The sequence below is a fragment of the Flavobacterium hungaricum genome, from assembly GCF_015182285.1.
GTDB classification, from domain to species: Bacteria; Bacteroidota; Bacteroidia; order Flavobacteriales; family Flavobacteriaceae; genus Flavobacterium; species Flavobacterium hungaricum.
On sequence record NZ_PRDM01000002.1, the window covers coordinates 403,700 to 461,370 of the forward strand.

Genomic DNA, 57,671 nt, shown 5'->3' on the forward strand with positions numbered 1-57,671 from the left:
GTACGGAACTTTGCTTGCCACAATTTTAATCGAAAGTAGATTTTCGAGTTTTTTCCCTGCAAAAAATTACCTGATGGCGGTATATTCCTTAATCGGGATTACGATTGTTTCATCGGCGTATATCACTAATTTCTATGTTTTTCTATTGCTGAGAATTGCCGAAGGAATCTTAATGGCGCTTCCGGTAATTACCATCAGACAATTGTTAATTGAACAGTTTAATTCTAAAAATGCCATCATCATTGGTTTTTCGTTTTACTACGGTTCATTGTTATTGTCAACGCCATTTATTATGAATATTGCCGTTTGGTTTCTCGATCATTACGATTGGAAATACATGCTGTATGTTTCGGGCGGCTTGCAGGTTTTGAATGTCTTTTTAATCTTAGTTACTTTTCGCGGACACCGAATCACAAAGAAGATTCCGTTGTATCAAATCGACTGGATGAGTTATTTTTTGGTTTTAACAGCAATTCTTTGCGGTGCTTACTTTTTTGTTTATGCCGAAAAAAAATATTGGTTCGAATCTTCGCAGATGGTTTTAATGTTGATGATCGCTTTGATAACAGGCGGTTTATTTATTTTTAAGGAACTTTTGGTAAAAAGACCAAGTTTTAATTTTGAAGTCTTTAAATACGCCAATTTACGAATAGGATTTTTATTGTTTTTCCTTTTCTATATCAGTCGAGCCACATTGAGTTTGTGCCATTCTGCGATGTTTTCGATCTGGAATTGGGATCCGTCGCGTGTTGCGGGCGTGCAATACATTAACGGATTAGGAAATGTAATCGGACTTATTTTAGCGGCTTATTTCCTGATGAAATCTGTTTCTACCAAAATCATTTTTATGATTGGATTTTCGCTTATTGCGTTGTTTCATTTTTGGTTTACGTTTCTTTTTGTGCCCGATGTGGCTTTATCAGATATCATCGTTCCGTATATTTTGCAAGGAATCGGTGTTGGGTTTTTATTTGTTCCGCTCATCTTATTTACCACATCATCGGTTCCGGCAAATATGGCGGTTTCTTCGGGAATTGTCGGGGTTTCGGGGCGTTTTTGGGGAAGTACAATTGGTTTTTGTGTGATGCAGAATGCCGTTGTATTTTTAAACAAAAAACACTTTTTAAAACTAAGTCAATTCGTAACAGGCGAAAATACTGAAGCACAGCAAACCATAACTGCAACTGCGCAAAGTTTTATGGCAAAAGGATATTCTGCAGATAATGCGAATACTTTAGCACTGAAAAAAGTCTTCGGAACCATTACCAAACAAGCTACTTTATTGGCCGATATGGAGATTTATACGATTGTGGGTTATGGTTTGGTAGTTTTGATTATTCTAATAGCGTGTAATCAGCACTTAAGACAAACGATGACTTTGGTTAAAAGTAAGATTTGGATAGGGTAGTGAATTAATCTCGCAAAGTTTTGGTTGTCAATCTTTGTCGGGTTTAATCTCGCAAAGTCGCAGAGGCGCAAAGTTTTAATTTTTAAAGCTGCAGATTAATAAGAGTTGAAGGATTTTCTCTCGCAGATTTGGCAGATTGAGCAGATTACATTTTTAAGAAGAAAATAAATAATCCGCGTAATCTGCCAAATCTGCGAGAGAAAAAAATCTTTGCGCCTTCGCGACTTTGCGAGATTAAAAAACAAAATCTCTGCGAAATAACCCTATCTTGCAACCTTTAAAAAACAACAAAACAATTATGAGCCAAAAGTGTGTAATTTTCGATATGGACGGCGTAATCTGCCACACCAATCCGCATCATGTCGTAGCATTCGAAGAGTTTTTCAATAAATATAAAATTCCGTATACGAATGAAGAATTCGAAGAACATATGTACGGAAAACACAATAGTTATATCATGACGCATTTCTTCAAGCGCCCAATTGAGGGAGAAGAACTGCTGAAACTAGAAGATGAAAAAGAAGGAATGTTCCGTGAAATTTATAAAGACAAAGTAGAAACGATTCCGCATTATTTGGATTTTTTAAGCGAATTAAAATCCCGCGGTTTCAAAACGGCTGTTGCAACATCAGCTCCGCGCGCCAATTTAGATTTGATTGCCAATTTCCTGAGACTCGACCAAAAAATGGATTCGATGATGTCCAGCGAAGACGTAACTTTTCATAAACCAAATCCAGAAGTTTATTTAGAATCTGCAAAACGTGTCGGCGTTTCTCCGTCTGATTGTGTGGTTTTCGAAGATTCTTTTTCGGGTGTTACAGCAGGATTAAATGCCGGAATGAAAGTCGTTGGCGTTTTAAGCACGCATACCAAAGAACAATTGCCGCCATGTGATTTTTATATCAATGATTACAGCGAAGTGAATGTGGATAAGATCCTTGAGCTTTTAGATAAAAAGTAATTTGTAAAAAGTAAAAAGTAAACTTTGCGCCTCTGCGTCTTTGCGAGATTAATTTTAAAGTATTAAACTTATGAATCTCTCGCAAAGTCGAGAAGGCGCAAAGTTTTTTAATACTTCTCCTCCAAAAAAGCAATCCATCCTTTTTCAAATTCTTCTGGAGTTATTTTCAATGTTTTTTCAATATCGCCAAACGACGAAATCAATTGAGGAACACTGTCTTTTCCCCATTTTGAAGTGATGTATTCAATAATGGTATAACCAATATTATAAATCTGATTGCTTTTATTTAAATTTTCTAAAGTCAGGTTTTTGCTTTTGGCATATTTTACGCTTAAAGTATTTACTTCTTTTGCTTCAAAAATACTGATCGATTCCCAAAGCCAGCGCGGATATTCGGCTTTGAATTTTTTATCAAATTCTTTTTCAAAAGTTTTTGGGTCCTGCGTGATAATGGTTTCTTTAGCTTTATTGATTAAAATATTTAACTGAACGCAATGCGTAAATTCATGAAGCGCCGTTTTGAGCGGGTCGTCGGGAAAAATAGCACTAAACCAATTACTGTAGACAAAATGAAATTCGTTTGGGCCACGGCTTGTACCTTTTGTGTTTTCTTTTAAACCAGTAGCAGCATTAAATTTGTATTGCGAACCGTAAACAAAAACTTTTATGACATCGTGTTGTACATCTTTTAGATTTTCTCTGATCGGAGCATAATTGTCTTCTAGATGTCTGCTGACTTTTTCGGCTTCACTTTTGTAAATCCCGCTATAGGAAAGAATAAAATGTTCTGATTTTAAAGTTTGAGTTTCCTGTTTAACGGTAAAACTTCGAACCGTTCTTGCAAAGTAAAAAACAATAATAAGTCCTAAGAGGATGACTAATAATCTGTATTTTTTCATGTGTTCTAAATGATTTTAGAGTTTTAAAAATGAATAAAATAAGGAGAATTAGTGTTTTTGGTATTTTAAAAATAAGAATATTTAGGGATTAAAACATAAAATAATTAAAGAAATTTCTGAACAACCACAAGGTTTGTTACGAACGGAGCTGCTCGCGGAGATTCTTCGACTTCGCTCAGAATGACAAAACTAGATGAATTGCCTCCAGCTTTAGCTGGAGGTTGTTTTATGTTTGAAAGTGAAAGGCTTTAGCCGAAATTCATTTTTTAATTACTGTTTTCCAAATTTGATTTTTTTCATCAAAGATGTAAACTTCATTTGAATCTAAACTTATAAAATTCTTAAGTTTAATTTTTTCTGGGAAAATGATTTCTCCAAGAAGGCTTAGTTGTCCATCTTTTTGTTGAAGTATTTGGATTTTTTTTCTTTGATCTGTAGAAGGGTTATTATTGACAATAAATAAATTTGTCTTTTTACTTTAATTCCTCAAAAAAAGCTTTCTTATTATGTTCAGTCAAATACAAGCATTCATTACCTTTTTCATCCATCTTTTTCTTGATGTCAAAATTATAAGAGCCATTAGATTCTTGACGTATTTCGGTGCCGCACCAGCTCCAATGTAACATATTTAATTTTTTGTTATTTGAATTACCGCTGATTTCTTCGTAAGGGGTTGCACCATCAAATTCAAATTCTTTAAAATCAATATTTTTTGTTGATTCTCCATTTTTTAAATTTCCAATGAAAGTTCCTGCAATTACCAAAGAGTCAAGATTTTCTCCTGTTTTATTATAGAATTGGGCATGAAACCTTTTGAGGTTGAAAACAACAGCCATCAAAACAATAGTTACGGAAATCGAAATGAAAAATTGCGTTTTTTTACGTTTTGAAATCGTCATTTTTTGTGATTTTGAGTTTTATATTATATTTAAAATAATGTCATCATTAAACCCAAAACTAAAAGAAAAATAGAAGAACTCAGTAGAAGCCACAAAGTTTTTTGCTGCCATTTTGCTTTTAAATCCCGAAGCATTAAAATAGAATTAGCAAAAGAAAAAATAACAAGAAAGATGCATAAAAGTAAAGTACCAAAACTTCCGTATTCATAGATCCAGCGAAAATCGTTTGACATTCGAAATCTTTCTATAAAACGTTTTGTGAAACAACTTAGAAAAAATAATATCGGAATTACAATCGCAATTTTCTGAGTCAGATCTAATTTTTTGTTGTTCATATTCTAATCTTATTAAATGGATATAAACAGTTTTTTTATCTCATCCAACCCTCAATTTTATAATTTTTAGAAAATAATTTTCTTTCTTTAGCGCCATTATCTGGTTTAAGCCAAACTTCAAATCTTGCGGCATACGGATCTCCCCAATCGCCTTCATAAATTGTAAAGTGGTCGTGTGTACTGAATTTCTTTATGCTGTCGGTCGGATTGTAAATTTGAATAAAAGTTCTACTGGGTAAATCTTCAGCAGAAAGTGCTTGTTTTTGGGTAATTTCAAAAGCTTTCAGATAAATGGTGCCGCTTTCGATTTTTCCGACCCAAAAATCATATTCGTAAAGTCCAGGCTGAAAAGAATTATAAAGTTGAAAATCTATTTTTTCTACAACTCTGTTTGTTATGCTGTCAGGCCTTTTGCTGGTGTCAAACGATTCCAAATCAATAGGATTATCAATTGGAATATTTTTCGGAATTGTTAGGTTTTTTGCCCAAGTATCGGGTGTTTCGTCTGCTATAAAAAATGCTGCCATTGAAACAAGAATCAATATGAATATTGTTGCGCCAAATAACAATAAACTAATAAGACTTTTCAGCCATCTTTTTTCGGAAAGCTGATATAGAGCAGAGGCTAATAAACCTAATAAGGCTAGACCAAATAATCCGAAAATAATAGTTTGAATAAGCGAATTGTTTATAGAGCTGGAAAATAACAAAAGAAGTGTTGAAACAAACCAAAACCATATTGGTTTAAACCAATTTTCAAAAAAGCTTGAAAAGAATTTTGTCATATGATTTCAGGTAGTTTTTAGCCTAAATTACTTCTTCTTAATTTTCAAAAATATTTCATTTCTAAACCAGTTTTCATCTTCTACAGTTTCAAAAATTCGTTTAGGGAAATATACACTTTGTGTTTTTGATAGGTACAAAAGATAGACATCTTTTAATTCTAGGGTTTTGATAAAATTATCAATTCCGGCTCTGCCATCTGCAGAACCTAAATAAGTAATGATTTTATCTGAAGAGATTTGATATTGTCTTTCCTCAAAAAAACTCTTGTTTTCATTAGAGTTTGTAAATCTCCAATATTGCAATAGTATAATTAAAGGATAAAGAATGCTAAAACCAATCAAAAAAATATCAAAAGAATCTTTTTCGTCTTTTAAAAGAATAAAGATAGTAACCAGCCACATAAAAGCAAACCACCACCAGCGTTGTTTTATTAAAACTCTAACGATAATTGAAAAATATTCTTTTTTGGTGAGGTTAAATTTTTTGGTGGCGATCATTGGGGATTAATATGTTTTATTTGGAATGAAAATCGAGTAACTCTTTAGGTTCAATGCCCAAAGCATTAGCAATTTTAAAAAGGGTTTTTATTCCAGTATTTACTTTCGCAACTTCTAATCTTGCTATTTGAGATTTGTCAATATTGCAATCGTCAGCTAAACCTTGTTGGGATAAGCCTCTCTTTTCACGTAATTGCCTCACGTGAATACCAAGATTTACAAGAAAAGTTTCTTCTGAAATATTCATATTTCAAAAGTGGAAAAGATTTATTTCGTTCATGTAGGCTAATTCGCCCACAAATTATTATATTTGCCTCAAATAAAAAATAAGATAATGACTACAGAAATGCTTTCAAACGAAGTTGAAAATAGACTAAAAGCCTTTTTTACTGATGTTATCGATCCAAAAGACATGGCGAAAACAATACGAGAGGTAAATTATATTCTTTCGTTATGTTCCATGCGCGGATGCGAAACAGTAGAAACTGAATTCAACAATCTCGAAGATAATTTTTATTGGCTCAATAGATTGGCAGAAGTTCTGGATCCTTATTTGGATGTTGTTTAAGTAAAGAAATGGTGTTTTTAGGCACCGATCATTTCGACGAAAGGAGAAACCAAAACAGCAAAACTGACAAAAAATTCCAGATTGATTTGCGCAATTTTTTCATAGTTTGACAACCTGTTGGTGATGCTGGGGATCTTCTTTCGTCAAGGTGAATTATAATGCAGATTGCCAGATCGTTTGTCATTTCGACGTAAGGAGAAATCTCCACGAGAAGCTCCACAAAGATTGGATATTCGCAACGGAGCTACTTGCGAAGATTTCTCCTTACGTCGAAATGACAAGATTGTGCGAAATTGGTATTTTCCAAAAACAAAAAAGCTTCTGATTTCTCAGAAGCTTTTTTCAGTGCGGATAATAGGACTCGAACCTACACGCCTTGCGGCACCAGATCCTAAGTCTGGCATGTCTACCAATTTCACCATATCCGCGGAATTGTGGGTGCAAAGATAGGCATACTTTTGAATTATCAAAGCATTTTTTGAAAATTTTTTTTAATTCTCTTTTTCGTACTTTTGGTTTTCTATAAAAATAATTTAAATGGAAAACATTAAGTCGTACGTTCAACAACATAAAGATCGCTTTATCAATGAGTTGATCGAATTATTAAAAATTCCGTCGGTAAGTGCCGACACCGCATACTCGCAAGATGTTATCGATACCGCAGAAGCTGTTAAGGAAAGTTTAACAAAAGCAGGCTGCGATTTAGTCGAAATTTGCGATACTCCAGGTTACCCAATTATTTATGGAGAGAAAATAATCGACCCAAATCTTCCAACGGTTTTAGTTTACGGACACTATGATGTACAGCCGCCAGATCCGTTAGAATTATGGACTTCGCCACCATTCGAACCCGTTATCAAAACAACAGATATTCACCCAGAAGGCGCAATTTTTGCCCGCGGTGCTTGCGATGACAAGGGGCAGATGTACATGCACGTAAAAGCATTAGAATATATGGTGCAGACCAATAATCTGCCTTGCAACGTAAAATTCATGATCGAAGGCGAGGAAGAAGTAGGTTCTGCAAGTTTGGCTTGGTTTGTACAACGCAATCAGGAAAAACTTAAAAATGACGTGATCCTGATTTCAGACACCGGAATGATTTCGAACCAACAGCCGTCTATTACGACAGGTTTAAGAGGTTTGAGTTATGTTGAAGTAGAAGTTACAGGTCCGAACCGCGATTTGCATTCAGGATTGTACGGCGGGGCGGTAGCGAACCCAATTAATATTTTGGCAAAAATGATTGCTTCGCTTCACGACGAAGATAATCATATTACGATTCCAGGATTCTATGATAAAGTTCAGGAATTATCTGCAGAAGAAAGAGCCGAAATGGCAAAAGCGCCTTTCAGCTTAGAAAAATATAAAAATGCTTTAAACATTGCTGATGTTTACGGCGAAAAAGGATATGTAACCAACGAAAGAAACTCGATCCGTCCAACATTAGACGTAAACGGAATCTGGGGCGGTTACACGGGAGAAGGTGCTAAAACGGTTATTGCGAGCAAAGCTTTTGCTAAAATCTCAATGCGTTTGGTTCCAAATCAGGAATGGGAAGAAATTACAGAATTGTTCACAAAACACTTTACAAGCATTGCTCCTGCTGGAGTTACGGTAAAAGTAACGCCGCACCACGGAGGTCAAGGTTATGTTACGCCAATTGACAGTATCGGATATCAGGCGGCAAATAAAGCGTATACAGAAACATTTGGAGTTCCTGCAATTCCGGTTCGTTCTGGCGGAAGCATTCCGATTGTAGCTTTGTTTGAGAAAGAATTAAAAAGTAAAACCATCTTAATGGGCTTTGGTTTGGATTCTGATGCAATTCACTCGCCAAACGAGCATTTCGGAATTTTCAATTACTTAAAAGGTATTGAGACGATTCCGTTGTTTTACAAGTATTTTGTGGAATTGAGCAAGTAATATTTGCCGCGAAGACGCTAAGGCACAAAGTTTTTATATAGAATCCGTTCAGCAATGAGCGGATTTTTTTGTGGGCGTTCCCTTCGGTCGGGCTTTCGGCTATATCTTTTATTCCGCTCCGCTGCATAAAAGGATACCGCCTCAATCCCTAACGCAATCGGTAAATCAAGAAAAATTTGCCGCGAAGACGCTAAGGCACAAAGTTTTTATATAGAATCCGTTCAGCAATGAGCGGATTTTTTTATGGGCGTTCCCTTCGGTCGGGCTTTCGGCTATATCTTTTATTCCGCTCCGCTGCATAAAAGGATAACGCCTCAATCCCTAACGCAATCGGTAAATCAAGAAAATTTCAATTGTAAGAACTTTTAATTCTGAGGATATCAGAATCTAAAAAAAATATTTGCAAGTTTGAAAATTAATTCTACATTTGTAGAACAACATCTATAATTGTAGAAACAAACAAGGATATGAAAAACTTTTTTTTACTATTGTTTTGCGGCTTAATGCTTTTGAGTTGTAAAAGCAAACCGATTAATCAGAAGGTTGACAGGAAAAAAGAAGGTGTTTGGATTGAGAGCTATTCTCAAGACAGTATCACTTATAAGTCTGTTGAATATTACAAACACGATCAGCCGGTTAAAAAATGGAAATCCTACATTAATGGAAAAATTTATAAAACCGAGAAATACAAAAACGGAATCTGTATTGCAAAAACCTATTATGAAAATGGAAGATTAGAATCTAAAGGAAAAACAAAATTAGAATCAAATTCGGTTGAAACGCATTGGTTTTATTTTGGAGAATGGAAATTCTATTCTGATAAAGGAAAATTAGTTTCGATTAGAAAATATAATAAAGGCGAATTGATTTCGGAACACAAAATGAACTAACTTAAACCTTCATAAATGAAAAAACTAATTTCCCTGATTTTGATTGTTTGTTCTTTTTCTGCAAAAGCACAAACTTATAAAAAACTTGTGTCAAAAGCAGATTCCTGTTATCAGGCAAAAGATTATAAAATGTCTGTTGTGTATTATGAAAAAGCATTCAAAATAGAGCATAAAAATAAAACAAGTTTATACAATGCAGGCTGTTCGGCTGCTCAGGCAAATGAAAATAAAAAAGCCTTTAAATGGCTTAATCTTGCAATTGATAATGGTTATGAAGCAATGGCGTATCTCAAAATTGATGGCAATTTAAAAGCTTTGCATGATACAAAAGAATGGGAAAAACTTTTAGTAAAATTTCAGAAGAAATTAGATATTTTGGAGCGGGATTATGATAAACCGCTTCAAAAAGAACTTTTAGCTATATATACAGATGATCAGAGTATTCGAATTGATTTTATGAAAATTTATGAAGCTGATAATGCCAATAAAAAGGCCATCGACAGCGTGGGGCAAATAATGATTCGCAGAGATAGTATCAACTTGATAAAGATAATTAAGATTCTGGACGAAAGAGGCTGGGTTGGTAAAGATGTTGTGGGGTCGCTTGCCAATCAGACTTTGTATTTGGTAATTCAGCATGCTGATTTAAAATATCAGCAAAAGTACCTGCCTATGATGAGAGAGGCTGTTAAAAATGGCAATGCAAATGCACGAAATCTTGCGTACCTAGAAGATAGAATAGCCTTGAGAGAAGGAAGAAAACAAATTTATGGAAGTCAGTATTCAAAAAATAAAGCGACTAATAAATGGTACATATCGCCCTTAATAGATCCTGATAATATAGATAAAAGACGCGCTGAAGTTGGTCTTGGAACTATGGCGGAATCTGCTGCAAAAATGAATATAGAATGGGATGTTGAGGCTTATAAGAAAGAATTGCCTGAATTAGAAAGAATAATGCTTGCAGAGAATAAAAAGAATTAAGATAGAATTTAAAACCTTAGAATCTTAGTAGCTCAGAACCTTAGAACCGTAAAAATATGCAATTATCAAACTCAGAAGAACAATTAATGGAGCATCTTTGGAAGCTTGAAAAAGCTTTTATGAAAGATTTACTGGAAGCGTATCCAGAACCAAAGCCAGCGACAACAACTGTGGCAACGCTTTTGAAACGAATGATCGATAAAAAGTTTGTGGCTTATAACGAATTTGGAAATTCGAGAGAATATTATCCGTTAGTCAAAAAAACAGATTATTTCTCCAAACATGTAAAAGGTCTGATTAGTAATTTCTTTAATAATTCGGCTTCACAATTTGCTTCTTTTTTTACGACAGAGACCAACTTGTCGACTTCAGAATTAGAAGAACTTAAAAAGATTATTGATTCGCAAATTCAAAAAAAGAAAAAATGATAAACTATTTATTAAAATCGGGAATACTGCTTTTGGTTTTTTATGCAGTTTATAAATTGATGTTAGAAAACGAACGCATGTTCCGTTTCAACCGCGCTTATTTATTGGGGAGTTTAATTTTTAGTCTTGTTATTCCGTTGCAATTATTTTCGTTGCAATCTTTATTTTTAGATAAAATAAGCATAATTCAGCTCGACGGAATTGTTATTCGAACCAGTACAGCGGTTTCGGATTCAATAAATTTTAATCAGGTTTTTTGGTTTGGGGTAGTCTTGGTTTATGCAATTGTAGCGCTGATTTTGACGGTGCGATTTTTTAAAAATCTATATGCTATTCATAGGATTTCAAAAAACAATAAATCTCAAATTATTGAAAACAATAAAGTCGTTTTGGTGAAAAATATCATTTTGCCATTCTCTTTTTGGAATGCCATTTTTATTAATAAAGAAGACTTTGAAAACGGCAGAATTCCAAACGAATTAATTGCCCACGAAAAAGCACATTTAGTGCAGAGACATTCGCTGGATATTCTTTTTGTTGAGGTTTTGCAAATCATTTTCTGGTTCAATCCCCTCATTGTTTTTTTTGAAAAAGCTATAAAATTGAATCACGAATTTTTGGCAGACGAAGCAGTGAATAATCAGTTTAATGAAATTTCTAATTATCAAAACCTATTACTGCATTTTGCTTCTAATAAAGGCACTGTTGCTTTGGCAAGTAATATCAATTATTTAATAACTAAAAAACGTTTTCTTATGATGTCTAAAAAACAATCTCCGGTTAAAGTAGTAGCAAAAGTTTTTGGCGTAGGATTGATTTACGCTCTGTCCTTATTTATTTTTAGTACAGAAACAACAGCGCAATCCCTAAATAGTGCACCTAAAATGAAGAAAGGATTTTCGGTAACCTATGATACTGAAAGTGTAAATGAACCTCAATATCAAGGCGGGATCGAGGAGTTTTATAAATTCGTGGGACAGAACTTTAAAATTCCTGAAGAAGCTTCAAAAAATAAAATAAAAGGAAAAGTTGATATAGAATTTATGGTGGAAAAAGACGGAAGCTTGTCTGAAATTAAAATTGTTAAAGATTTGGGATACGGTTTAGGAAATGAAGCAGTAAGAATCTTGAAACTTTCTCCAAAATGGATTCCCGCTTCTCAAGATGGAAAACCAGTCAGAGTGTCTTATTCTCTTCCAATTACGATTCAGACACCAGAATAGGCTTTTTTAAGGGGCAAAGGTGCAAAATTACAAAGGGACAGAGTTTTTTTCACTTTGTCAAAGTTTTAGAATTTGTCAAAGTTTTAGAATTTGACAAAGAATTAAAACCTTTTTTGCTCTATAACTTTGCACTTTTGTCCCTTAAAAGAAAAAAAATCCGCTTCTAGCTCAGAGAAGCGGATAAAATTAAAAAAACTAATAAAAAAAAATTCTAAACTAAAAAGGGCTCCAGACTAAAACAAGTCAGGATTATATCCGAAATACGGAACGGTCTGTTCGTTAAAAACGACGCCGTATTCTTCTAATTCTTTCAATATGGGTTCATAAACTTCTTTTTTAATCGGAAGTTGTACGCCTGGTGTGGTAATTTTTCCGTTTAAGATTAATAAGGTAGCGATAGCGACCGGAAGCCCAACTGTTTTGGCCATTGCCGTATACGTCTGGTCATCGCCAATGCAGACCATTTTAGAGTCAATTTGTTTCTTTTCGCCATTTAGTTCATAACCAAATTTATGGTACATCACAATCATGTCTTTATCGTCTGGTTCTAAGCTCCAGCTGTCGGATAAAATCTTTTGAAGTATTTGTGCTGGCGTTGCATTCGGCAGGTTTACTTTTTTGTTCGGATTGAATAAATCAAGTTCCAAAAGTTTATCCCACATAATATCGTCCTGATCAATTTTTAAGATCAAACGCGTTTTAATTTCAACAGAATCTGTTGGGTGATACGGCAGAAAAGAATTCACAAACTGACGGTAACTCATGTTTTCAGAATCCTCCATAATGTAACTGTCATCAGTCATTCCGAGTTGTACAAACATATTCCATGCTCTCGAAAAACCAACTCTTCTTATGGTTCCTCTGTATAAAGTCAGGATATTATCTAAACCGTAAACCGATCTGTATTTTAAAGAATCGCGGTTAGAATAAGCCTCAAATTTTCCGTAGCCTTCTACTTCAAGAAATTCTGTTCTTCTAAATAGAGCGCTGTACGGAATGTACTTATAAGTTCCTTCCTGAATAAATTTGGCAGCCCCCCCTTGACCTGCTAGAACTACATTTCGTGGCGCCCAGGTAAATTTATAATTCCAAAGATTAGTATCAGATTCTGGAGCTACAAGTCCGCCGCAAAAGGACTCAAACAAAAGCATTTTACCGCCTTTGGCTCTAATTTCGTCAATCACTTTCATAGCGCTCATATGATCGATACCAGGATCAAGTCCGATTTCGTTCATAAAAATGAGATTGTTTTTTTGAGCCTCTTCATCCAAAGCCTGCATGGCATCACTAATATAAGAAGCTGTAACCAGATGTTTTTTGAAATGCAGACAATCTTTTGCGATTTCGATATGAAGATGGGCAGGAAGCATTGAGATTACAATAGACGCTTTAGAAACGGCATCTTTTCTTGCGGCGTCATTAAAAATATCTAAAGCAAGCGGTGCGGCATTAGGATGCTGCTGTGTCTTTTTTACAGCTAACTCTAAAGAAAGGTCTGCCACGGTTATGTGCAGGTTTTCTTCGTTGGATTTTGCTAGTAAATATCGAATCAAAGACGATGCAGATCTTCCTGCTCCAAGTATTAAAACGTTTCTCATGCTTTAAATATTTAACACAAATATATTTAAATGTTACATATATAACAATTTAATCTGAATAAAATTCAATTTATTTTTGATTTTGCTTTGAGAAATAATGTGTTTTTTAAGAGAAATTATTTGAAAACACAAAAGGTTTTTTGGTTCGTTTGGAGTATTTTTGCATGGAATTTCAAAAGAAATAAATTATGAAAAGAAGAATTGTTTTAACAGGAGCTTTTATCGGAATGATTGCTATTATTTTAGGTGCTTTTGGAGCACATTTACTAAAAAAATACCTGTCGGTTGAAGAACTAAATACTTTTGAAGTTGGAGTTCGTTATCAAATGTACCATGCAATGTTTCTTCTTTTTCTTTCTACTCGAAAAGAGATTGCCGAAAAGACCTTAAAAACAATCTATAGTTTAGTTGTTGCAGGAGTTTTACTTTTTAGCGGATCAATCTATTTATTGGCTACTAAAAGCCTTACTGTTTTTGATTTTAAAATTATCGTATTCGCAACACCTTTGGGCGGATTCTTGTTAATCTTTGCTTGGGCGCTATTATTTCTTACGATATTGAGGAGAAAATCATAAAATACCGAATAAAAAATTCTATCTAAAAATTAATCTTTAATTTTGTCGCATAAATAACATATAACTTTATTTATGTGAATTTTTTATGTTTTGTATTGAAAATCAAGAATAATATAACAAATTCATGTAAAGGGATGTAATAAAACAAATTAGAATCAATTATTTTTTTGTTTTTATAATTTTAAGAGCAAAATTTCTCTTTTTTGATATAAATTAAAGTGAAATTGGCTTTTTTGAAAGAAATAAAAATTAATCTGTAATTTTGTATTCTCTTAAAGTATCACACACAACTTAAAATTTATGGACACTAACACAGTTTTGTCGCAATCGATTTCGTTAAAAGAATTAGGAATTGAAAATGCAAAAGTTCGTTATCAATTAACTGCAGATGAATTACATGCGATTACTTTGCAGTCAGGGCAGGGTGTTGAGAATTCTACTGGAGCATTGGCAATTAATACAGGTGAATTTACAGGTCGTTCTCCACAGGATCGTTTTATTGTAAAAGATGCTATTACAAAAGACCAAGTTTGGTGGGGAAATGTTAATATTCCTTTTGAACCTTCGGCTTTTGAAAAGCTGTACAATAAAGTAACTGCGTTTTTATCTGACAAAGAAGTTTTTGTTCGTGATTCTTACGTATGTTCAGATCCAAATTACAGATTAAATGTTCGTGTAGTAACAGAAACGGCATGGTCTAATCTATTCTGTTACAATATGTTTCTTCGTCCAGAAGAATCAGAATTAGCTAATTTTACTCCAGAATGGACAGTGATTTGTGCACCAAGTTTTATGGCAGATCCTGCTGTAGACGGTACACGCCAGTCTAATTTTGCTATTTTGGATTTTACTAAAAAAATCGCTCTTATCGGCGGAACAGGTTATACAGGAGAAATGAAAAAAGGAATTTTTTCGGCCTTAAACTTTATTCTTCCAGTTTTCAAAAATACACTTCCAATGCATTGCAGTGCCAATGTTGGTGAAGATGGAGATACAGCAATCTTCTTCGGATTGTCTGGAACAGGAAAAACAACGTTGTCTGCAGATCCAGAACGTAAATTAATCGGAGACGATGAGCACGGCTGGACTAATGAGAATACTGTTTTCAACTTTGAAGGAGGCTGTTATGCTAAAGTTATTAATTTGACTGAAGAAAACGAGCCGGACATTTTTAGAGCAATCAAAAAAGGAGCGCTTTTAGAAAATGTGGTTTTCAAAGCTGGAACAAACGAAGTTGATTTTGATGACGTTTCGATCACTCAAAATACACGTGTAAGTTACCCAATAACACATATTGATAATGTACAGCCAGGTTTGGTGGGACATAATCCTAAAAATATATTTTTCTTAACGGCAGATTCTTTTGGAATTCTGCCTCCAATCTCAAAATTGACTCCAGGTCAGGCAGCGTACCATTTTATTTCTGGTTACACGGCAAAAGTGGCTGGAACAGAAGCGGGAGTTACAGAACCGCAGCCAAATTTCTCTGCTTGTTTTGGAGCGCCGTTTATGCCTTTGCATCCAACGCGTTATGCTGAAATGTTGAGTAAAAAAATGAAAGATTCAGGAGTGAAAGTTTGGTTAATCAATACAGGCTGGACTGGTGGTCCTTACGGAACAGGAAGCCGTATGAAACTAAAATATACTCGCGCCATGATTACCGCTGCTCTTAAAGGAGAATTGGATAATGTAGCGTATAAAAATCACGCGGTATTCGGAATTGCAAAACCACAATCGTGCCCGAATGTTCCAGAAGAAATTTTGAACCCTCGAAATACTTGGGAAGATCCTGCGTTATATGATAAAAAAGCAATCGAATTAGCACAGAAATTTAAAGCTAATTTTGCCAAATTTGAAGAATTTGCAAACGCTGAAATTTTGGCCGGAGCACCGATTACAGAATAATAAAAGGGGAATATTGATTCAAATAAAAAAGCTGTTCGTTTTGAACAGCTTTTTTTTATTGGTCAGTATTCAGTTTTTTTAGTGTTCAATTACGTAATGTCATCCTGAGCGGAGCAGAAGGGCGCTGCAATTGGGACGGGGGGCTTCGGCTCCGCTCAGCCTGACAATGCTTCGGCTCTGCTCAGCCTGACAATGCTTTGGCTCCGCTCAGTTTGATAATGCTTCGAATCGCTCAGCCTTATAGGACTTAAAAAGTTTACCGCAAAGAAACGCAAAGAAAAAAAACGCAAAGGTTCGCAAAGCTTTGTAAATAAAGCTTTGCGAACCTTTGCGGTAAAAATAATATTGAATCGCAGTTTTCAACTACAGTTTAAAGGAAAGGAGCCAAAGAACTGCGATTTCAAATCAACACTGAATCTTTATTTCTTAGCTTCGTCAATACGTTTTTGGATTAAATCCCACGTGTAATAATGGAAAGTCATTCCGTTGCTCATGGCAACAAAAAGGCCGTTTTTGTATTTTGGTCCTAAGTTTATACTGGTAACATCTGCACCGTCACATTCGATTGTAGATGTTGGAATTTCTGCTAATAAAGGATAGCTGTCTGGGTTTCCTTTTGCGCCTTCTCTTGGGTAAACCATAAAAGTATTGTACTGCTGGTTAGAAACTAAAATATATCCTGTAGAATCTGTTTTTTTGTAAATCGCGATTCCCTCATTGTCTGCTTTAAAATCCTTTTGGCCAAACAGCGCCAATTCTTTATTGTCGTTTAAAGCAGGATCAGCCTTGTATTTTCTAATTCCGAATTGTTCGTCACAATACAAAACAGTTCCTAATTCGTTATCAACTGCAATTGCTTCGATCTCTTTTTTACCGCTGTAAGCTCCAAATTTGCGAACTACTTTTGCAGCGGCAAATTTTCCGTTTCCAGAAAGTTCGTACTGCCATAAATAACTTCCAGAAGGACCTGTTTTTCTTCCCACGATAGCAAAAATCTTCTGGTCGCTTGGGCGTGTGTACAATGCAATTCCCATTGGGTCGCGCTGTGCTTCTCCCTCAAAAACAGGAATTCCGCCGTTGTCAATAGGTTCTAAATCCGGCAGGCTAAAAATTCTGATTTTATTTTCTTCGCGTTCTGTAGCAACAGCAACGTCAACTTTTTTTCCGTCAATAAGTAACCCATAAGCGATATCGACATTGTTTGGTCTTTTTAAAACAATCGATTTTTTAAGGATTTTTCCATTCAAATCAAAAGCATACAAACCGCCGTCTGTGTCTTTATCTGTTCCGATAATGATACTTTTTGAAGCATCAGTCGGGTTAATCCAGATTGCCGGATCATCTGTATCGTGCGGCAACGCTTCGGTTACTGCTGTCGGCTTGACAGCATTGGGCTGAACAGGCGCTAATTTATCGTCTTTACAAGCTGTAAATAAGATGCTTATCAGTAAAAGAGCAACTATAGAATTATTTTTCATTTTATTATCTATTTTAATGCAATTAGACAGAGCGGTAAAACTCTGTCTAATGTAAGAATTTTAAAAATTGAAGATTATAAGTCTAATTTCAATCCAAGATTGAATTTAGCTTGGTAATATTCTGCTTGTTTAGTATGACCGGCAACACCTTGGTAATAACGTAACGGCTGATTGGTTAAGTTATTTGCCTCTGCAAAAACACGAAGTTGTTTGGTGATTTTATAAGAAGCGTTTGCGTCTAAGAAAAACTGCTTATCATAAAAACTGTCTTTGTAAGACTCAGAACCCAATTCGTCTAAATAATCAGAAGTAAAGTTGGTAGAGATTCTAGCAGAGAAACGTTTGTTTTCCCAAGAAAGAGATCCGTTAAACATGTGCGGTGTCGTTCCCGGAAGGCTGATGTCGTTTCTTTCGTTTCCATCCTCATCGGCAATTCCTCTTGCTTTAGATTTTGTATATGTGTAGTTTAAATAAATACCGAAACCTTTTAAGAATTTACCTGGTAAGAAATCCAATTGACGCTGAAAAGCAACCTCAAATCCGTAAACATCTACCTTATCTCCATTTCTTGATTGTAAAAACGACCAGTTTTCTCCCGCTGGAATTGGATTTGTCTGGTTAGGAAAATCTGCAGCAAATTTTGTATCTGTATATTGATTATCGCTGTAGTTGTAGATGAAATCATTTAATCTTTTATAGAAAACACCTCCAGAAATCAAACCAACAGATTTGAAATAGTTTTCTGCCATAAAATCATAATTGTATGAGTAAGTAGCATCAAGATCTGGATTACCGGCTGTAATTTCTTTGTCGGCAGCAATGTTATTTACATAAGGAGCCAATGCATAATAGTTTGGTCTTGCTAAAGCTGTTGTAGCAGCAGCTCTTAAAATCAAATCTTTTGTAGCGTTGTATTGAAATGAAATACTCGGCAGTAAATTAGTGTAAGAGTTGGTATTATTGATTCTGCTTTCTAATTCTTCTTCATCCAATACACGGTTTCCGGTGTAGTCAATATGGGTATTCTCAACACGAAATCCTAACACCATAGAAAGTTTATCATTAAAATCCTGATCCCATCTTACATACGCAGCAGTGATTCTCTCTTTTGCATTGTAGTTTACGGCTAAATATTCTGCTGGATCTGTTTCTTTTTCAAACAAAGAAGCATTATTCAAATCTAATCCTCCTAAATAAGCCGCAGAAGCAAAAGTTCCCGGTACATATTTACTTCCTGGATTAAATCCTTGTCCGTCATAATAACTTGTCGGAACTTCAGATAATAAATCCATTCCGGCATTCAGTGGAGAATAAGAATAGAAATTATTGTTTCTTTCTTTTTCTTTCAAACGAAGTCTAAGACCTGTTCTTAATCTTCCTTTTTCTCCTGCAATTACAGAGAAAGGAAAACGGATATTTACTTTGGCTCCAAATTCGCTTTCGCTTGTTTCGTCTGTGTTTTCAGTAACCGAATCAAATTCGAATTGGTCTAGCGCTTCTCCAGCTGTAGTTACCAGAGGAAATCTAGAATCAGATAAATCTTCAAATACATCAAGACCTTTTTGACGGTATTCGATATAACGCTCACCTGGACGGTATTCTCTAGCTTTTGCGTAGTTTGCAGACCAATCTAGGTCTAAAGTAGAATTGATTAAGTGTTCTCCGCGAAGCGAATAGTTTTGAACTCTTTGATCTTCTAATCTTCTGTTTTTATTTCGGCTGTTGTCAAGACCACCTTTTGTCTGACGTTTGACACGACCTTCAAAACCAATAATTTCTTCACCATTATAAAGAGGCTCAATATCATCAATAGTGGTTCTAAAACGATTTTCTCTATCATCTCTCCAGTTGTAAATTGCATTGGCAAAAATGGTATTGTTATCGTTGAATTTATAATCTAAAGCTACAGAAGCGCTTCGGCGAATACGCTGTACATCGTATTTTCTAATTTCTGAAGCTTGAAGATATTCATTTCCAAAATCATCTTTTACCCATTCGTTTTCGATATTATCAGAACCGTAATCAACGTTGTTGTAAGAACCGCTGAATACTACTCCTAATTTATCGTTAGCAAATCGATTACCATAAACCAATCCAGCGGTATAAGAAGCATGATCACGAATTGGCAGATAGCCTCCGGCAAGTGTTGCTGAGATTCTTTCTCCGTTTGGAGTTGCTCTTGTAATTAAGTTTACAGAACCTCCGATTGCATCAGCATCCATGTCTGAAGTTAAGGTTTTGTTTACTTCGATTGTAGAAATCATATCAGACGGAATTAAATCCATTTGTACGTTTCTGTTGTCTCCTTCTGCAGACGGAATTCTGTCGCCATTTAAAGTTACAGAGTTTAAAGACGGAGCCAGACCTCTAATAATAATATTACGAGCTTCACCTTGATCGTTCTGCATTGTGATACCTGGAACACGCTTTAAGGCGTCTCCAACGTTGGCATCTGGAAAACGGCCCATTTGATCTGATGAAATTACGTTTCCGATATTTTTACTGTTTTTCTGTTGATTCAAAGCTTTTGCCTGACCTTTTAAGATATCTCCAACAATAACCTCTTTCAGTTCATTTTCAGAAGCTTTAAGCGCAAAATCAATAACGTTATTTTTTCCTTGCTCTACTTTTATTTCTTGAGTCAAAGTAGTGTATCCAATATATTTTACTTCAACTTTATAAGTTCCTTCATTAATATTCAATAATTCAAAACGTCCGTTGTAGTCAGACACCGTATATTTTTTTTCGCCCACAATTTGAACCATAGCTCCAGGAAGCGGCAGTTTGTCATCAGCATCTAATATCTTTCCAGATATAATTCCTTTCTGAGCAAAACCGGTAAAGGCGAATAAAAAGAATGCGGTTAATAAATAAAATTTTTTCATTGTGTGTGTAGTTTGATTTTCGTTTGCGAAGCTAAAACCCCAGTATTATTAAACCCTTGAAAAAAAATTAACATAGTGTTATGATTGACCGTAGCACTTCAGGTTTTATTAATCTTTAAATAACATACCGACATCAAATAATTGATTCACAACGAAAAACAAAATAATATTTTGACTCTAATTAAAAAATTGGCGTTAAATTTGCCGTATCATCATTAATCAAAAATCATCAATCATGTTAAAACAATTTTTTATCCTATGTTCGGGTGCAGACAAAGAGCTGCTCGAAGGATGTTCTGAAGGCGAGCAGACCAAATACGCAGGTATTGGCGCGACCGTTTTCTTTACGGCAGTTATGGCTTTCCTTGCCAGTGCATATGCACTTTTTACCGTTTTCGATTCTATTTATCCAGCTTTAGCTTTTGGATTTGTTTGGAGTTTACTCATCTTTAATTTAGATCGGTTTATCGTTTCTACTATAAAGAAAAGAGATCGTTTTATGGACGAATTCCTTCAGGCAACGCCGCGTATTATTCTGGCGATTATTATTGCAATCGTAATTTCGAAACCTTTAGAAATTAAAATTTTCGAAAAAGAAATCAATACCGTTTTGCTGAAAGAGAAAAACGAAATGGAATTGGCGAATAAAAAACAAGTTGGTAATTATTTCAAATCAGATCTGGATAAAAATAAAGCCGAAATAGCAGCTTTAAAGGCAGATATCGTTAAGAAGGAAAAAGAAGTGAATGCTTTGTATGCTACTTATATTACAGAAGCAGAAGGAACTGCCGGAACCAAGAGACTTGGAAAAGGCCCTGTTTACAAAGAAAAAAGAGAAAAACACGATGCGGCTCTTAAAGAATACGAAACATTAAAAACTGCAAATGAGGCTAAAATAGCCGAAAAAGAAAAAGCAGGTACACAATTGCAGGCTGATTTAGACAAAAAAGTTTCGCAGACACAGCCTATTATCGAAGGTTTTGACGGATTAATGGCGCGTATCAATGCGCTGAATAAACTGCCTTGGCTTCCTTCATTTTTTATAATGCTGTTGTTTCTGGCGATAGAAACGTCGCCGATCATTGCCAAATTATTAGCGCCAAAAGGCGAATACGACTTTAAGCAAGAAGAAGCCGAAACGGCAATGAAAGCCACTTTGGAACAGAATAAATACCAACGTGAATTATTAGTAAAAACAAGCGCTTCTATGCACGATAGAGTATATGCAGATATTGCAGAAGATAGAAGTCTTTACGATCTGCAGCGAAAGAACGCAAAAGAATTGCTGGAACTCCAGTCCAACAGTTTTGTCGAAAAACAAAAAGCGACACTTTAAGCGATCCTGAAATCAGTTTTTTTAGCCGCGAATCCATGAATTATTTTCCTTGTATTTGAAAAATAAAAATTCGTGAATTCGCGGCTAAATAATTTTTATCAATTCCTTGCGCCCTTTGCGTAAATCTTTGCGATCTTTGCGGTTAAAAGAAATCCAATGCTAAAAATAGCTCATCGAGGTGCCAAAGCCTACGAACCTGAGAATACTTTACAAGCTTTTCAAAAAGCCTTAGACTTAAATTCTGATGGAATCGAACTGGATGTTCATCTGAGCGTTGACGGACATATAATCGTAATGCACGATGAAACCATCGACAAAATGACAAATGGAACAGGGGAAATCAACACCTATACTTTAGCCGAATTAAAATCATTTTTGATTACAGAAAAACATCAAATTCCAACTCTGAATGAGGTTTTTGATTTGGTCGACAAAAAATGTTTTATTAATGTCGAATTAAAAAATGCCGATACTTCTAAGCAGGTTGTTTCTTTAATAGAAGAATATATTTCTCAAAAAGAATGGGATTATCAGCATTTTATCATTTCAAGTTTTGACTGGAGTGCTCTGGAAGAAGTTCACCATCTAAATCCAAAAATTTTAATTGGAGTTTTAACCGAAGAGGATCTTGATACAGCTTTGGCTTTCGCCGAAAGTATAAAGGCAAAAGCAATTCATCCCGATTATAATTTATTGAATAGTGAAAACGTTCAAAAAATTCAGGAAAAAGGATTTTTAGTTTTCCCTTGGACAGTCAACTCGGATGAAGATATTCAAAAAGTAAAAGGGTATAAAGTAGATGGAATTATCTCTGATAATCCAGATAAAATATAAAGTTTAAGTTTTAGCCACAGATTACACCAATTAAAAGGATTTTTTCGCCACGAATTACACAAATTTTCACGAATTAATTTTTTTCAAATTATTGAAATCTGTGTAAATCATTTTATCCCGATTGCTATCGGGAGTGACAAGAAAATAATTAGTGCCATTCGTGTAATTCGTGGCAAAAAAAAACATTCGTGGCAAATCAAAAAAATATGATTAAAAATTTCGACATAATCATCGTTGGCGGAGGCGCAGCAGGGTTTTTTACAGCGATTAATATTGCAGAGAAAAATCCGAAACTCAAAATTGCAATTTTAGAAAGAGGAAAAGAAGTTCTTTCTAAAGTCCGCATCTCTGGCGGAGGAAGATGCAATGTAACGCACGCTTGTTTTGAACCGAATGAATTAGTGAAGTTTTATCCGCGCGGTGAAAAAGAACTTCGCGGTCCTTTTCATCAATTTTGTTCTGGAGACACAATCGAATGGTTTGAAAAACATGGTGTTGAACTCAAAATAGAAGAAGACGGCAGAATGTTTCCTGTTTCCAATTCATCTCAAACTATAATTGATTGTTTTCTAAAAGCAACCGAAAAATTAGGCATAAAAATCCTTACGGGACAAAGTGTACAATCTATTTTCAAAAAAGAAAACCATTGGAAAATTGATACCCAAACTGATAATTACGCCGCCGAAAAATTAGTAATGGCAACAGGAAGCAATCCAAAAATATGGGAAATGCTTCAGGAACAAGGTCACGCTGTTGTGAGTCCTGTTCCTTCTTTATTTACTTTTAATATTAAAGATTCTCGTATCAAAGAATTACCCGGCGTTGCAGCACAAGTTACCGTAAACGTAAAAGATACCAAACTAGAATCAACAGGACCTTTGCTGATTACCCATTGGGGAATGAGCGGACCTGCCATCTTGAAGCTTTCGGCTTGGGGCGCCCGCATACTGCACGATAAAAATTATCAGTTTACCATTTTTGTGAATTGGCTGAATGATGTTGATACAGAAGATGCTGAAAAAATCCTGAAAGATTTAAAACAGGAACACGCTAAGAAAGCAGTTTCTAAGAAATCTCCTTTCGATTTTCCGAATCGTTTGTGGGAAAGTCTGGTTTTAGCTTCTGATATTAACGAGGAAACGAAATGGGCTGATTTATCTAAAATTCAATTGCAAAATTTAGCTTTGCAGCTTACAAAAGCCAAATTTCAAGTTAACGGAAAAAGTACTTTTAAGGAAGAATTTGTAACAGCTGGCGGTATCGATTTAAAAGAGATCAATTTCAAAACAATGCAAAGTAAACTTCATGAAAACCTTTATTTTGCTGGCGAAATTGTAAATATCGACGCGATTACAGGAGGTTTTAATTTTCAGAATGCCTGGACAAGCGGGTTTATTCTGGCTCAAAATATTTAAGATAGAATGAAATTTAAAGGAATTATTTTTGATTTAGACGGAACATTGGTAAATTCATTACACGACATTTCAGACGCGATGAATGTTGTTTTAACAGGTTTAAATCACCCAACACACACTTACGATACGTACCAATATTTTATAGGAAGCGGTCTGAGAAATTTGGTCAGCAAAGCGTTGCCTGCAGCTCATAGTAATGACGAACAAATCGAAATTTGTTTTGAGTGTATGATCAACGAATACCGTAAAAGCTGTACTTTAAAAACAAAACCTTATGACGGTATTTTAGAATTATTGAACAATCCGGCATTAGTAAATATTAAAATGGCTGTTTTTTCGAATAAAGCAGACGAATTGACTAAGAAAATTGTTTCGGAAATATTTCCAGGGCATTTTGATGATGCAATTGGTTTGAGTACCGAAGCGCTTAAAAAACCAAATCCGTTTGAGGCCGTAGCAATCAGTAAAAAATGGAATTTAAGTCCCGAAGAAATTCTTTTTGTCGGCGATTCTGATATTGATATGCAGACAGCTGTAAACGCAAACATGTTTCCTGTCGGGGTTTCTTGGGGCTACAGAACCGAAGAAGAATTGAAAGCAAGCGGTGCTAAAATTGTGATTAATAAAGCTTCCGAATTAATTGGGATCTTATAATTCAGAAGCTAAATAATTAACAAGAATTTACAGAATTAGTAAGTTTTCGTTAAGACCATTCTAATAATTTTACTTTCAACTAAATACGACTAGATGAAAGTAAAATTACTTACCACAATTTCTTTTTTCACTTACCAGTTAAGTATTTCTCAAACGGAGAAATTATTAAAAGGAAAAGTTGTTGATCAATCTTATTCTCTTAAAGATGTTGAAGTTATTAATAAAACCGCTTTCACAAGTACAAGAACAAATGAATTAGGAGAATTTTCAATTCTGGTAAATCCTCAAGACAGTCTTTTTTTCTTTCATAAAAATTACTTTTTCACACGTATTAGAATAACAGCAGAAAATATTCAGACTAATAATCTAGTGATTAAAATGATTTTAAAACCAGAAGAATTGGATGAGGTTCTGGTTTCCAGATCTGTTTTTACAAAAGGTGATATCCATAAAATTGTCAACGATCGAGAAGCTACAAATGAAATCATAGTTCGAAAACAATTTGATGATGTGACCTCAAAGGTTAATGTTTATGACGGAAAGATAAAAAATGCCGTCAATCTTAGTTATCCCATTTTTGATAAGCCTAAGAAAAAAATCGAAGTTGATAATCGCTTTAAAAAACTTGTAAAAGCTTCTTGTCCGCCAGATTTTTTTACTAACGATTTAAAAATAAAAGCCGACGAAAAAGAAATTTTCTTAAACTATTGTAACGATGATCCGAAATCTAAAACACTTTTAGAAAAATCAAATATTTTAGAATTAATGGATTTTCTGTATGCTAAAAATGAGGAGTTTAAGAAGCTGTAATAGCTTTTTTCAGCTTCTTAAATTTCAAGAAAACCGTAATTAAAGCAATCAACAATACGATACTTACTATAGATAAAATCAGGACACTTGTTTCAATCTGGTATAAGTAATCGGGATGAACTATATGCTTGCTTTCTCGTAAATCTTTTAATTGAGAACCGTAAGTTCCTGCTTTTATGCGATAATAATCAATTCCGCTTTGCGCACTATTAATCATTCTCGCTACGATTAAATCTCCATCGCAGCCATAAACTCGGGCAGTTCTGTAAATCTGAAGTGCATTTTCGTTTTCTCCTTTTAATTCAGTAAGATTTGCAAGTTCAAAAAGCAGGATCGAAATAACTTTGTCTTTTGGTTCTATAAATGACATTCGCTCATTTACTTGATAATAAATGGATTGAAGTAATTCGTCTATTTGAGTTTTAGACAATTTGGTTTGAGGTTCGCCTTTGTTTCCAAAATTCGTATTAATTAAAAACTGACCAGAAATATCTTTTAAATTCTTGATTTTAGCTTCTAATATTTTTAAATGCAGCCATTCAGAGCCATTGTGAGATTCAGGATTAATTTCAATAGATTTTTTAATCCACGTATAGGCTTTTTGATTTTCGCCCATCAATTCATAAAGTGTTCCCAGATTGGATGCCGTAGAATATCGATTAGGCTCCCTTTTTTCGATATTCAAATATAAATTTAAAGCTTCCTGATATTTTCCTAGGACTATTAAAAGATATCCTTTATCAGATAAGTAATCGAGATCATCTGTTTTTTTGTACAAACTATCAAGTTCTTTTATTATTCTCGGAAAATCTCCCTTAAAAAAATGATGTCCACGAGGTACAAACCCTCTATAATCAATGTAAGCATAAGCTCCATTTTTAAGAATTTTCGTTTCTCCATTCAAACAAGCGAACGTTTTAAAGGAAATTAAAACTAAAGCAATAACAAAAACCTTGAATCTATTCATAAAGTATTGATTAAACCTGGAATAAAGAAAAACCTAAAACCTGAAACTAAAAATCTACTTATTCAGCCACCAAATACTAGCATTCAAAATCAGTGCAAAACTGACCCAAGCCATATACGGAATTAATAAGTAACCAGCAGTTTTATTGATTTTGATAAATTTCAGATACGTTTCGTAAATCATTAAAAGCAAAAGAGCAATTTCAACTAAAGCCAATAGTGGATTTTTTAATCCGAAGAATAAATACGACCAGATCGCATTAAGCGTCAGCTGAATAATAAAAAATAAAAGCGCTTTTTTTACTTCTTCACTCTGCTCTTTTATTTTATCCCAAACCAATCCTGCGGCAACGGCCATCAAGATATAAAGCAAGGTCCACATTGGCATAAAAATCCAATTCGGCGGATTAAAAAAGGGTTTTATAAGCGTTGGATACCAGCTTTCTACGCTTGGTCTGGTCACAATACTTGCAGAATATCCTACGGATAGACAGATAACTAAAGCGATAATGATTTTTACAATCTTATTCATTTTATCAAATTTTGAATTCAAAAATAGTCAAAAGAAAATTTAAACCATATAAGTTATATAAGTTCATTTGAGTAAAGCCCGCTTATAATATCTTACATAACTTATATGGCGAAAAAATTATCTATTATGGTGAAAAAACTATCTTTGCCAAAATTTTATAATTCATGTTTACAGCAGCCGATTTTATTTCGCAAAAATATACTTCAATAATTGAAAGCGGAAGCTTTGAATGGAGCGCTCCCAGCAATATTGCATTAGTTAAATATTGGGGTAAAAAAGACAATCAGATTCCCGCAAATCCTTCAGTAAGTTTTACTTTAAATAATTGTAAAACGATTACTAAATTGGGATTTGAAAAACGAGATGCTTCGACTCTCACTGTGACAAATGGGTTTTCTTTTGATTTACTTTTTGAAGGAAAACCAAAAGAAGATTTCAAACCAAAGATTCAAAAATTTTTAGAAAGAGTTGAGGTTTATCTGCCGTTTTTAAAAGACTATCATTTTACAATAGATACGCAAAATACATTTCCTCACAGTTCTGGAATCGCTTCTTCGGCTTCTGGAATGGCGGCTTTGGCAATGAATTTTATGAGTTTAGAAAAGGCATTGAATCCAGAAATGTCAGATGATTATTTTTATCAAAAAGCATCGTTTTTAGCGCGTTTAGGTTCTGGAAGCGCTTGCAGAAGCGTAAAAGGAAATGTAGTCGTTTGGGGAAATCAGGCAAATATTGAGGGAAGCACCGATTTATTTGGAGTTGAATTTCCGTATACGATTCACGAAAATTTCAAGAATTATCAAGATACTATTTTATTGGTCGATAAAGGTGAGAAACAAGTTTCGAGTACAGTCGGACATGATTTAATGCACAATCATCCATATGCCGAAAGACGTTTTGCTCAGGCACACGAAAATTTAGATCAATTAATCAAGATTTTTGAAAACGGTAATTTAGAGGAGTTTATCAAAGTTGTAGAAAGTGAAGCTTTGACTTTACATGCTATGATGATGACATCCATGCCGTATTTTATTTTGATGAAACCAAATACATTGCAAATTATAAATGCAATTTGGAAATTTAGAAACGAAACCCAAATTCCAGTATGTTTTACCCTTGATGCAGGTGCCAATGTGCATGTGCTTTATCCCGAAAACGTTACCGAAAAAGTATTACAATTTATTCAGGAAGAATTAGTTGTATTTTGTCAGAATCGTCAGTACATTTGCGACAAAATTGGAGAAGGCGCGATTGCATTATAATTTTCCGTATCTTTAGTTAAATTTTGGTTATGGACATTCAATTAGAAAAATTAGAACTGATAAAGCTTTTAGCAGAAACAGAAAATCCTAATATCATAAAATCTATTCGGAAAATTTTTAAAAAAGAACAGAAAGATTGGTGGGATGATTTAAGTGACCAGCAAAAAGCAGAAATTGAAGAAGGAGAAAGACAAATTGAACGTGGAGAATTTGTTGAATATGAAGAAATGATGAAAAAATTTCGTTAATGAAAAGAACGATAATCTTTTCAAAAAATGCTGAAAAAAGTTTATTTGAATTATTTGAATATCTGGAAATTAAATGGTCAAAAAAGGTAAAAGATAAATTTATATCAAATCTCGACAAAGTAATTTATCTAATACAAATAGAACCTGAAATTTTTCCTAAGTCAGAACTAAATAAAAACTATCGCAAATGCGTGTTGTCAAAACAAACAACAATTTATTACAAATTCAACACAAAAAGAATTGAAATAATTGCATTTTTCGATACCAGACAAGACCAAAACAAAATAAAAAAAGACATAAAATAAATCATGAAAGGACCATTATTTTACTCAAAAATATTACTCTTTGGAGAATACGGAATTATCCGCGACTCTAAAGGACTTTCTATCCCTTATAATTTTTACAATGGTGCATTGAAGAAATCAGAAGAGCCTTCTGATGAGGCAATTGCATCAAACAAAAGTTTAAGAAGTTTTGCTTCTTATCTTGAAGTTCTTCATACACAACAGCCAGAATTGGTGACTTTTGATTTGGAAACTTTAAAAAGTGATGTTGAAAGCGGGATGTATTTCGATTCTAGTATTCCGCAAGGATATGGTGTTGGGAGCAGCGGCGCACTAGTAGCGGCTATTTATGATAAATATGCTACCAACAAAATCACGGTTTTAGAAAATCTTACCCGCGAAAAGTTATTACACTTAAAAAATGTATTTTCTCAAATGGAAAGCTTTTTTCATGGGAAAAGTTCTGGTTTAGACCCATTAAACAGTTATTTAAGTATTCCGATTTTAATTAATTCTAAAGATAATATTGAAGCAACTGGAATTCCGACTCAGAGTTTTGACGGAAAAGGTGCTGTCTTTTTGTTAGATTCTGGAATTGTAGGCGAAACCGCGCCGATGGTCAATATCTTTATGGAAAACCTAAAAGACAAAGGTTTCCGCGCGATGCTTAAAAACCATTTTGTAAAATATACCGATGCCTGCGTAGAAAACTTCTTGCAAGGCGACATGAAGTCTTTGTTTACCAATACCAAGAAACTTTCTAAAGTGGTTTTGAATAATTTCAAACCGATGATTCCAGAACAGTTTCACGGAATCTGGCAGCACGGAATTGATACAAATGACTATTACCTTAAACTTTGCGGTTCTGGCGGAGGCGGTTATATCTTAGGATTTACCGAAGATTTGGAGCGCGCCAAGGCTTCACTTAAGGACTATAAATTAGAAGTCGTTTATCAATTTTAAACTTTGTGTTTATAAGACATAGCTGCTAAATACTCTTCTTTACATTCATCTTTAAAAGATATAATTATGAAAAGTATTTTAAAAATCATCAAAGCAACATTTTTGGGAGGGATTTTATTTTTAGCTCCTTTAATTTTATTGCTTGTACTTTTAGAAAAAGGCTATGGTATAACACAAAAGGTAACCAATCCGATTGTAAATAATCTGCCTAGGGTCAAAATTATGGGATTGGCTCTGCAGGAAATTGCAGCCATAGTGATTATTATTGTTATCTGTTTGGCTGCCGGACTTATTTCTAGAACTGTCTTTGCCAAAAAACTTATCCAGAAACTAGAAGAGAGCATTTTGAGTTTTGTGCCTGGATATTCGTTTATGAAAAACATCAACGAAAGTATTATGGGAATCGAATCTAATGAGGATTTAAAAGTCATTTTGGTTCCAACAGATGCAGGACTGCAGTTTGCTTTTTTAATAGAGGAGATCAACGAAAATAAATTTGCTGTTTTTATTCCAGATGCACCAAATCCGTGGAGCGGATCGGTTGTTTTTGTTGAAAAGAAAGATATTACCGAAGTTGGAATATCTCAAAAAGAAGCCTTATCTTGTATTAGAAAATTGGGATTTGGTTCTAAAAATTTATTAAAAAATAAGCTTTAGTCGTTCTAAAAAAAATAATTGCCTTAAATTACCACTCTAAAAACTATAACCTCTAAGAAATGCTGAGCAGACAAAATAAAATTTTAATAATGAAAATTGTTAGTTTGTTCTCTGTGGTTCGTGGTTATAATATTCCGATCATTATACTGGCGCAATATTTATCGGCCATATTTATTCTGGCTCCAGAAATTAGAGCATTGGATATATTGCTGGATTTTCATTTGTTCTTAATTGTTTTTGCATCTGCCATTACAATTGCTTCAGGATATATTATCAATAATTTTTATGACAGCCAGAAAGACTTGATCAATCGTCCTAATAAATCGATGCTGGATCGTTTGGTGAGTCAGAAAACAAAATTAACAGTTTATTTTTCTTTGAATATATTGGCTGTTTTAATGGCATTTATTGTGTCATGGAGGGCTTTTTTGTTTTTTTCGGCTTATATTTTCCTGATTTGGTTTTATTCGCATAAGATAAAAAAGTATCTCATTATTGGGAATTTGATGTCTGCGCTGCTGGCAGTTATTCCATTTTTTGCGATTCTTCTTTATTTTTATAACAAGATTTCGTTTGAAGAAATAGAAAATCATAGAAGTCATTTTGTGGTAATATCGGCACACGCAGTTTTTTTGTTTTTACTGCTGTTAATTCGCGAAATGATTAAGGATTTAGAAAACTTAAAGGGTGATTTGGTCAGCGATTACCGCACGATTCCGGTTTTTTATGGAGAAAGAGTTTCTAAACAAGTCATTACTGCATTGACCTTTTTAACGATTTTACCAGTATATGTTTTGGTTAACATTTACGATGTAGGGTATATGGATATTTATTTTTATGTCTGTTTTGGGGTGCTGCTTTTTTTTCTTCTTTATTTATGGAAATCAAATTCTAAAGAGCAATATCTTAAACTTCATAATGTGCTTAAATTCTTGATCGTTGCGGGAGTCTGTTGTATTGTTTTGATTAACCCGAGTGTTTTATGGCATGGTAAGGCTTTGCTTTCCCGATTCTAATTTTTGATTTGTATCGCAGCATTAGCAATGATTGACTAAGGTTTTTTAAACTTTGTGCAGCTCTGTGAAATAACTAAATGTTTAAAAAAAGCTAATTGTTTGAAACTAGCCCCGATGAAAGGGAAAATCCTTTTATTTTTTTCTTTAAAAAATAAAAGATTGGAATGAACAGCGGGAATCCATGCTTAAAAAAAGGCCGATTGTGATGCTGCAAAACCATCAAAAAAATATTGCTATTAATCTAAGAACATTGAACTTAAGATTATTAGCAGGAAAAAACTATCTTTGCACAAATTAATGATTTTTATGAACAACAAGGAAGGCAATAATAAAAGAGGCGGTTCTAGACCAAATAGCTCTAGACCAAGTTCTAACAAGCCAAAACCTCCTATGGCGAAGCGCGCTCAGGGGCCGAAAAAAGTAAACCCTGCTGTTAAGGCTGCGGAAGAAGAAAAGGCGGCAAAATTTAAAAAACAGAATCAGGCTCCGAAAAGACAAAAAGCTTCGGATGAGATTCGTCTGAACAAATACATCTCTAATTCTGGTGTATGTTCTCGTCGTGACGCTGACATTTATATTCAGTCTGGAAACGTTAAAGTTAACGGTGTTCCAGTTACTGAAATGGGATATTTGGTTAAATTGAATGATGTAGTAAACTTTGACGGTGTTACTTTGACTCCAGAAAAAAAGGAATACATTTTATTGAACAAACCTAAAAACTTTACCACTGCGCTAGACGAAGGGCAGGAGTATCGTAATGTTTTAGAATTGGTTCGCGGCGCTACAAATGCAAAAATCGGCGCTGTTGGAAGAATGGATAAAAACACAACGGGTTTATTGTTGTTTACCAACGATACCGATATGATTCGCAAGTTTACACTGCCGAACCAAAAGTCGTCAAAAATTTATCAGGTTTCTTTGGATAAGAATCTGAAATTTGAGGATTTAGAAAAAATAAGCAAAGGTCTGGTTCTTGACGGACACCGCGTTTCTGTTGAAGAAGTAAGTTATATTGATAACGAACCTAAAAGTGAGGTTGGTTTAAAATTACGTACTGCAAATGTAAAAGTGGTACGCGCAATTTTTGAGTCTTTTGACTATAATGTTTTGCGTATTGACCGTGTATCATTTGCTGGTTTGACCAAAAAGAATCTTCCGAGAGGAAACTGGCGCTTTTTGACCGATCAAGAAATTATCAATTTGAAAAACGTGTAATCGTTTTTTCAAATTATAAAAATAATGTAAATCCTGTTTTCGCTGAAAATGGGATTTTTTTTATTCTAGAAACTAAAAAAGTTATGTCCGAAAAGGGTAAAAATAGATCTTCCGATAGATTGGTTTTTGTCTTCGACAGTTTCGTAAGATGAGAAACCAAGGATGATTTTGATTCCAGGAGGGATGCTGTTTAGTACTTCTCTTTTTTGGTCTTCTAAAAGAAGTTTTAGACTTTCTATTAGTTGGAGATTATATCTTAAATAAGAAATAACTAATAGTGCTGAAAAGTTTAATATTTCTCTGGCAGTTTCACTTTTGATGCCGACTTCGTTTGAAACCATTTCTGAAATCCTGCCTTTTTTGTTCGAGAACAGCTCTTTAAGTAAAGCGTTTCCTTCTAAGTGGTAACAGTCGTCGACGGATAAAATTCTACCGGCAGTAAAATCGACTTCCTGATAAAAAGTGGAGCTTTCTGGAACCATTGAAACAATTTCTGAGTAAAAATCTGATTCTTCGGCTTTGTTGTAGAGTCCCATTAAAATTGTACCGATTGAGACGTCAATTCCTTTAATTAAAAGGGCATCATTTTCAAAATAAAACTTGTTTAACTTGGAGACAACATTAGAAGAAATAAAACGTCTAAGTTCAATTTGTAGGTTTGGGGTCATACGCTTAACTTATTAAATAAACATTATTTAAACTCAATCAAAATAATCGATAAAGTGAGGCTTTTTATCGTTTATCAGGATAAAAATATAAAATAAATTAACATTTCCAAAAAATTAGTTAAAATTTTACTTGGGCGATTTTCAGTGTTTTAACACTTAAAAATGCAGAAACCAACAAACATAATGCTTAGATAGCTATAATATACAAAAAAAAATCTAAAAAAAATTAAGAGTTTTTTTTAAGATTTTAAAAAAATAAGAAAAAGCTTAAAATAAAATTAACATTTAAAACAATAAAATGCGATTCTGCCAAACAATAACCAGAAAAATGCCAAAGTAGATAATCGAAAAAAGGAAATTTACAAAACTAGAGGCTAAAAATCCTAAAAGTGAGCCAGTGGCAGCTTTGAAGGCACGTTTGTGATTGGCAGAATCATACAGAAGTTCGCCTATTAATGCTCCAACAAAAGGACCGATAATAACGCCGAATGGTATTGGCGCGAGAATGCCGACCAGGAGCCCGATGTTGGTTCCCCAGATTCCGTACGAACTGCCCCCAAATTTCTTGGTTCCTTTTGCCGGAATCACATAATCCAGAATCGTGATAATTACCATGAGCGTAAAAGTGATTCCGAGAATCCAATAATTATTTTCTACTGCTTTTGTTAAATACAACAGCAGTAACCCGACCCAAGAGCTCGAAAGGCCAGGCAGAATGGGAATAAAACTGCCAAAAATTCCAACAATCATACATATTAAGCCGAGTATTAATAGTAAAGTATCCATATAATTTGTAAATTTGTACTTACAATTTTGTTTTTTATGATGCGTGTTTTGCAATTAATAGCTTTTGTTGTTTTGTTTTTGACTGCAAGTCTTTCTTACGGGCAGTCAAAGAATCTCTATTGATGATCAATTGTTACAAGACAGCATTTATAAAAGTAATAAGAAAAAAGTTTTAAATTTTTCTATGAAAGAATTTGACACTCTTTTCTTTGAGTTTTTTAAACAGAAAAATGATCCAAATATTGTTTTAAGTAAAACAGAGTTTTATAGTTATACGGTGCAGATAGCAGTTTTTTCTGATCGATTGGCGCGATTATATCCTGATCAAAAGGAAGTTGCAGCGCAAAATAAAGAGAAATGGCTCTCAGAAAGCTATCAAGATTATCTGGATTACAAAGCATCTCAAAAAAAATAATTGTATTTTTACATTTCTATTTTTATTTCAATTCAATTCTAAAACTTTGAGGCAGTTTTTCCCTTTTTTTATTTGTATTCTTTTTAACTCTTGTCAATATTTTGAGAAGCAGGTTCCGTCTGAGAAAGAATTACTGCAAAAAGAGTTAAAATCGATCAATTGGAAAGAAGTTGACGAATATCCGTCTGTGCCAAACTGCGAAAAAATAACAGACAAAAAACTGCGCCAGCAATGTTTTTTTGAAGTAATGTCAAGTCTTATCGAGGAAAAATTAAATATTGATACTTTGTCTGTTTTATATCCTGAACTGGATACTATCGAGGTAAAAGTTACCGTTTTCCCGAATGCTACAATGAAATTTGAACCTCAGTTTCCTAAAGATTCTGTAGCGTACGATACTATAAAAATTGACAGTATCCTGCATGCACGCCTGGTTGATTTTCCTAAAATTAATCCTGCAATAAAACGCGGCGTTCCTGTAAAAACACAATTTATTTTACCAGTTATTTTAAAAGCCAAAGATAAAAAGTAGCTTTTTTATTTGAAGCTGATCCCATCAGGGCTAGGACTCGTGTTTTCAAAAGAAGTTATTTTTTAAAACTGCGATCTTTCCATTCATAAGAGCCAAACAAACTATATAACGCAACTGCAGAACTAAAAAAAGGATAAATTAAACTGCTCAATAAAAGGCTTTTAATTTTTGTTTTTGTTAAAAAACGATTGGTTTTAAAAAGTAAAACAAAGTCAATTAGAAACTTAGAAAAAAAGAATAAAACGAAAATCGGATACTGCAGGACATGAAAAGCCATCAAAAAAAAGCCGATCACAATACTCAAATTTCCAAAGAAAACGATTAATCCAAGTGATTTGCCAAAAACACTTTTGTAGGAACTTGTTTTGGCTGCCCAGCGTACTCTTTGGTAAAATAAGGATCTCCAGTCTTCGGTTGGTTTTGTAGTAACAATTGCTTCTGGAGCTTTTAAATAATGAACTTCTTCTGGGAATTTTTCAATAGCTTTTTGAAGTAAAAAAACATCATCTCCGCTTGCGATTTTGTCATTTCCTTCAAACCCATTTAAGGCTTCAAATAAGGACTTTCTGTAAGCAAAATTGGCCCCGTTGCACATAAAGCCTTTGTTTAAACCAAAACTGCCAATTGTTGCACCTTGCAGACTGGTTAAATCTAGTTGCTGAAAGTGATGCAGTAAAGAATTTTTGCATTGGTACGTTACCGCTCCCGCGAGCATCGAAACGTGATGCTCCTGTATGTAATTGTCAAATGTTAAGAGCCAATTTTGAGGCACAATACAATCGGCATCTGTAGTAATAACCCAGTCGGTTTTTACGTGTTTCATTGCAGTTGTAATAGCATCTTTTTTTGGAGAATTTGAAACACGGATATTCTCAATTATTGAAACTTGAAACCTGAAACCTGAAACCTGAAATTTTTCGTTTGATGCATCATCAACCAAAATGACTTCAAATAAGTCTGCGGGATAATTTAGTTTTGAAAGGCTTTCTAAAAGTATCGGCAGATTTTCTTTTTCATTGCGAAAAGGAACAATAATCGTAAAATTGGCCTGTGGCTCCAGCGTTGATTTTTGATAATTTTTTATTCTCTTAAAACCATAAACAAGCATTGCGATTGTGATGCAGTAAACGACAGCTATGAGAGACAAAACAACCATTTACTCTATTCTTTTTGTTTTAAAATTTAAGACATAAAATGCCCCGATTATTACAGGCAAAACTACATTTAAAAACCACATCAAAGTGCTGATAAAAACCACAATCCATTCGTTTACACCCAAAATTCCGAAGAAGTAAATAGCCACACTTCCTTTTACTGCAAAATCCAAAAACTGAAAAGTGGGCAGGGAAGAGGCTAAAAAATAAACCGATGTAATCGCAGCCATTAAAGTTAAGTAAGGCAGATCAACATCAAAAGCCAGAAACAAAAAATAATATTGATGAGAGAAAACTAAGTAACGGCAGATTCCTAAAAAAATATTCTTTTGGTGAACGGATTTAGGAATTTCGTTAATCTTATGAATCAGTTTTTCTATAGAATAGCCTTTTACTTTTATTTTTTTTATTGAAAACAAGAGAATTAAAAGCAATAGAAATCCGCCAAATAAAATCATTACAGTTTTTGTAGTAATGACATTAAATTGTGCGTTGAAATACAGTAAACCAAAAATCCCGAAAATGATCGTTAGAATCATCTGGATTCCGTTGCAGATTAAGTTTAAGAAAACCACTTTTTTGGCGTCTGATTTTGGATAATACAATGCCTTTCCTGCGTATTCCCCGACTCCGTTTGGCGTAAAAATTCCAGCTGTCAAAGCCGCTAAAACTTGCTTTGAAGCTTCTGAAACTGAAATGTTGTGAATTACCTGTGCCAGATTCTGCCATTTTAAAATCTCGAAATAACGATTCAAAACGCTCAAAAGTAAAATGAATCCAATTCCTAAAACAGATTGATTTTTTTGGAACAAGACAATAAACTTCTGCCAGTCCAATTTATCGTTATTGGCGAGTTGATTGTAAATAAAATAAAAAGCGCCGCCAACAATCAAAAGTTTGATTACGAGAACGAGGAATTGCTTAGCTTTGTGAGGAATTGAAATCATGCCGCAAAAGTAAAGCTATTTCACAAAGATTCGCTAAGCCCCACAGAGTTTCGCAAAGATTTTTATAAAATAGTAAAGTATTAAACTTTGTGAATCTTCGAGTTTCTTCGTGAATCTCTGTGTAATTACAAAAAATGACAAAAGAACGCATCATATTAGGTATTGACCCCGGAACCACAATTATGGGTTTTGGATTGATAAAAGTTATCAATAAAAAAATGGAATTTTTGCAGTTAAACGAATTGCAATTGTCCAAATACGACAATCATTATCAAAAACTAAAAATCATTTTTGAACGAACCATCGAATTAATCGAAACGCATTGTCCAGACGAAATCGCTATTGAAGCGCCTTTCTTTGGTAAAAACGTACAATCGATGTTAAAGCTTGGACGTGCGCAAGGTGTCGCCATGGCAGCGGGACTTTCAAGAGGTATTCCGATTACCGAATACGAACCTAAAAAAATAAAAATGGCGATTACCGGAAACGGAAATGCCAGTAAAGAACAAGTTGCTAAAATGCTCCAACAGCTTTTAGGCTTAAAAGAATTACCCAAAAACCTCGATTCAACCGATGGTTTGGCAGCAGCAGTTTGTCATTTCTTTAATTCAGGAAAAGTCGTAGCAGGAAAAAGTTATTCGGGCTGGGATGCTTTTGTGAAACAAAATGAGGATAAAATTAGAAAATAAGATAATTAGTCAATTAGATAATTTCTCAGCGTCTATTTTCATTATCTAATTATCAAATTGACACATTATCTAATTTAAAAAAATGAGGATAAAATTAGAAAATAAGATAATTAGCCAATTATATAATTTCTCAGAGTCTATTTTCATTATCTAATTATCAAATTGACACATTATCTAATTTAAAAAAAATGAGCGGCATCTACATTCACATACCATTCTGCAAGCAGGCTTGCCACTATTGCGACTTTCATTTTTCGACTTCGATGAAAAAGAAAGACGAAATGGTTTTGGCTTTGGCCAAAGAAATTGCGATGCGTAAAATTGAAAGTGACGACGAAATTGAAACCATCTATTTTGGTGGCGGAACTCCTTCCGTTTTATCAAATGATGAAATCAATTTTTTAATTTCAGAAGTTTATAAAAACTATAAAGTTATAGAAAATCAGGAGATTACATTGGAAGCCAATCCAGATGATTTGTCTGCCGAGCGAATTTTGGAATTATCTAAAAGTCCGATTAACCGCTTAAGTATCGGAATTCAGTCTTTTTATGAAGAAGATTTGAAAATGATGAATCGCGCTCATAATTCGGCGGAAGCCATAAAATGTTTGCAAGAAGCGACGAAGTATTTTGACAATATTTCGTTGGATTTGATTTACGGAATCCCGGGAATGAGTGACGAAATGTGGAAACAGAATATCGAAACGGCTTTAAGTTTTGGCATTCCGCATATTTCAAGTTATGCTTTGACGGTTGAACCGAGAACGGCTTTGAGCAAATTAATTCAAACTAGGAAAATTGCTGAACCACAAGACGAAGCAGCTTCGAACCATTTTAATATTTTGGTTGAAATGTTGCAGCAAAACGGTTTTATTCATTACGAATTATCCAATTTTGGAAAAGAAAACTATTTCTCCAAAAACAATTCGGCTTACTGGTTAGGGAAAAAATATATCGGAATCGGTCCTTCGGCGCATAGTTACGACGGCGAAAAACGAGGCTGGAATATTGCGAATAATTCGTTGTATTTAAAATCAATTCAGAATAACGAACTTCCTATAGAAACCGAAATCCTAACCATTTCTGACCGTTATAATGAATATGTTATGACAGGATTGCGAACGATTTGGGGTGTTTCTTTAGATAGAATTGAAAATGAATTTGGTTTGGAATATTTGGATTATCTGAAAAAACAATCTCAAAAATTTTTAAACGATGATTTGCTTTCAATAGAAAACAACATTCTAAAACCAACAACAAAAGGAAAATTTTTAACAGATGGAATTGCTTCAGATTTATTTTATCTAAATTTGGAAGAATAAAATTAGCCACGAAGGCACAAAGGCGCAAATTCATTAATCTTTGTGGCTTAGCGTCTTTGCGGCATAAAACCCAAATTTGTGCTAGCTAAAATCAACAACTTCGAAATCGACTTATCAAAACCCATCGATATCTCCATTCCGTTAACCAATACGGATGAAAACCCGATTGCCTGGTACATCGAAAAACCAGTTATTGAACCGGTAGTTTTTGGTGATTGGATTGGGAAAGTTTCGGAAGGAAAATCATCTACTAATTTTAATAATATTTTCTTCAATCCGCATGGACATGGAACGCATACGGAATGTTTGGGACATATAACAAATGATTTTTACAGCATAAATCAATCGCTTAAACAGTTTTTCTTTTTTGCAAAATTGATTACGATAGAACCTGAGAAAATTGGGGATGATTTTGTGATTACGAAAGAAAGCATTTCGACTTCGCTCAATGTGACAGTTCTAGAAAACGCTTCTCCCGAAGCTTTAATCATCAGAACACTTCCAAATCAAAAAGATAAAAAATCTCGAAAATATTCGAATACCAATCCGCCATATTTATCTGAAGAGGCTGCGATTTTCATCCGCGAAAGCGAAATCCAGCATTTACTGATCGATCTGCCCAGCGTTGATAAAGAGCACGACGAAGGAAAATTACTGGCGCACAAAGCATTTTGGAATATTAAAGACACCGTTAATCTAAATTCTGACGCCAGATTAAATGCAACAATCACCGAAATGATTTATGTTCCAAACGAAATTGAAGATGGAAATTATATACTAAATCTTCAAATTGCTTCGTTTGAAAATGATGCAAGTCCATCAAAACCGATTTTATATAAGATTTAAGGGTTTGCCACGAATTTCACTAATTTACACGAATTTATTTTTTGCCACGGATTAAAGTATTAAAATGATTAAATCTGTGTAAATCTTTTTAATCTGTGGCAAAAAATAAAAAAATAAATTAGCGAAAATTCGTGTAATTAGTGGCAAAAAAAAAATTCCAATGATAACAGTATCAACTGATAAAACCAAACTCGACGTTCCGTTTATACAAAACTTTTTAAAAGATATTTATTGGGCTGCGGGACGAACTCTTGAAGAAGTGCAGACTACAATTGATGCTTCAATTTGTTTCGGCATTTATTTAAATGACAAACAAATTGGCTTTGCCCGCGTCATAACTGATTATGTTGTTTTTGCCTATTTAATGGATGTTTTTATTACAGAAGAGCATCGAGGAAAAGGCTATTCCTCTATTTTAATCGAAACAATGATGAACGAACCCCAGCTTCAGGAAGTTAAAATCTGGAGGCTGGCGACAACTGATGCTCATTTTTTATATGAGAAATTCGGATTTACTAAATTAGCGCATCCAGAAAAAATGATGGAAAAAATTATTAAATGAAAACAGTTTTAAAACTCGAAGAAGCGGCGTTATTTGTATTGGGGATCTTTTTATTTAATAGCCTTAATTTTGAATGGTGGTGGTTTTTGGCTTTGATTTTGGCTCCAGATCTATCAATGCTGGGGTATGTTTTTGGAGACAAAAGCGGCGCATTCTCATACAATGTTTTTCATCATAAAGGCGTTGCAATTTTAATTTATATTTTGGGATTTTATTTTAATATTGAAGTGGTGCAATTAGCCGGAATTATTTTATTTTCACATTCGGCATTGGATCGTATTTTTGGTTATGGCCTCAAATATGAAAAGGGTTTTAAATACACGCATTTAGGTGAAATTGGTAAATAAAAAAATATGAATTTAGAAACATTTTACGAATATTGTCTTTCAAAAAAAGGTGTGAGCGAACATTTCCCTTTTGACGAAGATACTTTGGTTTTTAAAGTCGGCGGTAAAATGTTTGCTTTATCTTCTTTATCACAATGGGAAAAGAATGAACAGTCTGTCAATTTAAAATGCGATCCGGACCGCGCACAAGAACTGAGAGGGGAATACGATGAAATAAAACCGGGATATCATATGAGTAAAGTACATTGGAATACGATTGATTTAACTGGGAATTTACCCGATAAATTCATCAAGGATTTGATCGATCATTCGTATGAATTAGTTCTCAAAAGTTTAACGAAGAAAATTCAGAATGAAATTGCCGAATTAAAAAATTAGGCATTACATTTGCAACATCAGTAAAAAAACTCAGCAACTTAAAAGCTCAGCAACTTAGCAACTTAAAAAAATGAAAGAACAATTTAAAAAGTTTTTAAACGAAGAACAGGATCCAAAAGCGATTGAAAAAATTACTTCAAAATTAAGCGATTTATTAATGAGAGGTGAAGAAGTTGGATACATTGCAGTTCAAAAAAAACCAGCAATAACTGTTTTTCCTGAAAGTATTGTCTTAACCAATAAAAGAATCATCATCTGTAAACCTAAAAACTTAGGGCTTTCTATGGATTTTATAGATTATACTTGGGATGATATTGCAAGTACTTTTGTTAAGGAAAATATTTTGGGATCTGAGTTTTCATTTGGAACTAAAACTGATTTAGCTATTTCGATTGATTATATTCCAAAAATTCAGGCAAGAAAGATTTATACGTATGCTAAAGAACAATTGGATCTTTTAAAGAATCCTGTTGCTGCAACAGCTCCTATTGTTGAAGAAGTTCAAGAAGAGGAAGAAGAAGTACAAGACGAAATAGAAGAAGTAGAAACAGAAGAAGTAACAAGTTTTGCTGAAATCCTGCCTGCTGCGCCAGTGTACGAAACGTACGAGCAAATTCCGCCGCAACAAGCACCAGCACCTACATCAACTGGAGATCGTAAACTAAGCGAACTTTCTAAAGAAGAGCTTTTTGACAAATTACAGAATTATAAAAAACTTCTCGATAATGGTTTAATTATGCAGGGAGAATATGATGCCTACAAAAAAGAAATCTTAAGCTACATGTAGTTTAATTAATCCCGATTCGTCGGGATTTTTTTTGCCGCAAATTTCAACCAATTTAATCCTCTTAATTTGCGGCATAAAAGGCTTTGCAGTTAAATTTTTTCCAATAAAACGATTCCAAATTCACTGTCGATAATTACTTTTCCATTAATAACTTCTGTTTCTTGATCAGAGAAGCAGTCTCTTACTTTAGTGCCGTTTTCAAAAATAGAATGAACAGAAAGTTCCTTTTTACCTTCAGGTAAATCTAAACCAATGATTACTTTATCTGTAAATGGACCTTTAGAATAGACTCTTGAAAATACATAATGTCCGCTCTCAATTTTTGAATGCACTCCGGCACCAACCGCAGGATGGTTTCTTCTAAACTGACCCAATTTCTGCCAGTGCCAAAGCATTCTCTGCGTGTCTGGATTGTTTTGAATAGCGTCCCAATTCATGTTGGAACGTAAGGTAGCATCGCCCTCAGTTCCTTCAATAACCAACGAACGATTTGATTCGTCGCCATAATAAACCTGCGACATTCCTGGCGAAAGTAATAATTTGGTTCCAGCCTCGAAACCTTTTACACGATTGGCGTCAAAAGGCTGTCCATCATCATGAGAAGATACATAATTTAAAACCGAATAACCTTTTAAGTCATTATGCAGCGCATTCGAATATTTCGAGAATAAAGTTTCGTAATCGCTCTGAGCCGCATTCCATTTAAACTCAAAATTGATCATGCTGTTGAAACCATTCTCGAAATAATTGACTTTTCGGTCTCCAAAATCATAATCCTGACCACCGCTGATCCCGTAACCGTAAACTTCGGCAATAGTATAAAACGGATTCTGATCTAAAACCTGCAGCGGATGGTTCTGTTTCCAATTCGCGAAAGCAAAATCACATTCCTTTTTAAAATCGTCCCACACAGCTTCTTCGGTATGTTTTACAGTATCGGCACGGTAACCGTCAATTCCGAATTCTGTGATATAATCGGTAAGCCATTTTATGATATAATATTTTGGGCTTCTCGGATATCCGGTTCTTTTGAAGAATGCATCAAGCGAAGCAATTTCTTTTTCGTAACGGCCTTCTTTTTTCCATTTTTCAATCAAAAAAGGAGGAAGTTCAACATTTTGAGTGCTTTCGGTTTTTATGTCTGGAAGATTCTCCACCAAAGTACACATCGTTGTGTTTTCAAACGATTTGTAATCGCAGACAACTCCTGTTCTAACCCAGTCAGAAGGCCAAACGGGATCTTCTGGAGTTACAGGTCCAGTATGATTAATAACGCCGTCTAAAACAATTCTGATTCCGTGTTCGTGAGCTTTTTTTACCAAATTAGCCAAATCTTCTTTGGTTCCAAAATTAGGGTCTAATGCTGTCCAGTCTTTTGCCCAATAACCATGAAAACCATAACTCAAACCAGTTCCTTCGTCAACGCCATCGTGAATCTGCTCTACAATCGGCGTAAGCCAAATAGCGTTTATTCCCAGTTTGTCAAAGTAGCCTTCTTCGATTTTTTTGATAATTCCGATGATGTCGCCACCCTCAAATCCGCGTAATTTTCCCGGCGTTTTGGTTCGGTTGAAATTGATATCTTTAGACGGATTTCCATTGTAAAAACGATCGGTAAGTAAAAAATAAACATTTGCGCCTTCCCAAACGAAAGGTGTCTTTTGAGTATTGTCGTTATTCATTGAAATGATTATGAATCTTAAAGATAAAGAAAGAATAGCGTATAATAAAAAAATCCGCCACGAATTCACGAATTATTGTTTTATAAATTCGTGAATTTGTGGCGGAATAACTTTGCGTATACGCACAGCTGTGCGTCTCTACAATATATACTGTATGTTTAAAACTATTCTAATTCTAAAACTAAAGCTGATTTTGGTTCCAATGTAATTTCAGTCGCTAAATCGAATGTTTTTCCTGTAATAACATCTTTTCCAGATTTAAAGTTTTTGATGTTTTCTTTAAAACGATTTGTTTTTACAACCTGCTCTTTTGCATTGTTATTGAAAACTACCATTACCGTTTTACCATCAGTATATCTGAAATATACGTAAGTGTTATTTTCTGGAATATAATGTGTCATTTTTCCGAAATGAACCGCTTCATTTGATTTTCTCCAGTTGAATAATTTCGAAGTAAAATCAAAGTATTTTGCCTGTTCAGCTGTTCTTCCTGCTGCGGTTAAAGCATTGTTTTTATCGCCGGCCCATCCACCTGGGAAATCCTGACGAATATCGGCATCGCCTTTGCTTTTATCGCCGCCCATTCCAATTTCTGAACCGTAATACAATTGTGGAATTCCACGAACTGTAGCCAATAAAGTCATCGCCAGTTTGTATTTTGGAAGATCGTATTTGAACTTATCATTCATACGATCGGTATCATGATTTTCAGCAAAAACCAAAATGTTATTCGTATTTGGATACAAGTAATCCATTGCGAAATTGTTATAGAATTTAATCAACCCGTTGTCCCAGCTTGGTTCGTCTTCATTGAAAGCAGAAGTAACCTGACTTTGAAGCGTAAAATCCATTACACTTGGCAGATTCGAATTGTAATTTTCGATTGCTCCAATTTTACTGTCTTTCTGCCAATAGGCTAAATTTGCCTGATTGTGCATCCAGATTTCTCCAACAATATTAAAGTTTGGATATTCATTTGTAATCGATTTTGCCCAATTGGCCATCGCTGTCTGGTCAGAATAATTATAAGTATCTACTCTAAAACCGTCAAGATTAGCAAATTCTATCCACCAGATTGCGTTTTGAGTTAAGTATTTTGCAACTAAAGGATTTCTTAAATTCAAGTCTGGCATAGAAGGTACAAACCAGCCGTCAACACAAACTTCCTGATCTATTTTTGAAGCATGAATATCTGTAATTACCTCACGACGGTGGTGTGTTTGTGTGAAAGTCTCAAATTGATTGAACCATGTTTTAGTTGGAATATCTTTCATCATCCAATGTGTAATTCCCCAGTGATTCGTAACATAATCCATCACCAGTTTCATGTTCTTTTTGTGCATTTCTGCAGAAAGACGAGCGTAGTCATCATTCGTTCCGTAACGAGGATCGATTTTGTAAACATCAGACTGCCCGTAAGTATGATACGAATGCTGTTTGTCATTGTCTTCGCATAAAGGTGTGCTCCAGATTGTAGTTGCACCAAGAGACGAAATATAATCTAAGTTTTTAATGATTCCTTCGATATCACCGCCGTGACGTCCGCTTGGATCTTGGCGGTTTCCTTTTTCAGTTAAAGAAGCGTCGCTGTCGTTTTTAGTATTTCCATTAGCAAAACGATCCGGCATGATCAGATAAATCATGTCTGATGCGTCGTAACTTTTTCTGTCAGCAGAATTGGCTCTTCTTTCTTTAAGAGCATATTTCTGCGTAAAAGCGACTTTATTTTTGTTTTTGAAAGAGAAAACCAATTCAGAAGCTTTTAAGTTCTGCGTATCAATGGTTACGAAAAGGTAATTTGGGTTCTCTGTTTTTTCTACGTTTTTAATCGCCGCATTGTTTGAAACCGAAGCTTCGTATTGTGCAATATTTTTTCCGTAGAACATAATCTGCAGTTCCGGATTTTTCATTCCTGCGTACCAGAAAGGCGGTTCTACTTTTTGGATTTGCGCTTTCGCGGAAGCGGAAAACAACAGAGCCAATAGAATTAGTTTGTAGAATGTGTGGTTTATTTTTAGGCTGTTCATAGTGAGTAGAATTTAAACCATATAAGAAATGTAAGAACATTTAAGGCAAAAACTGGGGAGGTTTCTATTTAAATGGACTTACATTTCTTATATGGTTAATTAAATTATTTGGTTTCAATAATACTTATCGCATATCCTCCTCCAGGAGCAGAAAGTTGTGACAATTTTGATTTGTTGGTTACAGCAATTTTCTTGATCGTATAAGCCTGCGGATTTGTTTTATAATGCGCATCTTTTGCATCAGCATAAATTGTTGCGGTGTATTTTTTACCTTTTTCTAGGAAACTGAAATCGATGTTTGAGGTACGAGGAGTTTCTCCGTTTACGTTTCCAACGAACCAGTTATTTGTTCCTTTTGCTTTACGTGCAACGGTGATAAAATCTCCAGGCTCAGCCTCGATATATTTACTTTCTGACCAGTCTACAGCTACATCTTTAATGAATTGAAATGCATCCGGGAAACGGTTGTAGTTCTCTGGAGTATCAGCTGCCATTTGTAATGGGCTGTACATGGTAACATATAATGCCAATTGGTTTGCAATGGTACTGTTTACATGAGAGGTGTTTTCAGGATTCATTTTGCTGATATCCATTTCGAAGATTCCAGGCGTATAATCCATTGGACCTCCAATTAAACGTGTAAATGGTAAAACCGTAACGTGATTTGGTTTAGAACCTCCAAAAGCTTGGTATTCTGTTCCTCTTGCAGCTTCGTTTCCAATTAAGTTAGGATACGTTCTTGCAATTCCTGTTGGACGAACTGCTTCGTGAGCGTTCACCATAATTTTGTAATCCGCTGCTTTTTCGATTGCATATTGATAATGGTTTACAATCCATTGGTTGTAATGATTTTCACCGCGAGGCAAAATATCACCTACGTAACCGCTTTTTACAGCATCATATCCGTTATCGTTCATGAATTTATAAGCTGCATCCATGTGACGCTCGTAGTTACGAACAGAACCTGAAGTTTCATGGTGCATGATGATTTTTACACCTTTAGATTTTGCATAGGCGTGAAGTCCTTTTACATCAAAATCAGGATAAGGCGTTACAAAATCAAAAACATAATCTTTAGAGTGTCCAAACCAGTCTTCCCAGCCTTCGTTCCATCCTTCAACTAAAACAGCGTCGAAACCATTTGCCGCAGCAAAATCAATGTATTTTTTTACGTTAGCATTGTTTGCTCCGTGTGTTCCGTTTGGTTTTGCTTTTGCGAAATCAGTAACTCCCAATTGTACTGTCGGGTAATCGTTAGTGTAGGACCAAGAGCTTTTTCCTGTAATCATTTCCCACCAAACCCCAATATATTTTACAGGTTTGATCCAAGATGTATTCTCAATTTTTGAAGGATCATTTAAATTATAAGTCATTTTTGAAGCTAAAATTTCTGTAGCATTATCACTTACTATAATGGTTCTCCAAGGAGAGTGGCTTGGCGCCTGCATGTAGCCTTTGTCTCCTTTTGCATCTGGCGTTAACCAAGAAGTAAAAGTCATGTTTTTATCATCAAGATTCAAGTGCATGCAAGAATAGTTGATCAAAGCAGCTTCATGCAAATTGATGTAGATTCCATCATTAGTTTTTAACATCAAAGAAGTCTGAACTCCTGTTGGTGAGAACGATTTTTGAGAAACGTTTGCCGTATATGCTTTTTGAGACAAACCTCTAATTTCAGATAATTTCGATTTTGTATAATCGTATTCCTGAGTATCGTAATCTCCCGGAATCCAGAAAGCAGTATGATCTCCAGTCATGGCAAATTGAGATCTTTCTTCTTTAATAGTAAAGTAAGTAAGATTTTTTTGAGCTGGGAATTCATATCTAAATCCTAAACCGTCATCGAATAAACGGAAACGAATTATGATTTGTCTGTCTGTTCCTTTTTGATTTAAAGTTACAGCCAATTCATTGTAATGATTTCTGATGTGATCTACTTCTCCCCAAACAGGTTTCCAAGTTTCATCAAAAGTTGCAGTTTTAGTATCAACAACCGTAAAATCGTTTAACAAAGATTTTTTATCATCTTTAAGTTCAAGACCTAATTTACTGGTTTTTACAACTTCTTTATTTTTGTATTTTAAATTGTAAGTTGGAGTTCCGTCGTTTTGAAGAGAAAATTCCATTACGAACTTTCCTTCGGGTGATTTTAACTGCTGCGCTTTTGCAATGGAGCTAAACGCAAACAAAATTAAACTTGCGAAAAATAAGTTTTTCATGTTTTTAAGTTTTATGTAATTAATTTATTTGTACAAATTTACTTGCAATTATAGGATTTCCGTTAACCACAATTGTTAAATCTTGATCACCGTCTACAGTAAATGTTGTTTCGTTATGATTTACAGCTACTTTTAAAATTTGATTTCTGAAATTAATTTTAAAAGAATACCCTTTCCATTCTTTTGGAATTTTTGGAGAGAAATGCAATTGATCGTTTTTCACTCTCATTCCTCCAAAACCTTCTACAATACTCATCCATGTTCCGGCCATTGACGTGATGTGACAGCCTTCTTCCACTTCTTTATTGTAATCATCCAAATCCAGACGAGAAGTTCTTAAATAGAAAGTATAAGCCATATCCATTTTGTCTAAAACGGCAGCCTGAATTGAGTGTACACAAGGAGAAAGAGAACTTTCATGAACCGTAAATGATTCATAAAATTCGAAGTTTCTCTTTAATTCTTCTCTTGAAAAATGATCTTCGAAGAAATAGAAGCATTGTAAAACGTCGGCTTGTTTGATGTATGGCGAACGTAAAACGCGATCCCAAGACCATTTTTGGTTAATAGGACGCTGTGATTTATCCAAATCTTTTACCGGAACTAAATCTTTGTCTAAGAAACCATCTTGCTGCAAATAAATCCCTAATTCTTCAGAAGTTGGGAAATACATATCATCGGCCACTTTTTTCCATTCCTGAATTTCATTCGCCGAAAGGCTAACTTTTTCAAGAATTCGTTTGTGATCTGCCGGATATTCTGTACCCACTTTAGTAATTTGTTCTGCAGTAAAATCAATACACCATTTTGCGATATAATTGGTGTAGAAATTATTGTTGATGTTGTTTTCGTATTCGTTTGGTCCTGTAACTCCCAAAATCACATATTGATTTTTCTCTTTTGAGAAAGAAGCTCTCTGGTGCCAGAAACGCGCAATCCCAATTAAAACTTCTAAACCTTTTTCAGGAATATAAGAGTAATCTCCGGTATAACGGTAATAGTTGTAAATCGCAAAAGCAATCGCGCCGTTTCTATGGATTTCTTCGTGCGTGATTTCCCATTCGTTGTGACATTCTTCACCATTCATGGTTACCATTGGGTACAAGGCTGCACCGTTTTTAAAACCTAAATTATCTTTAGCATTTTCAATTGCTTTATCTAATTGATTGAAACGATATGTCAATAAGTTTCTGGTAACCTGCTGATCTTTTGTAGCCATGTAAAACGGAATACAATACGCCTCAGTGTCCCAATAAGTAGATCCGCCGTATTTTTCTCCGGTGAAACCTTTTGGACCGATATTCAAACGAGAATCTTTTCCTGAATAGGTTTGGTTTAATTGGAAAATATTGAAACGAATTCCCTGCTGTGCTTTTACATCGCCTTCGATTGTAATATCTGACATTTCCCAGATTTTTGCCCAAGCCTCAATTTGATTTTGAAGCAAAGCATCATATCCTGAATTTACAGCAGCTTTAATTACTTTTTCGGCTGCTGCCAAAGTGTTTTCGTGATTTAAAGAAACCGTATACCCTCCAATTTTCTGAATAGATGAGGTTTGTCCTTTTGCAATAATGGTTCCGTAAGTATATTGTACTTTATCTGTTGTTGAATCGATTGTTGAAGGTGAAATGTGAGCATCTTCACCATTTGCAAAAATCGTGTTGTGCATGAAAGTAGTAACTTTAAAATGCGTTTTAAAAGTCTGTGCCGTTACAAAAGCTTCATTTGTGCCTTTTTTAACTTCAAGCGGTTCCCAGAATTTTTCTTCCCAGTTTGCATCTTCATTCGTTACGCCAGCATCAATATAAGGTTTGTAAACAATTTTGGCATCTTTGTTTAAAGGCGTAATAGCGTATTTGATAATCCCTGCTTCGTCTAAATCCAGCGAAAGAAAACGACGCACATTTACAGCGATTTCGGTTCCGTTTTTCAAGACAGCTTCAAAAGAACGGTTGTACCATCCTTCTTTCATGTTTAATTCTCTGCGAAAGTTTCTAACTTCGGTACACGTATTCAAATCCAGATTTTCTTCATTGATTTTTACGTCAATTCCGATCCAGTTTGGTGCGTTTAATACTTTGGCAAAATACTTCGGGTAACCGTTTTTCCACCAGCCTACTTTTGTTTTGTCTGGATAATAAATCCCAGCAATGTAACTTCCTTGAAAAGTTTCGCCAGAATAGTTTTCTTCAAAATTAGCACGCTGTCCCATCGCACCATTCCCGATGCTGAAAAGACTTTCAGACGATTTTACTCTCTCGGTATCAAATCCTTCTTCTATAACCGACCAATTGTCTGGTTTTATATAATCTTGATTCATTTTTTCTTAATTTGATAATTCGTTAATTAGACAATTAGATAATGCATTTTGTAGAAATTATCTAATTATCAAATTGGCACATTTTCTAATTGATTAATTTTTCTATAAAGCTTGTTTCGATTTGGGTAAAATCTTTAAAAATATAGTCAGCTTCATGTAAAATTGTTTCCTCACCAATTCCAACACTTACCATTTCTGCAATATTTGCTGCCTGAATTCCGGCAACAGAATCTTCAAATACAATTGAATCTTTTGGATCAATGTTTAATAATTGAGCCGCTTTTAAGAAAACTTCCGGATCTGGTTTTGCATTGGTAACGTCGTTTCCATCAACAATGACATCGAAATACGAAATGATTCCTGTTTTTTCTAAAATTGGTCTTGCATTTTTACTGGCAGAACCCAATGCAATTCCCTGATTTTTATCTTTTAATAGTTTTAGAATTTTAGCAACTCCTGGAAGAATCTCACTTTCGTCCATGTCAACTAAATAGGATAAATAATCTTCGTTTTTTTGGATTAGCCATTTGTCTTTGTCTTCTTGTGAAGCCTCGACATTTCCTAATCCAAGTATAATATCTAAAGAACGAACACGGCTGACGCCTTTTAAAAGCTCGTTGTCTTCGTGTGTAAAATTGATGTTTAAAGACTGAGCGATTTTCTGCCAAGCCAAAAAGTGGTATTTTGCGGTGTCCACGATTACGCCGTCTAGGTCGAATATGAATGCTTTTTTCATTTATTTGGGAAATCTTGATATTATGATTTAACAGCTGTATCGTCTACGTCTTTTACTTTATAAACCAAAGCAGCAGCAATTAAAAAGCTGACACCGCTGGTAATTAAAGCATAAATGGCATCGCCATTATAAAGGTATTTTACAATTGGACCGCCAATAAGTGCGTTTACAATTTGAGGGATTACTACGAAGAAATTGAAGATTCCCATGTAAACACCCATCTTTTTAGGCGTTATAGAACCTGCAAGAATTGCGTAAGGCATTGCCAGAATACTTGCCCAAGCCACTCCAATTAAAATCATAGGAAGTACAACCCAGTCTTCATTAGGCATAAAATAAATAGAAATTAATCCGATTCCTCCAATGACTAAAGAGAGAGAATGTGTTGATTTTCGTCCGATTTTTTTAGCGATGTACGGCAGGAAAAATAGTGCGATTATTGCAGAAACTAGATTGTAAACACCAAACAGGATTCCGACCCAATCCCCAGCATCTTGATACTGCTGGCTGGACGTGTCGTCTAATGGCAGACCGTAAATGTGGTGCGCGATTGCAGGAGTTGTAAAAACCCACATGCCGAATAAACCGAACCAAGAGAAAAACTGCACCCAGCTTAACTGACGCATGGTGGTTGGCATTTTTGCAAAATCGGTAAAAATGTCTGTAAGTTTTGATTTTTCTTCTTCTTTGATTTCTTCCTCGTTTTGAGGATCTTCAAATCGTGCTAGTTCTTCTGGCGAATATTCTTTTGTCGAAAATAATGTCACCAAGATGGAACCAATTAAAACCGCGGCACCGATTATGAATGATAAAGTTAAGTTTAATGGAACACTTCCAGGAACAGAGCTGTTGGATACGCCAAAATATTTTGTTAGAATGTATGGTAACGCTGAACCGATTACGGCTCCAAAACCAATCAAGGAAGTTTGAATACTAAAACCAGCTGTACGCTGGTCTGTTCTTAAGTTATCGCCAACCAAAGCGCGGAAAGGCTCCATGGCAATATTAAACGAAGCATCCATGATCATTAACATTCCAGCTCCGACCCATAAAGCGGGTAAAACAGAAATGAAAATATTAGCTTGCGGCATTAAAATTAATCCGACAGAGGCTAAAATGGCTCCAACTAAAAAGAAGGGTTTTCGTCTCCCGAATCTTCCCCAGGTTTTATCGCTGTAATGACCAATGATTGGCTGTACTATTAACCCCATAAGTGGAGCAATAATCCAGAACCATGAAAGTTCATGTACGTCGGCACCAAAAATTTGAAGAATTCTGCTGGCATTTGCATTCTGAAGTGCGAATCCCATTTGTATTCCCAAGAATCCGAAACTCATGTTCCAAATTTCCCAGAAACTTAATTTACGCTTTTCCATTATCGTAATTTGAAAAATTATACGATAAGCGCTTTGCTTATCAAAACTTACTGTTTTTTCGAAGTAAAAGTAAAAGCCTTGACGGGCGTAAAAGTATAAATTATTTTTTTATTAATACTAATAAAAAAGCCATAAATGTTTTTTATGGCTTTGGAATAGGTTGATTTTAAGAAAATTAGTCAGTAGATTCTCTTTTTATAAGATGTGTTTCTATTACTTCTGTGGTGTAGTTTTCGTTTTCTTCTTCGTCATCGTCGTGTTCAGCTTCGAGCCTTTCAATCAGCATTTTGGCTGCTTTATTTCCCATCTTTTCGCCGCTCTGGCTTACGGTTGTAATACTTGGAGTGGAGTATTTTGAGATAATTCCGTCTGTAAAAGCAATTACAGCCAAATCTTCAGGAACTTTTAATCCCATTTTACTTGCCGTTTTGATAATCGTTACTGCAAAAAGCTCGTTTACAGCAAAAACGGCATCAAAAGCCCTGTCGTGTAAAAGCTGTGAAATAGTAATTTCGCAGGTATCTACATCTTCAATTTTGATGATTAAATCTTCGTTGAATGGAATTCCGTTGTCTAAAAGTGCTTTTTCATAGCCGTCGGTTCTTAATTTCCCGACACTTACATAATCTACGGTTGTTACCAAAGCGATCTTTTTCCGCCCATTATCAATTAAACTCTGAACGGCTTCATAAGCAGCAGCTTTATCATCAATAATCACTTTGTCGCATAAAATATCATTGGTTACACGGTCGAACATAACGACCGGCATCCCTTGATTAATAACTTCGGTAATATGGTGAAAATCACCTTTAAACTGCGTTTCTTTAGAAAGAGACATGATAAAACCATCGATACTTCCGTTGGCTAACATTTCCATATTTAGTACTTCTTTATCAAAAGAATCATCAGATAAACAGATGACAACACTATAGCCATTTTCGTTGGCGACCTGCTCAATTCCGTTGATTACAGTAGAGAAAAAATAATGTACAATTTCCGGAATAATAATGCCAATACTTTTGGTTTTTCGGTTTTTTAGACTAAGGGCAATATTGTTGGGTTTATAGTTGTAAAACTTTGCAAAAGCCTGAACTTTTAGACGTGTTTCTTCTCCTATTTCGAGACTGTTTCTGAGTGATTTTGAGACAGTTGAAATAGATACGTCAAGTTCCTTTGCAATCTGTTTTAAGGTTATTTTGCGTTTCATGCTTTTATTTGAAAAAAATCTAATTATTAATAAAGGTATCTAATATTTTTAGAATTGATAATTTTTGACTGAAAAGATTACAAAATATAGAAAGTTTTCAACACTACCACGTTTTCGTAACGCATAATAAAATGTCTCTGGTCGAGCACGTTAATAAATTCATAATTTTGAAATTCGAAGTAAAATTAAAAACTTAACTAACGTTCAAAAACTCAAAACTAATTTAAACAAAAAGTATGAAAACAATTTACAAAAAGTTGTTATTTTTATTCCTATTGTTGCCATTTACAGTGTTAGCTCAAAGCACTTTAAACGGGAATGTTGTCGATAAGGCAACAGGTCAGCCAATACCTGGGGTAAATGTAAATGTACAAGGTGCACCAAATGGCGCATCAACAGGATTTGATGGTAATTACCAACTGTCAAATGTTAAAAGCGGCAGTAAAATCGTTATTTCTTTTATTGGATACAAAACGCAAACGATTGATTTTACCGGACAAAAAACATTAAACGTTTCTTTAGAAGAAGATACCAACCAGCTTCAAGAAGTTGTGGTGCAAGTAGGTTACGGAACTGTTAAGAAAAAAGACGCAACAGGATCTGTATCTCAAATTTCTGCTAAAGAATTTAATAAAGGAATCAACGTTACTCCAGAAAGCTTAATCGGCGGACGTATCGCTGGTGTTAATGTTGTAGGTGGAGGAGCTCCAGGAGCAAAAGCAGATATTAGAATTCGTGGAGGATCTTCTTTAAGTGCTTCAAACGATCCATTAATTATCTTAGACGGGCTTCCGTTAAGTAATGCTGTCCCTAGTGGTGCTACAAGTATTCTATCTACTATTGATCCTAATGATATTGAGTCATTTACAGTTCTTAAAGATGCTTCTGCAGCTGCGATCTACGGTTCTCGTGCAGCAAATGGTGTAATCGTAATTACTACTAAAAAAGGAACAAAAGGTGGTGTAAAAGTAAACTTCAGCTCACAAGTTGGTGTTAATACTATTGCTAATACTGTAGATGTTTTAAGCGCAGATCAATTCCGTAATTTGGTAAACACATTAGGAAATGAAGAGCAAAAAGCAACAATGGGGACTGCAAGTACTAACTGGCAGAAAGAAATTTTCCATACTGCATTAACAACAAATAACAACATCTCTGTAAGCGGTGCATTATTCAATAAATTACCGGTACGTTTATCTGTCGGAAATGTAAGTAATCCTGGAATCCTAAGAAATACTTCTTTTGAAAGAACAACGACATCGATATCGTTAAACCCAGTGTTGTTTGACAACCACTTGAAAATTGATATTAGCGGAAATCTATCTTTCAGCAAAAATCAATTTCAGGATGAAAATGCTGTTATTGGTTCAGCAATTAGTTTTGATCCAACGCAGTCTCCTTATCAGGCGGGTTCTCGTTATGGAGGATATTTTGAATGGTTAGAACCAAACGGAAATATTGCATTATTACCAGCTAAAAATCCAGTTGCAAGATTGAACCAAGAGGATAAAAGATCTAAATCTACCAGAAAATGGGGTAACATCAGCTTAGATTATAAATTCCATTTCTTTGAAGATTTAAGATTTGTTGCCGAAGCTGGTATCGATAGATTTGACAGCAGCGGTTATAACAGACAAAGTACAGAAAGTATTCTAGGATTTCAACCAGTTCCTTTTACCGGAGTAGGTTATGTGAATTTAGGAAACTATGATACTTACACTGATGATCTTCAAAATAAAAACTTAAATACCTATTTTGTATATACTAAAAATTTAGGAAAACTTAAATTAGACGCTACAGCTGGATATAACTACCAATTGTTTCAAAAAGAAAAATACCAATCAGGAGCGCTTACACAGCCAGTTGAAACTAGAAATGAAGATGTTATCACTGATCCAGATATCAATTTACAGTCTTATTTTGGTCGTTTAAATTTAGGTTGGGATAGTAAATATTTATTGACTTTAAATTACAGAAGAGACGGAACATCTCGTTTTTCTGAAGAAAATAGATGGGGTAACTTTATGGGAGGTGCTTTTGCATGGAATGTTGCTGAAGAGGCTTTCTTAAAAGATAATGCTACGCTTTCTACTTTAAAATTAAGAGTTGGTTATGGTACAACAGGGCAGCAGGATATTTCTGCACAGTATGATTATTTAAGAAGGGTAACTCTAGGTACAGTTGGTACACAGTATGTATTTAACGGTGTTGTTTACAGAACAGCGAGACCTGAAGGGTATAACCAAAATATTAAATGGGAAGAATTGGCTGAGATGAACATCGGGGTTGATTTTGGATTTCTAAACGATAGAATTACGGGTTCGCTTAACTATTTTGACAAAAAATCAACTGACTTATTAGCAGACGTATTAGTGCCAGATGGTGCTAACTTAAGAAACCAAGGATTCAACAATATTGGTAACTTAAGAACAAAAGGTCTTGAATTCAGTCTTCAGTCAGATATTATCAAAAAAGATAATTTGACTTGGAATGTTGCTGTTAATGCTACTTATTTAGATCAGAAAATTGAAAGTTTAGGACAAACTGTTCCTGGTTTCCAAGGTTACGAAGTTGGTGATAACATTCAAGGAGGAAATGGAAACAAAATATTGATTAATACAGTTGGATATGATCCAAACTCATTCTTTGTGTATGAGCAATTGTATGATGCTAATAAAAAACCAATTGCTGGAGCTTATGTAGACAGAAATGCAGATGGTAAAATTGATGCATCTGATCGTTACAGATATAAAAAACCAACAGCAGATTATACATTTGGATTGTTCTCAACTTTAAACTACAAAAAGTTTGATTTTACAATGAACTGGAGAGCAAGTTTAGGAAATTACATCTTTGATAACGTAAATTCTAACTTAGGCTATTCAGATCAGGCTTTGAGAAGAGATCATGATTTATCTAATCTTAGCGCGGATTATTTGAACACAGGTTTTAAATTTGAAGATAATGGTACACAACGTTACTTGTCTAACTATTATATAAAAGATGCTTCTTTTATTAAATTGGATAATGTTACAATTGGCTATACTTTAGATAAAGCTTTATTAAAAGCAGCTTCATTGAGATTCTCTGCTGGTGTTCAAAATGTTTTTGTACTTACAAAATATGATGGGTTAGATCCGGAGAAATTCAACGGAATAGACGGTAATGTTTACCCAAGAGCGAGAACATTCTTGTTTGGAGTAAATGCAAGTTTCTAATAGTACATTGAAAAACAAATTTTAAAACATACAAAATGAAAATATCATTTAAATATATATCTTATTTTTTCCTATTCATTCTAGGAATAAGTATGACGTTGACTTCGTGTACTGACGATTTAAACGTGACCCCAAAGGATGATGATGAGTTTTTATCTGAAACCTTTTTCCAAGATCCGGCATCTTACAAGCAAGTATTAGCAAAATTATACGCTGGTTTATATGTAGGAGGTAATGATGGTGATGGAGCTGCTGATATATCTGGTTTAGGTGGGGATTTTAGCAGTTACTTACGTTTACTTTTTGTAACTCAAGAGCTTCCAACAGATGAGGCGGTTATTGCATGGGCAGATGGTACTTTACCAACATTAAATACGCAGACTTGGTCTCCTGTAAATGAGTTCTTATACGGAACTTACTCTAGAGCATCGTATCATATTAGTTTGGCAAATGAGTTTTTAAGACAAACTACGGATGAAAAATTAGAAGCAAGAGGTGTTGATGCAAGTCTAAAAGGGGAAATTGCAACCTTTAGAGCAGAAGCTCGTTTCTTAAGAGCATTTTCTTATGTTAATTTAATGGACTTATTTGGTAATGTGCCTATTACAACAGAAGCTGATCCAGTAGGGTTCTTTTATCCAGTGCAAAAAACAAGAGCAGAAGTTTTTGCTTTTGTAGAATCTGAATTGAAAGATTTAGATGGTAGTCTTCCAGCTGCAAGAGCAAATGAATATGGTAGAATTGATAAAGTTGCAGCTAAATTTTTATTAGCGCAAATTTATTTAAACTCTAAAGTATATACTGGAACAGAAAGAAATAATGAAGTAGCTACTTTGTGTAGTGAAATCATTAATTCAGGATATACATTTGCAAATGTTCCTTATGCTTATTTATTTTCAGCAGATAATGACAAAAATGGAGCTCAGAATGAATTTATATTCCCAATCATTAGTGATGGTGTTGCTATTAGAGCAACAGGTGGAGGTATGAGTTTTATTCTTCATGCTTCAATT

55 protein-coding genes and 1 tRNA gene (2 of these 56 running past the window's edge) are annotated in these 57,671 nt (G+C 34.6%); 33 read left to right on the forward strand and 23 right to left on the reverse strand.

Features of this window, described 5'->3' with window-relative positions:
• Together C4F50_RS09520 and C4F50_RS09525 are read left to right on the forward strand one after the other, a co-directional pair.
• Positions 1-1,408: the 3' portion of an MFS transporter gene (locus tag C4F50_RS09520; RefSeq protein ID WP_193846291.1), read on the forward strand. It extends 176 nt beyond the left edge of the window; only the last 1,408 of its 1,584 coding nucleotides appear in the window; the start codon falls outside the window, past its left edge; its stop codon occupies positions 1,406-1,408.
• Positions 1,409-1,706: 298 nt separating this feature from the next.
• A complete protein-coding gene (locus C4F50_RS09525) occupies positions 1,707-2,369 on the forward strand; it encodes an HAD family hydrolase (protein WP_193846293.1) in 663 nt (220 codons plus the stop codon).
• 107 nt (positions 2,370-2,476) lie between these two features.
• Here the strand turns inward: C4F50_RS09525 and C4F50_RS09530 are convergent, their stop codons facing one another.
• The 6 genes from C4F50_RS09530 to C4F50_RS09555 form a co-directional block, all read right to left on the reverse strand.
• Complete coding sequence (locus C4F50_RS09530) at positions 2,477-3,268, reverse strand: hypothetical protein (RefSeq protein WP_193846296.1); 792 nt, start codon at positions 3,266-3,268, stop codon at positions 2,477-2,479.
• 473 nt (positions 3,269-3,741) lie between these two features.
• Positions 3,742-4,167 carry a hypothetical protein gene (locus C4F50_RS09535; protein WP_193846298.1) on the reverse strand — a complete coding sequence of 142 codons (426 nt, stop codon included), beginning with the start codon at positions 4,165-4,167 and terminating at the stop codon, positions 3,742-3,744.
• A gap of 29 nt (positions 4,168-4,196) precedes the next feature.
• Entirely contained in the window at positions 4,197-4,400 is a 204-nt protein-coding gene (locus C4F50_RS09540; RefSeq protein WP_193846300.1) for a hypothetical protein, read from the reverse strand.
• A 137-nt stretch (positions 4,401-4,537) separates the two neighbouring features.
• A complete protein-coding gene (locus C4F50_RS09545; RefSeq protein WP_193846302.1) occupies positions 4,538-5,287 on the reverse strand; it encodes a hypothetical protein in 750 nt (249 codons plus the stop codon).
• A 27-nt stretch (positions 5,288-5,314) separates the two neighbouring features.
• Positions 5,315-5,785, reverse strand: coding sequence for a YcxB family protein (locus C4F50_RS09550; RefSeq protein WP_193846304.1), 471 nt, complete (start codon positions 5,783-5,785; stop codon positions 5,315-5,317).
• 16 nt (positions 5,786-5,801) lie between these two features.
• Positions 5,802-6,032 (reverse strand): helix-turn-helix domain-containing protein, encoded by a 231-nt coding sequence (locus tag C4F50_RS09555; RefSeq protein WP_193846306.1) that lies wholly within the window; start codon positions 6,030-6,032, stop codon positions 5,802-5,804.
• An 87-nt stretch (positions 6,033-6,119) separates the two neighbouring features.
• Here C4F50_RS09555 and C4F50_RS09560 point away from each other — a divergent pair, with 87 nt between their 5' ends.
• Positions 6,120-6,353 carry a hypothetical protein gene (locus tag C4F50_RS09560; protein WP_193846308.1) on the forward strand — a complete coding sequence of 78 codons (234 nt, stop codon included), beginning with the start codon at positions 6,120-6,122 and terminating at the stop codon, positions 6,351-6,353.
• Between the two features lie 346 nt (positions 6,354-6,699).
• Here the strand turns inward: C4F50_RS09560 and C4F50_RS09565 are convergent.
• A tRNA-Leu gene (locus tag C4F50_RS09565) sits at positions 6,700-6,781 on the reverse strand.
• A 109-nt stretch (positions 6,782-6,890) separates the two neighbouring features.
• On the opposite strand from C4F50_RS09565, the gene C4F50_RS09570 reads away from it, so the two are divergent.
• The 5 genes from C4F50_RS09570 to C4F50_RS09590 all read left to right on the forward strand — a co-directional run bounded on the left by C4F50_RS09570 (position 6,891) and on the right by C4F50_RS09590 (position 11,804).
• A complete protein-coding gene (locus C4F50_RS09570; RefSeq protein ID WP_193846310.1) occupies positions 6,891-8,279 on the forward strand; it encodes a dipeptidase in 1,389 nt (462 codons plus the stop codon).
• 467 nt (positions 8,280-8,746) lie between these two features.
• Positions 8,747-9,169: a toxin-antitoxin system YwqK family antitoxin gene (locus C4F50_RS09575; RefSeq protein ID WP_193846311.1), complete on the forward strand. Its 423-nt coding sequence runs from the start codon at positions 8,747-8,749 to the stop codon at positions 9,167-9,169.
• A gap of 15 nt (positions 9,170-9,184) precedes the next feature.
• Positions 9,185-10,153 (forward strand): DUF6624 domain-containing protein, encoded by a 969-nt coding sequence (locus C4F50_RS09580; RefSeq protein WP_193846313.1) that lies wholly within the window; start codon positions 9,185-9,187, stop codon positions 10,151-10,153.
• A gap of 56 nt (positions 10,154-10,209) precedes the next feature.
• Positions 10,210-10,581, forward strand: a complete 372-nt coding sequence (locus C4F50_RS09585; RefSeq protein WP_134148081.1) for a BlaI/MecI/CopY family transcriptional regulator — start codon at positions 10,210-10,212, stop codon at positions 10,579-10,581.
• A complete protein-coding gene (locus C4F50_RS09590; RefSeq protein WP_228011998.1) occupies positions 10,578-11,804 on the forward strand; it encodes a M56 family metallopeptidase in 1,227 nt (408 codons plus the stop codon). Before C4F50_RS09585 ends, C4F50_RS09590 begins: the two co-directional genes overlap by 4 nt.
• Positions 11,805-12,037: 233 nt before the next feature.
• Here the strand turns inward: C4F50_RS09590 and C4F50_RS09595 are convergent, their stop codons facing one another.
• Positions 12,038-13,402, reverse strand: a complete 1,365-nt coding sequence (locus tag C4F50_RS09595; RefSeq protein WP_193846321.1) for a saccharopine dehydrogenase family protein — start codon at positions 13,400-13,402, stop codon at positions 12,038-12,040.
• A 188-nt stretch (positions 13,403-13,590) separates the two neighbouring features.
• Between C4F50_RS09595 and C4F50_RS09600 the strand changes: the two genes are divergently transcribed.
• Both C4F50_RS09600 and pckA read left to right on the forward strand, forming a co-directional pair.
• Positions 13,591-13,977, forward strand: a complete 387-nt coding sequence (locus tag C4F50_RS09600) for a DUF423 domain-containing protein (RefSeq protein WP_193846323.1) — start codon at positions 13,591-13,593, stop codon at positions 13,975-13,977.
• 300 nt (positions 13,978-14,277) lie between these two features.
• Entirely contained in the window at positions 14,278-15,882 is a 1,605-nt protein-coding gene (gene pckA / locus C4F50_RS09605) for a phosphoenolpyruvate carboxykinase (ATP) (RefSeq protein WP_193846324.1), read from the forward strand.
• A gap of 419 nt (positions 15,883-16,301) precedes the next feature.
• Here pckA and C4F50_RS09610 read toward each other — a convergent pair whose 3' ends face one another.
• Positions 16,302-17,360, reverse strand: coding sequence for a phytase (locus C4F50_RS09610; protein WP_193846326.1), 1,059 nt, complete (start codon positions 17,358-17,360; stop codon positions 16,302-16,304).
• 74 nt (positions 17,361-17,434) lie between these two features.
• Positions 17,435-20,245: a TonB-dependent receptor gene (locus C4F50_RS09615; RefSeq protein WP_193846328.1), complete on the reverse strand. Its 2,811-nt coding sequence runs from the start codon at positions 20,243-20,245 to the stop codon at positions 17,435-17,437.
• Positions 20,246-20,480: 235 nt separating this feature from the next.
• On the opposite strand from C4F50_RS09615, the gene C4F50_RS09620 reads away from it, so the two are divergent.
• The 5 genes from C4F50_RS09620 to C4F50_RS09640 all read left to right on the forward strand — a co-directional run bounded on the left by C4F50_RS09620 (position 20,481) and on the right by C4F50_RS09640 (position 25,294).
• Positions 20,481-21,581, forward strand: coding sequence for a DUF4407 domain-containing protein (locus tag C4F50_RS09620; protein ID WP_193846330.1), 1,101 nt, complete (start codon positions 20,481-20,483; stop codon positions 21,579-21,581).
• Between the two features lie 156 nt (positions 21,582-21,737).
• Entirely contained in the window at positions 21,738-22,415 is a 678-nt protein-coding gene (locus tag C4F50_RS09625) for a glycerophosphodiester phosphodiesterase (RefSeq protein ID WP_193846332.1), read from the forward strand.
• A gap of 206 nt (positions 22,416-22,621) precedes the next feature.
• The gene (locus C4F50_RS09630; RefSeq protein ID WP_193846334.1) at positions 22,622-23,830 is read left to right on the forward strand and encodes a BaiN/RdsA family NAD(P)/FAD-dependent oxidoreductase; all 1,209 of its coding nucleotides are present in this window, start codon (positions 22,622-22,624) and stop codon (positions 23,828-23,830) included.
• A gap of 6 nt (positions 23,831-23,836) precedes the next feature.
• On the forward strand, positions 23,837-24,484 hold the full coding sequence (locus tag C4F50_RS09635) for an HAD family hydrolase (protein WP_193846336.1): 648 nt from the start codon (positions 23,837-23,839) through the stop codon (positions 24,482-24,484).
• A gap of 93 nt (positions 24,485-24,577) precedes the next feature.
• The gene (locus tag C4F50_RS09640) at positions 24,578-25,294 is read left to right on the forward strand and encodes a hypothetical protein (RefSeq protein WP_193846337.1); all 717 of its coding nucleotides are present in this window, start codon (positions 24,578-24,580) and stop codon (positions 25,292-25,294) included.
• On the opposite strand, the gene C4F50_RS09645 is transcribed toward C4F50_RS09640, so the two are convergent.
• On the reverse strand, positions 25,281-26,261 hold the full coding sequence (locus C4F50_RS09645) for a tetratricopeptide repeat protein (protein WP_193846338.1): 981 nt from the start codon (positions 26,259-26,261) through the stop codon (positions 25,281-25,283). The two genes, C4F50_RS09640 and C4F50_RS09645, sit on opposite strands and share 14 nt — an antisense overlap.
• Before the next feature lie 54 nt (positions 26,262-26,315).
• The gene (locus tag C4F50_RS09650) at positions 26,316-26,792 is read right to left on the reverse strand and encodes a TspO/MBR family protein (RefSeq protein ID WP_193846339.1); all 477 of its coding nucleotides are present in this window, start codon (positions 26,790-26,792) and stop codon (positions 26,316-26,318) included.
• Between the two features lie 164 nt (positions 26,793-26,956).
• On the opposite strand from C4F50_RS09650, the gene C4F50_RS09655 reads away from it, so the two are divergent.
• The 7 genes from C4F50_RS09655 (at position 26,957) to C4F50_RS09685 (ending at position 32,437) form a co-directional block, all read left to right on the forward strand.
• A complete protein-coding gene (locus tag C4F50_RS09655) occupies positions 26,957-28,054 on the forward strand; it encodes a diphosphomevalonate decarboxylase (RefSeq protein WP_193846359.1) in 1,098 nt (365 codons plus the stop codon).
• Between the two features lie 29 nt (positions 28,055-28,083).
• Complete coding sequence (locus C4F50_RS09660; RefSeq protein WP_193846361.1) at positions 28,084-28,302, forward strand: hypothetical protein; 219 nt, start codon at positions 28,084-28,086, stop codon at positions 28,300-28,302.
• Positions 28,302-28,607 (forward strand): type II toxin-antitoxin system RelE/ParE family toxin, encoded by a 306-nt coding sequence (locus C4F50_RS09665; protein WP_193846363.1) that lies wholly within the window; start codon positions 28,302-28,304, stop codon positions 28,605-28,607. The genes C4F50_RS09660 and C4F50_RS09665 overlap by 1 nt, the downstream gene beginning before the upstream one ends.
• 3 nt (positions 28,608-28,610) lie before the next feature.
• Positions 28,611-29,549 carry a mevalonate kinase family protein gene (locus C4F50_RS09670; RefSeq protein WP_193846364.1) on the forward strand — a complete coding sequence of 313 codons (939 nt, stop codon included), beginning with the start codon at positions 28,611-28,613 and terminating at the stop codon, positions 29,547-29,549.
• A gap of 66 nt (positions 29,550-29,615) precedes the next feature.
• Positions 29,616-30,206 (forward strand): DUF502 domain-containing protein, encoded by a 591-nt coding sequence (locus C4F50_RS09675; RefSeq protein ID WP_193846366.1) that lies wholly within the window; start codon positions 29,616-29,618, stop codon positions 30,204-30,206.
• Positions 30,207-30,265: 59 nt separating this feature from the next.
• Complete coding sequence (locus C4F50_RS09680; RefSeq protein ID WP_193846368.1) at positions 30,266-31,222, forward strand: geranylgeranylglycerol-phosphate geranylgeranyltransferase; 957 nt, start codon at positions 30,266-30,268, stop codon at positions 31,220-31,222.
• Between the two features lie 306 nt (positions 31,223-31,528).
• Positions 31,529-32,437 (forward strand): pseudouridine synthase, encoded by a 909-nt coding sequence (locus tag C4F50_RS09685; protein WP_193846369.1) that lies wholly within the window; start codon positions 31,529-31,531, stop codon positions 32,435-32,437.
• 65 nt (positions 32,438-32,502) lie between these two features.
• On the opposite strand, the gene C4F50_RS09690 is transcribed toward C4F50_RS09685, so the two are convergent.
• Both C4F50_RS09690 and C4F50_RS09695 read right to left on the reverse strand, forming a co-directional pair.
• Positions 32,503-33,105, reverse strand: a complete 603-nt coding sequence (locus C4F50_RS09690; protein WP_193846371.1) for a DUF937 domain-containing protein — start codon at positions 33,103-33,105, stop codon at positions 32,503-32,505.
• Between the two features lie 285 nt (positions 33,106-33,390).
• Complete coding sequence (locus C4F50_RS09695) at positions 33,391-33,891, reverse strand: DUF456 domain-containing protein (RefSeq protein WP_193846373.1); 501 nt, start codon at positions 33,889-33,891, stop codon at positions 33,391-33,393.
• A gap of 184 nt (positions 33,892-34,075) precedes the next feature.
• Here C4F50_RS09695 and C4F50_RS09700 point away from each other — a divergent pair, with 184 nt between their 5' ends.
• Both C4F50_RS09700 and C4F50_RS09705 read left to right on the forward strand, forming a co-directional pair.
• Positions 34,076-34,306, forward strand: coding sequence for a hypothetical protein (locus C4F50_RS09700; RefSeq protein ID WP_193846375.1), 231 nt, complete (start codon positions 34,076-34,078; stop codon positions 34,304-34,306).
• A 46-nt stretch (positions 34,307-34,352) separates the two neighbouring features.
• A complete protein-coding gene (locus C4F50_RS09705; RefSeq protein ID WP_193846377.1) occupies positions 34,353-34,838 on the forward strand; it encodes a hypothetical protein in 486 nt (161 codons plus the stop codon).
• A 55-nt stretch (positions 34,839-34,893) separates the two neighbouring features.
• Here C4F50_RS09705 and C4F50_RS09710 read toward each other — a convergent pair whose 3' ends face one another.
• Positions 34,894-35,994 carry a glycosyltransferase family 2 protein gene (locus C4F50_RS09710; RefSeq protein ID WP_193846378.1) on the reverse strand — a complete coding sequence of 367 codons (1,101 nt, stop codon included), beginning with the start codon at positions 35,992-35,994 and terminating at the stop codon, positions 34,894-34,896.
• The gene (locus C4F50_RS09715; RefSeq protein ID WP_193846380.1) at positions 35,995-36,939 is read right to left on the reverse strand and encodes a lysylphosphatidylglycerol synthase domain-containing protein; all 945 of its coding nucleotides are present in this window, start codon (positions 36,937-36,939) and stop codon (positions 35,995-35,997) included.
• Between the two features lie 134 nt (positions 36,940-37,073).
• Between C4F50_RS09715 and ruvC the strand changes: the two genes are divergently transcribed.
• From ruvC to C4F50_RS09750, 7 genes are all read left to right on the forward strand, one after another.
• Positions 37,074-37,628 (forward strand): crossover junction endodeoxyribonuclease RuvC, encoded by a 555-nt coding sequence (ruvC, locus tag C4F50_RS09720; protein WP_193846381.1) that lies wholly within the window; start codon positions 37,074-37,076, stop codon positions 37,626-37,628.
• Positions 37,629-37,816: 188 nt separating this feature from the next.
• Positions 37,817-38,950 (forward strand): radical SAM family heme chaperone HemW, encoded by a 1,134-nt coding sequence (gene hemW / locus C4F50_RS09725; RefSeq protein WP_193846383.1) that lies wholly within the window; start codon positions 37,817-37,819, stop codon positions 38,948-38,950.
• Positions 38,951-39,028: 78 nt separating this feature from the next.
• On the forward strand, positions 39,029-39,796 hold the full coding sequence (locus C4F50_RS09730; RefSeq protein WP_193846385.1) for a cyclase family protein: 768 nt from the start codon (positions 39,029-39,031) through the stop codon (positions 39,794-39,796).
• A gap of 160 nt (positions 39,797-39,956) precedes the next feature.
• The gene (locus tag C4F50_RS09735; protein WP_193846387.1) at positions 39,957-40,358 is read left to right on the forward strand and encodes a GNAT family N-acetyltransferase; all 402 of its coding nucleotides are present in this window, start codon (positions 39,957-39,959) and stop codon (positions 40,356-40,358) included.
• Positions 40,355-40,705: a DUF4260 domain-containing protein gene (locus tag C4F50_RS09740; protein WP_193846389.1), complete on the forward strand. Its 351-nt coding sequence runs from the start codon at positions 40,355-40,357 to the stop codon at positions 40,703-40,705. Before C4F50_RS09735 ends, C4F50_RS09740 begins: the two co-directional genes overlap by 4 nt.
• A 6-nt stretch (positions 40,706-40,711) precedes the next feature.
• Positions 40,712-41,083 (forward strand): MmcQ/YjbR family DNA-binding protein, encoded by a 372-nt coding sequence (locus tag C4F50_RS09745; RefSeq protein ID WP_193846391.1) that lies wholly within the window; start codon positions 40,712-40,714, stop codon positions 41,081-41,083.
• Between the two features lie 70 nt (positions 41,084-41,153).
• Entirely contained in the window at positions 41,154-41,870 is a 717-nt protein-coding gene (locus C4F50_RS09750) for a PH domain-containing protein (RefSeq protein WP_193846393.1), read from the forward strand.
• Between the two features lie 89 nt (positions 41,871-41,959).
• On the opposite strand, the gene C4F50_RS09755 is transcribed toward C4F50_RS09750, so the two are convergent.
• The 7 genes from C4F50_RS09755 to C4F50_RS09785 all read right to left on the reverse strand — a co-directional run bounded on the left by C4F50_RS09755 (position 41,960) and on the right by C4F50_RS09785 (position 53,440).
• A complete protein-coding gene (locus tag C4F50_RS09755) occupies positions 41,960-43,552 on the reverse strand; it encodes an alpha-amylase family glycosyl hydrolase (protein WP_193846395.1) in 1,593 nt (530 codons plus the stop codon).
• A gap of 164 nt (positions 43,553-43,716) precedes the next feature.
• On the reverse strand, positions 43,717-45,579 hold the full coding sequence (locus tag C4F50_RS09760; protein WP_193846397.1) for a glycoside hydrolase family 13 protein: 1,863 nt from the start codon (positions 45,577-45,579) through the stop codon (positions 43,717-43,719).
• A gap of 104 nt (positions 45,580-45,683) precedes the next feature.
• Positions 45,684-47,798, reverse strand: coding sequence for a glycoside hydrolase family 97 protein (locus C4F50_RS09765; RefSeq protein ID WP_193846399.1), 2,115 nt, complete (start codon positions 47,796-47,798; stop codon positions 45,684-45,686).
• A gap of 19 nt (positions 47,799-47,817) precedes the next feature.
• On the reverse strand, positions 47,818-50,121 hold the full coding sequence (locus tag C4F50_RS09770) for a glycoside hydrolase family 65 protein (RefSeq protein WP_193846401.1): 2,304 nt from the start codon (positions 50,119-50,121) through the stop codon (positions 47,818-47,820).
• Positions 50,122-50,206: 85 nt separating this feature from the next.
• A complete protein-coding gene (gene pgmB, locus C4F50_RS09775) occupies positions 50,207-50,857 on the reverse strand; it encodes a beta-phosphoglucomutase (protein WP_193846403.1) in 651 nt (216 codons plus the stop codon).
• A gap of 20 nt (positions 50,858-50,877) precedes the next feature.
• A complete protein-coding gene (locus C4F50_RS09780) occupies positions 50,878-52,233 on the reverse strand; it encodes an MFS transporter (protein ID WP_193846405.1) in 1,356 nt (451 codons plus the stop codon).
• 175 nt (positions 52,234-52,408) lie between these two features.
• A complete protein-coding gene (locus C4F50_RS09785) occupies positions 52,409-53,440 on the reverse strand; it encodes a LacI family DNA-binding transcriptional regulator (protein WP_053469995.1) in 1,032 nt (343 codons plus the stop codon).
• A 236-nt stretch (positions 53,441-53,676) separates the two neighbouring features.
• On the opposite strand from C4F50_RS09785, the gene C4F50_RS09790 reads away from it, so the two are divergent.
• Both C4F50_RS09790 and C4F50_RS09795 read left to right on the forward strand, forming a co-directional pair.
• A complete protein-coding gene (locus tag C4F50_RS09790; RefSeq protein ID WP_193846407.1) occupies positions 53,677-56,658 on the forward strand; it encodes a SusC/RagA family TonB-linked outer membrane protein in 2,982 nt (993 codons plus the stop codon).
• A 35-nt stretch (positions 56,659-56,693) separates the two neighbouring features.
• Positions 56,694-57,671: the 5' portion of a RagB/SusD family nutrient uptake outer membrane protein gene (locus C4F50_RS09795; RefSeq protein ID WP_193846409.1), read on the forward strand. The gene runs 627 nt beyond the window's last position; 978 of the gene's 1,605 nt are visible here — the first part of the coding sequence; it begins with the start codon at positions 56,694-56,696; the stop codon falls past the right edge of the window.

What these genes read in the sequence shown, in the direction of transcription:
- C4F50_RS09525 (WP_193846293.1), top strand. Translation starts at nt 1,707, where the DNA reads ATGAGCCAAAAGTGTGTAATTTTCGATATGGACGGCGTAATCTGCCAC.
- C4F50_RS09530 (WP_193846296.1), bottom strand. Translation starts at nt 3,268, where the DNA reads ATGAAAAAATACAGATTATTAGTCATCCTCTTAGGACTTATTATTGTT.
- C4F50_RS09535 (WP_193846298.1), bottom strand. Translation starts at nt 4,167, where the DNA reads ATGACGATTTCAAAACGTAAAAAAACGCAATTTTTCATTTCGATTTCC.
- C4F50_RS09540 (WP_193846300.1), bottom strand. Translation starts at nt 4,400, where the DNA reads ATGTCAAACGATTTTCGCTGGATCTATGAATACGGAAGTTTTGGTACT.
- C4F50_RS09545 (WP_193846302.1), bottom strand. Translation starts at nt 5,287, where the DNA reads ATGACAAAATTCTTTTCAAGCTTTTTTGAAAATTGGTTTAAACCAATA.
- C4F50_RS09550 (WP_193846304.1), bottom strand. Translation starts at nt 5,785, where the DNA reads ATGATCGCCACCAAAAAATTTAACCTCACCAAAAAAGAATATTTTTCA.
- C4F50_RS09555 (WP_193846306.1), bottom strand. Translation starts at nt 6,032, where the DNA reads ATGAATATTTCAGAAGAAACTTTTCTTGTAAATCTTGGTATTCACGTG.
- C4F50_RS09560 (WP_193846308.1), top strand. Translation starts at nt 6,120, where the DNA reads ATGACTACAGAAATGCTTTCAAACGAAGTTGAAAATAGACTAAAAGCC.
- C4F50_RS09570 (WP_193846310.1), top strand. Translation starts at nt 6,891, where the DNA reads ATGGAAAACATTAAGTCGTACGTTCAACAACATAAAGATCGCTTTATC.
- C4F50_RS09575 (WP_193846311.1), top strand. Translation starts at nt 8,747, where the DNA reads ATGAAAAACTTTTTTTTACTATTGTTTTGCGGCTTAATGCTTTTGAGT.
- C4F50_RS09580 (WP_193846313.1), top strand. Translation starts at nt 9,185, where the DNA reads ATGAAAAAACTAATTTCCCTGATTTTGATTGTTTGTTCTTTTTCTGCA.
- C4F50_RS09585 (WP_134148081.1), top strand. Translation starts at nt 10,210, where the DNA reads ATGCAATTATCAAACTCAGAAGAACAATTAATGGAGCATCTTTGGAAG.
- C4F50_RS09590 (WP_228011998.1), top strand. Translation starts at nt 10,578, where the DNA reads ATGATAAACTATTTATTAAAATCGGGAATACTGCTTTTGGTTTTTTAT.
- C4F50_RS09595 (WP_193846321.1), bottom strand. Translation starts at nt 13,402, where the DNA reads ATGAGAAACGTTTTAATACTTGGAGCAGGAAGATCTGCATCGTCTTTG.
- C4F50_RS09600 (WP_193846323.1), top strand. Translation starts at nt 13,591, where the DNA reads ATGAAAAGAAGAATTGTTTTAACAGGAGCTTTTATCGGAATGATTGCT.
- pckA (WP_193846324.1), top strand. Translation starts at nt 14,278, where the DNA reads ATGGACACTAACACAGTTTTGTCGCAATCGATTTCGTTAAAAGAATTA.
- C4F50_RS09610 (WP_193846326.1), bottom strand. Translation starts at nt 17,360, where the DNA reads ATGAAAAATAATTCTATAGTTGCTCTTTTACTGATAAGCATCTTATTT.
- C4F50_RS09615 (WP_193846328.1), bottom strand. Translation starts at nt 20,245, where the DNA reads ATGAAAAAATTTTATTTATTAACCGCATTCTTTTTATTCGCCTTTACC.
- C4F50_RS09620 (WP_193846330.1), top strand. Translation starts at nt 20,481, where the DNA reads ATGTTAAAACAATTTTTTATCCTATGTTCGGGTGCAGACAAAGAGCTG.
- C4F50_RS09625 (WP_193846332.1), top strand. Translation starts at nt 21,738, where the DNA reads ATGCTAAAAATAGCTCATCGAGGTGCCAAAGCCTACGAACCTGAGAAT.
- C4F50_RS09630 (WP_193846334.1), top strand. Translation starts at nt 22,622, where the DNA reads ATGATTAAAAATTTCGACATAATCATCGTTGGCGGAGGCGCAGCAGGG.
- C4F50_RS09635 (WP_193846336.1), top strand. Translation starts at nt 23,837, where the DNA reads ATGAAATTTAAAGGAATTATTTTTGATTTAGACGGAACATTGGTAAAT.
- C4F50_RS09640 (WP_193846337.1), top strand. Translation starts at nt 24,578, where the DNA reads ATGAAAGTAAAATTACTTACCACAATTTCTTTTTTCACTTACCAGTTA.
- C4F50_RS09645 (WP_193846338.1), bottom strand. Translation starts at nt 26,261, where the DNA reads ATGAATAGATTCAAGGTTTTTGTTATTGCTTTAGTTTTAATTTCCTTT.
- C4F50_RS09650 (WP_193846339.1), bottom strand. Translation starts at nt 26,792, where the DNA reads ATGAATAAGATTGTAAAAATCATTATCGCTTTAGTTATCTGTCTATCC.
- C4F50_RS09655 (WP_193846359.1), top strand. Translation starts at nt 26,957, where the DNA reads ATGTTTACAGCAGCCGATTTTATTTCGCAAAAATATACTTCAATAATT.
- C4F50_RS09660 (WP_193846361.1), top strand. Translation starts at nt 28,084, where the DNA reads ATGGACATTCAATTAGAAAAATTAGAACTGATAAAGCTTTTAGCAGAA.
- C4F50_RS09665 (WP_193846363.1), top strand. Translation starts at nt 28,302, where the DNA reads ATGAAAAGAACGATAATCTTTTCAAAAAATGCTGAAAAAAGTTTATTT.
- C4F50_RS09670 (WP_193846364.1), top strand. Translation starts at nt 28,611, where the DNA reads ATGAAAGGACCATTATTTTACTCAAAAATATTACTCTTTGGAGAATAC.
- C4F50_RS09675 (WP_193846366.1), top strand. Translation starts at nt 29,616, where the DNA reads ATGAAAAGTATTTTAAAAATCATCAAAGCAACATTTTTGGGAGGGATT.
- C4F50_RS09680 (WP_193846368.1), top strand. Translation starts at nt 30,266, where the DNA reads ATGCTGAGCAGACAAAATAAAATTTTAATAATGAAAATTGTTAGTTTG.
- C4F50_RS09685 (WP_193846369.1), top strand. Translation starts at nt 31,529, where the DNA reads ATGAACAACAAGGAAGGCAATAATAAAAGAGGCGGTTCTAGACCAAAT.
- C4F50_RS09690 (WP_193846371.1), bottom strand. Translation starts at nt 33,105, where the DNA reads ATGACCCCAAACCTACAAATTGAACTTAGACGTTTTATTTCTTCTAAT.
- C4F50_RS09695 (WP_193846373.1), bottom strand. Translation starts at nt 33,891, where the DNA reads ATGGATACTTTACTATTAATACTCGGCTTAATATGTATGATTGTTGGA.
- C4F50_RS09700 (WP_193846375.1), top strand. Translation starts at nt 34,076, where the DNA reads ATGAAAGAATTTGACACTCTTTTCTTTGAGTTTTTTAAACAGAAAAAT.
- C4F50_RS09710 (WP_193846378.1), bottom strand. Translation starts at nt 35,994, where the DNA reads ATGGTTGTTTTGTCTCTCATAGCTGTCGTTTACTGCATCACAATCGCA.
- C4F50_RS09715 (WP_193846380.1), bottom strand. Translation starts at nt 36,939, where the DNA reads ATGATTTCAATTCCTCACAAAGCTAAGCAATTCCTCGTTCTCGTAATC.
- ruvC (WP_193846381.1), top strand. Translation starts at nt 37,074, where the DNA reads ATGACAAAAGAACGCATCATATTAGGTATTGACCCCGGAACCACAATT.
- hemW (WP_193846383.1), top strand. Translation starts at nt 37,817, where the DNA reads ATGAGCGGCATCTACATTCACATACCATTCTGCAAGCAGGCTTGCCAC.
- C4F50_RS09735 (WP_193846387.1), top strand. Translation starts at nt 39,957, where the DNA reads ATGATAACAGTATCAACTGATAAAACCAAACTCGACGTTCCGTTTATA.
- C4F50_RS09740 (WP_193846389.1), top strand. Translation starts at nt 40,355, where the DNA reads ATGAAAACAGTTTTAAAACTCGAAGAAGCGGCGTTATTTGTATTGGGG.
- C4F50_RS09745 (WP_193846391.1), top strand. Translation starts at nt 40,712, where the DNA reads ATGAATTTAGAAACATTTTACGAATATTGTCTTTCAAAAAAAGGTGTG.
- C4F50_RS09750 (WP_193846393.1), top strand. Translation starts at nt 41,154, where the DNA reads ATGAAAGAACAATTTAAAAAGTTTTTAAACGAAGAACAGGATCCAAAA.
- C4F50_RS09755 (WP_193846395.1), bottom strand. Translation starts at nt 43,552, where the DNA reads ATGAATAACGACAATACTCAAAAGACACCTTTCGTTTGGGAAGGCGCA.
- C4F50_RS09760 (WP_193846397.1), bottom strand. Translation starts at nt 45,579, where the DNA reads ATGAACAGCCTAAAAATAAACCACACATTCTACAAACTAATTCTATTG.
- C4F50_RS09765 (WP_193846399.1), bottom strand. Translation starts at nt 47,798, where the DNA reads ATGAAAAACTTATTTTTCGCAAGTTTAATTTTGTTTGCGTTTAGCTCC.
- C4F50_RS09770 (WP_193846401.1), bottom strand. Translation starts at nt 50,121, where the DNA reads ATGAATCAAGATTATATAAAACCAGACAATTGGTCGGTTATAGAAGAA.
- pgmB (WP_193846403.1), bottom strand. Translation starts at nt 50,857, where the DNA reads ATGAAAAAAGCATTCATATTCGACCTAGACGGCGTAATCGTGGACACC.
- C4F50_RS09780 (WP_193846405.1), bottom strand. Translation starts at nt 52,233, where the DNA reads ATGGAAAAGCGTAAATTAAGTTTCTGGGAAATTTGGAACATGAGTTTC.
- C4F50_RS09785 (WP_053469995.1), bottom strand. Translation starts at nt 53,440, where the DNA reads ATGAAACGCAAAATAACCTTAAAACAGATTGCAAAGGAACTTGACGTA.
- C4F50_RS09790 (WP_193846407.1), top strand. Translation starts at nt 53,677, where the DNA reads ATGAAAACAATTTACAAAAAGTTGTTATTTTTATTCCTATTGTTGCCA.